The organism is Kocuria palustris (assembly GCF_016907795.1).
Lineage (GTDB): Bacteria > Actinomycetota > Actinomycetes > Actinomycetales > Micrococcaceae > Kocuria > Kocuria palustris.
This window is the reverse complement of record NZ_JAFBCR010000001.1, coordinates 2,741,429-2,798,422: the sequence shown is the minus strand read 5'-3', so window position 1 is coordinate 2,798,422 and position 56,994 is coordinate 2,741,429. Positions and strand designations below refer to the sequence as shown.

Below are 56,994 nucleotides of genomic sequence, written 5' to 3'. Positions count from 1 at the left end.
CCTTCCGCAGTCGGCCCCAGGTGCAGCGGCAGCTGCCGGTCCTCGGGCAGCCCGTGCTCGAGCCAGACCTCTGCCGGAGCCTCGCCCAGCGATTCGAGCAGCGAGTTCATCGCGGGCAGCGCTGCCGAGTCGCCGATGACGATCGTCCGACCGCTGAACGGGACGTCGGGGTCCACGGCCTTCCGCGCGCGACGACCGCGGGGCTCCCAGGGCGGCTTGCTGCCCAGCAGCGACGCTCGGATCGTGTCGCCGGGACGGCATTCGCGCGCCCAGTCGCTGGCCGCGCCCTGGTGCAGGGCGAACTCCAGGCTGAAGCGGCCCGCGGAGACGTCGGGATCCACCAGGGTGTAGGCCCGCTGGTGGTCCCGGCCTCCTTCGGCGAACCACAGCCGCAGCCACATGGTCGGGTGCGGGGCCCTGCGGGCCAGCAGTCCGCCGTCATCCAGCTCCAGCCGCAGGTACGACGGGGCGATCTCCTGCCGCCCCAGGACTGTGAGCTTCGTCTCCATCGACCCCATGGCACGCACCACGGCACTCTCTATCCTCGCCATGCTCCCTCTCCCGCTGGGTTCTGCCGGTTCGGCCAGCTCGCAGTGAGCCGCCACTCAGGAAGATTAGGCTAACCTCACTGTTCGTTGCGGCCGGGAGGAACACCCCGTGTCCCCCGATCGTGACGACCCGTGTCCCACCGGTCCCCTCGAGGACCACGGCGAAAGGCAGTCTGCCCCATGCCCCCAGCCCCCGATCCCGCCGATTCCACGATCTTCCGGCCCCCGGCCGTCCCGGCACCCGCGCAGCGCGATCTGCTCGCCGCTGCCACGGCCCCGCAGCTGCGCGAAGCCGTCGCCTCCGCTGCGCGCACCTCCTCGGCCCGCCTGGCCGAGGCAGGCGCGGCGCACTCCCCCGCCGGATTCGACGACCTCGCCGCCCTGATCGACCCGATCGACCTCGACCGGCCGCTCGGGGATCTCGACTCGGCGCTCGGCGAGCTCGACGAGCTCTGGCTGCGCCACGCCGTGTGGTTCCATCTGCCGCGCACTGCCGCCCACCTCAACTGCCCGGTGGCCGTGCCCGCCGTGGCCGCCGAGACCATGGCCGCGATCGTGAACACCTCGGTGGACACCTGGGACCAGTCGACCTCGGCCACCCTGATCGAGCGACGGCTGCTGGCCTGGACTGCCCAGCGGATCGGCTTCCCGGACGGCGCCGACGGCATGTTCACCCCCGGCGGCACGACCTCGACCCTCCAGGCGCTCATGCTGGCCCGGGACGAGGCGCTCGAGTGTTCCGCGGCGACCCCGCGGGCCGAATCCCGCCCCGTGCGGGCGGCTCGGCTGCGGCTTCTGGCCTCGGAGCAGAGCCACTTCTCGGTGCTCACCGCGGCGCACATCCTGGGCCTGGACGACGATGCCGTGGTCCAGGTGCCCGTCGACGACGACGGACGCATGCTTCCCGAGGCCCTCGAGCTCGCGCTGGACGACCTGCGCGCCCAGGGGCTGGAGCCGGCCGCCGTCGTGGCGACCGCCGGGACGACGGATCGCGGCGCCATCGATCCGCTCGAGCGGATCGCCCGGCTCTGCGCCGAGTCCGGGACCTGGCTGCACGTCGACGCCGCCTACGGCGGCGGCCTGCTGGCCTCGACGACTCAGCGGGAGCGCCTGGCGGGGATCGAGCAGGCCGATTCGGTGACCATCGACTTCCACAAGTCCTGGTTCCAGCCGGTGTCCTGCTCGGCCGTGATCGTGCGCGATCCCCGCACGCTGCGGCACTGCACGCATCACGCCGACTACCTGAATCCGGCCGACACTCCGGAGCCCAACCAGGTGGACCGCTCCCTGCAGACCACGCGGCGCTTCGATGCGCTCAAGCTGTGGACGACCCTGCGCGCCATGGGCCCGGAGCGGATCGGCGAGCTCTTCGATCGCTGCTGCGCCCTGGCCCAGGAGACGGCCCGGGAGATCACGGCCGATCCGCGCTTCGAGCTGATCGCGCAGCCGTCGCTGTCCACGGTGCTGTTCCGCTGGCTGCCCCTGGACGGCTCGGACCCCCAGGCTCTCGTGCGCCCAGTGCGGCGCCGAGTGTGGGACGACGCCTCCTCCACGGTCGCCGAGACCGTGGTCGATGATCAGCGCTGCCTCAAGCTCACGCTGCTGAACCCCGCCGCGCAGCTCAGTGACCTGCGCGCCGTCCTGGACGACGTCCACCGGGCAGGGGAGGCCGTGCTCGCCGAGCGCGCTGCGCAGCCGCATCCCGACATGGCCCAGACCGCAGAGAGGATCCGATGACCATGCGCTCCACCGCCGAGACGGGCTCCGCAGACGAGCCGCTGGACCTGCTGTGCGTGGGCCTCGGGCCTTTCGGCCTGGGGCTGGCCTGCCTGGCCGATCCCCTGCCGGACGTGCGCGCCGCCTTCCTGGACCGCAGACCTGGCTTCGACTGGCATCCCGGGCTGCTCTTCGAGGACGCGACGCTGCAGGTCCCCTTCCTGGCGGACCTGGTGACCATGGCCGATCCCACCTCCGAGCACTCGTTCCTGAACTGGCTCAAGGAGACGGGGCAGCTCTACTCCTTCTACGTGCGCGAGTCCTTCTATCCGCTGCGACGCGACTACAACGCGTACTGCCGCTGGGCCGCCTCCCGCGTCCCTGGACTGCACTGGGACCAGGACGTCCTCGAGGTCCGTCGCCCGTCCGGCTCCGGGGCCTGGCAGGTCCGCTCCCGCGACGACGACGGTCTCGAGCAGCTCTGGTGGACCCGCCACCTCGTGGTCGGGGCCGGCACGATCCCCACCCTGCCGAAGGCGCTGGATCCTGCGGGCGATGCGGTCCTGCACGCCGGCGACTACCTGGCCCACCAGGACCGGCTGCACGGGCAGGATCATGTCACCGTGCTGGGATCGGGGCAGTCGGCCGCGGAGGTCGTCGTCGATCTGCTCGAGGATCCCCACGGCCCGGCCGTGGACTGGGTGACCCGCTCCCCGCGCTTCTACCCCATGGAGTACTCCGAGCTCTCGCTCGAGCTGACCTCCCCCGAATACCTGGATCACTTCCGGGGCCTTCCGGAGGATCAGCGGGATGCGATCAACCGGGCCCAGCCGCAGCTGCACCGCGGCATCTCGGCAGAGACGATCACCCGGATCTACGAGGCGCTGCACGTCCGCCGCGCGGCCGGCGGGCGTGCCCCGGTGCGGTTGCTGGCCGCGACCGAGCTGGTGGCCGCCGCCCCGCACGACTCCCGGACGCTGCTGACCTGGCGCTCGATCGAGACCGGGCGCAGCCGCGAGACCGTGACGGACGCGGTCGTGGCCGGCACCGGCTACGCCCCTGCTCCCCTGCCGTGGCTGGAGCCCGTGCGCGCTCAGCTCAGCCTGGACGGAGCAGGACGCCTGAGCCCGGACCGATGGCACCGAGCCAGCTCCGACGGCACCCTGCACGTGCTCAACCACACCGAGCACACCCACGCCCTGACCGCCCCGGATCTCGGCATGGGCGCGCTGCGCAATGCGATCGTCCTGGGCCACGTCACCGGTCGGCAGCCGTATCGGACAGAGCGGCGGACCATGTTCCAGAGCTTCGGCCGACTGCCCCAGCAGCACTGGGGCCCCCGCACCGCCGAGGCCCAGCCGTTCTGCGCCGAGATCGACGGGCGCCGCTTCATGCTGCGTCCGGTGGACCCGCAGCGCGACGGCGCCGCGCTGCACGAGTGGCTGAGCCGGCCTAGGGCCAGGGCCTGGGATCTCGTCGGCGCAAGCCCCGAGCGGATCCGAGAGGTCTTCCAGGCGATCGAGCGCGCGGATGACATGGATGCCTGGCTCGTCGAGGAGATCGTGGCCTCGGATCCCGAGCATCCGGTGCGGCGCGGCTTCGTGGAGACCTACGACCCCGCACGCAGCCCGCTGGCCGAGCACTGGTGCGTGCGCGACGGCGACGTCGGGCTGCACTTCTTCATGGCCCCGGCCCAGGATCCGGTGCCCGGGACGTCCTCGGCCGTCATGGCGGCGGCCCTGCGGCTGCTGTTCAGCGACCCGTCCGTCCAGCGCGTCGTCGTGGAGCCGGACGAGACCAACCATGCGATCCGCGCCGTGAACCGCAGCGCCGGCTTCCGAGAGCTCGGACCCCTCGAGCTGCCGGAGAAGACCGCCTGCCTGTCCGTGCGCGAGCGCACCGCGGCCGACGCAGCGCCCGAGACGTCCGAGGGCACCTCGGCTTCCGAGCGCCCGTCGGCCGGCACCCTGACCGTCGATCCCGCGAGCGAGGAGGATCCCCGATGACCGAGACCACCCTGACCGGAGCCGAGACCGCGAGCTCCGCCGGACCCACGCCTGCCCCGAACCTGGATGCCGAGGGCGCCGAGCAGCTGCAGCGGCTCACCCTGGCCAAGCTGTTCGCGGAGTTCGCCCACGAGCGCATCCTCGCGCCGCGTCCGGAGGCGGAGGGTTGGGTCGTGGACGATCACACCGGCACGCCGCGCTGGCGCTTCCGCGCGAGCCGCCACCCGATGGAGCACTGGCGAGTGGATCCGTCGTCGATCCAGCGCCTGGACGACGATGGCCGCCCCAGCTCAGCGCCTCGCGATCTCGACGCCCAGCAGGCGATCCTGGATCTGCGCGAGGTCCTCGAGCTCACCGACCGGGTGCTGCCGCTGTACCTGGAGGACCTCTCCGCCACGCAGCTCACCTCCGCCCGGCGTCAGGCCCGACCCGCACCGAGCTCCCGCGAGCTCGCCGCGAGCCCTCTGGAGCTCGTCGAGCAGCATCTGCACGAGGGCCACCCCGGATTCGTCGCCAGCTCCGGCCGGATCGGCTTCGGCGCCGCCCAGCAGGAGCGGTGGGCGCCCGAGGCCCTGGAGCCGACCCCGCTGGTGTGGCTCGCCGCCCGCCGCAGCGGCTGCGTCCTCTCGCTCTGCCGCGAGATGGACGACCGCGAGCACATGGAGCTTCACCTGCTGGACCCGGAGCGCGAGCGCTTCCGCGCTGCCGTGCGGGAGGCGGGCGAGGACCCGCAGGACTACACGCCGATCCCCCTGCACCCCTGGCAGTGGGAGCACCGGATCCTGCCCGGCATGCTGCCGGACGTCCTTCGCCGGGATCTGATCCTGGTGGGCCCCAGCGAGCACCGCTGGCGCGCCCAGCAGTCCGTGCGGACCTTCCTGGACATGGACGATCCGGCCCGCGACTACGCCAAGACCGCGCTGGGCGTGCATTCGATGGGCTTCCTGCGCGGGCTCTCGCCGGCCTACATGGAGGCCATGCCCGCCATCAGCGACTGGCTCGACGACATCGTCTCGGCCGACCCCGTCCTCAGGGAGTGCGGCGTGGAGGTCCTGCGCGAGCGCAGCGCCGTGGGATGGGTGGGCGATGCCCAGCACCGCTCGGGGCTGCGCAGCGATTACACCAAGCAGCTGGCCGCGCTGTGGCGGGAATCCCCGGTCGCTCGGCTGGCCCCCGGGGAGCAGGCCGCCAGCCTCGCCGGGGTCCTGCACACCGATCGCGACGGCGTGCCGCTGGCGCGCGCCTGGATCGAGCGCAGCGGGGTCGATGCCGAGACGTGGATCCGTGCTCTGCTGAAGGTCTACCTGCTGCCCGTCGCGCATCTCGTGCTCTCGCGCTCGATCGCGCTGATGCCCCATGGCGAGAACGTGATCCTGCGCCTGCAGGACGGCCTGCCGGTCGGCGCGTTCTGGAAGGACCTCGGCGAGGAGATCGCCGTGATGGATGATCAGCCCCTGCCCCCGCAGATCGAGCGCATCCGCACACTGATCGAGCCGGAGTCCCAGGAGCTGTCCGTGCACACCGACGTCCTGGACGGCGTGCTGCGCCACCTGGGTGCGCTGCTGCACGACGACGGCGTCCTGGACGAGCAGCGGTTCTGGGGCGCGGCCGCCGAGGTGCTCGACGAGCACCGCGCTGCCCATCCCGAGCTGTGGCGCGGACACGATCTCTTCCGCGAGGACTTCGCCCACTCGTGCCTCAACCGCCTCCAGCTGCGCGACCCGCAGTCCATGGTGAGCCTCACGGACCCGTTGGGCTCCCAGATCCTCGTGGGGCGGATCCGCAATCCGCTGGCGCAGTTCCGCGGCGTCGGCCCCACCTCGGACGAGATCGGAAGTCCGGCCGGCGTCGAGGTCGAGTGCCGGGACGAGGCGGCGAGCCGCCCATGACCGATCCGGATCCGCACGGCTGCGAGCTCTCCGGCGACGGGTGGGCCGTGTTCCGGGACCCGCACGGCGTGCCGCACGTCCAGGCGCGCGACCTCGAGGCGCTGGCCTTCGGTCACGGGGCCGTGACCGCCCGCGACCGGGTGTGGCAGCTGGAGGTCCTGCGCACCCGGGCCGAATCCCGCAGCGGGCATCTGCTGGGCCCGGAGCACGACGACGGCGACCATCTCAGCGCCGCCCTCGGCATCGAGGAGACGGCGCGGTCCTGGTGGGAGGCCGCTGGGTCTCAGGACCGCGTGTTCCTGGCCGGCTACGCGCGCGGGGTCAGCTCGCAGCTGTCGCAGGCCTGGGCAGCAAGCCCCGAGGTGCAGTCCCTGGGCCTCGGTCATCGTCCGCCCCGGCCCTGGCAGCCATGGACGCCGATCGCCGTGCACCTGGACGTTCACCTGCTGGCGGGAAGTCTGCCGGAGCAGCTGTGGCGCGACCGGGTGCGCCGGCAGCTCGGAGCGCAGTGGCTCGACGCCCTGGACGCGGAGAGTCCCCGCACGGCCGGATCCAATGCGTGGCTGGTCCCGGGGCGGCTCAGCGCCTCCGGCGCGCCGATGATCGCGGCTGATCCGCACCGGATCGTCGAGGAGTCAGGGCCCTACCAGCCGGTGTGCCTGTCATGCCCGGGGGTGCGCGTGCGGGGCCTGGCGCTGGTGGGCCTGCCGGGCGTCCCGCACTTCGGGCGCACCGAGTCCGCGGCCTGGGCGATCACCGCCTCGATGGCTGTCACGGAGCAGCTCACCGAGATCGCCGTGGTGCGACGCGGCGGGCAGCTGGCCCAGCAGGAGACCGGTGAGCCTCTCATCGAGTCCGGGTTCCGGGACAGCACCGGCGCACTGCGCGTGATTCGTCGTTGCCGCCAGGGTCGGGTCCTGCCCGGCAGCAGCGAGCGAGAGGCTGCGCTGTCGGACCTGCCCGAGGGCGGCACCGCGTCCGTGCTGGTCGTGCACACGGCAGCCGAGCAGCTGTCGCCAAGCTCTGCGGCCACGGCCCTCAGCGCCTGTCGCACTCTGCTCGGCGCCGGCACCGCTGCCGATGTCCTGGCCGCGGCACAGGGCTGGGCGGTGCCCGTCAACGACCTGGTCGCGGCCGACACGACGGGCCGGTGCGTGCACGCCGTGATCGGTGCGACCGCGCGCCCGCTGCCCGAGCCCCGCGACGTCGACGACCTGCTCGTCCGCGCCAATCAGCGGCCCCCGGACCCCCTCGCGGCCGGGTCCGTCCTGGGGTGCGCCCCTCCCCATCGCGCCCGGCGCGCAGAGCACCTGCTGCGCCAGGCGCTCAGGGACAGCGGTGCGATCTCGGCGGAGGACCTGCTCAGCGCCCAGCTGGACACGCGCTCGTCGTCCCTGCTGGGTCTGGTGCACGCGCTGCTGGCTCCGGCTGACGCGCAGAAGGACTCCGACGACGACGCCGGCGGGACCGTCGATCCCGCCGCCGGCCCCTGCGCGGATCGCACCGCCGGCTCGTCCAGCCCCGTTGCAGGATCGGAGGTCGAGGCGCTGCGCCAGGAGCTGCTCGAGTGGGACGGGGAGATGGCCGCGGACTCCGTCGTCGCCGCGCACGCAGCCCAGTGGCGGGATCTGCTGGCCCGGCACCTCGCGGGCCATCCGGCGCTCGAGCCGCTGCGCGGCGCCACGGGCCTGCCGCCCCTGTGGGATCCCCTGCTCGGGACCACCCCTCGGGTGGGGCTGGCCCTCGAGTCGATCGTCACCCTCGGCCCGGGGCTGGGGCTGGATCCCGGCCCCTGCGCCCAGGCGGCGCTCGAGGAGCTCGCGGCGCAGCTGGACAGGCCGTCCGGCTCCCCGTGGGGAGTGCAGCACGCCTTCGCCCCGTGGAGGGCCTGCGACCAGCTGCTGCCCTTCGCTCCCGTGCCCGTCGGCGGGGACTCCGATGCGCTGCTGGCCGCAGGCGTGCTGCCGGGCCTGGGCGCAGGCTGCGCTCGTGTGCCCTCGGCGCGGGTGCTGTGGGACCTGGCGCACCCGGCCACCTCGGCATGGATCACCCCAGACCCCGTGGACCGCGGCCAGCTGGGCTCGCGGCCGCTGGATCGGTGGGCGGCAGGCGAGATCGATCAGGCGCTGCCGTGGGTGCCGCCTGGGGCTCCGGCGTCCACTGACCGTCCGCACCCGCTGGGAGGCCTGCACCTGCGCCGCCCTGCCGCGCAGGTCACGTCCGAGGCTCCGGTAGGCGCTTCCGCAGAGGAGTCCGCTGGTGCCCCCGGGTTCGGCCCCGACGCTCCCCTGCTGAGCCTTCGACCGGTGGATCCCCTGGCCGATGCCGAGCTGCTGCACGGCTGGGTCAGCTCACCGCGCGCCGTCTTCTGGGGCATGGGAGGACTGGAAGCGGAGACGGTCTCGGCGATCTACGCTGAGATCGCAGCCTCCGACAGCCACCACGCCTGGGTGCTCGAGCTCGAGGACCGCCCCCTGGGGCTGCTGCAGACCTATCAGCCGCACGCCGACCCCATCGGCGGGGCCTATCTGCCGCGGGCCGGGGATCTGGGCATGCACCTGCTGCTCGCCCCGGCCCGGCGGCCGCAGCCCGGATTGACCTCTGCCCTGGCGGAGTCGCTGGCGCAGTTCCTCTTCGCCGATCCCGCCACCCGGCGCGTGGTCGCCGAGCCCGATGCCTCGAACTGGCGAGCGGTGCGGAGGATGCAGCGCACCGGCTTCGAGCTCGGCACGCAGATCCGGCTTCCGGACAAGACCGCCCAGCTTGCCTTCCTGACTCGCGAGGCTCTGCAGGGCGCCCGAGCCAGGGGCGGTGCCGCGGCTGATCCGAACCAGAGCACATGATGACGAGGGCCCGTCGTCATCCTGTGCAGGATGACGACGGGCCCTCGAGGCGCGGTGCGAGGGCTGCGGCAGAGCAGCTCAGTCGCGCGTGAGGCGGCGGTGGGTCATGCGGCCCGGGCGGGCTGCCTCCTCGCCGAGGCGCTCGATCTTGTTCTCCTCGTAGGACTCGAAGTTGCCCTCGAACCAGTACCAGTTGTCCGGGTTCTCCTCGGTGCCCTCCCAGGCCAGGATGTGGGTGGCCACCCGGTCCAGGAACCAGCGGTCGTGGGAGATGACCACGGCGCAGCCCGGGAAGTCGAGCAGCGCGTTCTCCAGAGAGCCCAGGGTCTCGACGTCGAGGTCGTTGGTGGGCTCATCCAGCAGCAGGAGGTTGCCTCCCTGCTTGAGGGTCAGCGCCAGGTTCAGGCGGTTGCGCTCACCGCCGGAGAGGACGCCGGCCTTCTTCTGCTGGTCCGGGCCCTTGAAGCCGAACGCGGAGACGTAGGCGCGCGAGGGCATCTCGACCTGGCCGACGTGGATGTAGTCCAGGCCGTCGGAGACGACCTCCCACAGCGACTTCTCGGAGTCGATGTTCTCGCGATTCTGATCCACGTAGGAGATCTTCACGGAGTCGCCGATGCGCAGCTCGCCGCCGTCGATCGGCTCCTTGCCCACGATGGTCTTGAACAGCGTGGACTTGCCGACGCCGTTGGGGCCGATCACGCCGACGATGCCGTTGCGGGGCAGGGTGAAGGACAGATCCGAGATCAGCGAGCGGTCGCCGAAGCCCTTCTGCAGGTCCTTGGCCTCGATGACCAGGTTGCCCAGACGCGGTCCGGGCGGGATCTGGATCTCCTCGAAGTCCAGCTTCCGGGTCTTCTCTGCCTCGGCGGCCATCTCCTCGTAGCGCGCCAGACGCGACTTGGACTTGGTCTGGCGGCCCTTGGCGTTGGAGCGCACCCACTCGAGCTCGTCCTTGAGGCGCTTTGCCTGCTTGGCGTCCTTCTTACCCTGGACCTCCATGCGCTTGGCCTTGGTGTCCAGGTACGTGGAGTAGTTGCCCTCGTAGGGGTACAGGCGGCCGCGGTCGACCTCGCAGATCCACTCCGCCACGTGATCCAGGAAGTAGCGGTCGTGGGTCACGGCCAGCACGGCGCCGTGGTAGGCGGCCAGGTGCTGCTCGAGCCACAGCACGGACTCGGCGTCCAGGTGGTTGGTGGGCTCGTCCAGCAGCAGCAGGTCGGGCTTCTCCAGCAGCAGCTTGCACAGCGCCACGCGGCGGCGCTCACCTCCGGAGAGGCTCTTCACGTCGGCGTCGCCGGGAGGGCACTGCAGGGCGTCCATGGCCTGGGCCAGCTGGGAGTCGAGATCCCAGGCGTTTGCGGCGTCGATGTCCGTCTGGAGGGATCCCATCTCCTCCATGAGGGCGTCGAAGTCCGCGTCCGGCTGAGCCATCTCCTCGGAGATGGCGTTGAAGCGGTCGAGCTTGGCCTTGATCTCGCCGACGCCCTCCTCCACGTTGCCGAGGACGGTCTTGTCCTCGTTCAGCGGGGGCTCCTGCTGGAGGATGCCCACGGAGTAACCGGGCGAGAGACGGGCCTCGCCGTTGGAGGGCTCGTCGAGCCCCGCCATGATCTTGAGGATGGTGGACTTGCCCGCGCCGTTGGGACCCACGACGCCGATCTTGGCGCCTGGGTAGAACGACATCGTGACGTCATCGAGGATGACCTTGTCGCCCACCTTCTTGCGGGCCTTGTTCATGGTGTAGATGAATTCAGCCATGGCCCCCAGGCTACCCGTCGGGGAGGACAGCCGGAGCCACTCCGCCTGAGCCTCTGCCCAGGGTCCAGTCCCCTCGGCCGGGCTCCGCACCCCGGCGGCGCCTCCCCCTGCCCCTGAGAGCACCGAGCGGGAGGCGCCGCGAGCGCCCTGCAGACCGGGCACGGACCTGCTGTCCGCACACCGGCTCAGGAGGAGGAGCCCTGCCCGGCACCGGCCAGCAGCTCCTGCGGATGGCCCTCCCACGAATGCGCGTCCTCGGAGCTGCCCCCGGCATCGGAGCCGGAGCCGTCTCGGCCGTCGTGCTCGTCGTTCCCGTCGTCGAGGATCTCGCCGGTCATGGGGTCGACCGAGCGGGACCCGTCGCCCCAGTCGTCGCTGTGCTGCGAGGCGTCCGAGCCCTCGCCGCGCGAGCTGTCGGAACCGGCGCCGGAGCGCTTGTAGGTGGCAGTGCCCAGCGCCAGGTCCGGGCCCAGGGCCGTCGCGTCGATCTCGACGGTCAGCCGCTCCTGACCCTCCTTGGTGGTCCAGGGCCGAAGGCGCAGCCGGCCCATCACGAGCACGGCGTCGCCGACCTTCAGCGACGACGCCGCATTCGCCGCCAGCCGCCGGAAGCAGGTCACGGTGTACCAGTTGGTGGGGCCCACATCGACCCAGGAGTTCGACTCGGTGTCGAAGCGCCGCGGCGTCGAGGCCAGGCGGAACGACGCCACCGGAGTGCCGTCGGGAAGATTGCGGAGATCGGGCTTGGTGGCGGCGAAGCCGCGGACCGTGAGGGTGTCGAACATGGCAACTCCTGATGGTGAGGGCCGAGACGAGCCGCTCGGCGGATGGTCGCCGGAGCCTGCTCGTGCGGGCAGCGCCCCGGAGTCCGCTCAGACTGGACCGCCATGCCCCGCCCCCGGCGGCGGCGCCGACGCATCTGGGGGCATCTGCAGGCACACGCCCGAATCTTGTTGCTGTGGAGGCAGGGTGCACGGTCGGCGCGAGCTGTTCGATAAGCTGTTCCGCGCCCGCCTCGGTAGCTCAGGGGATAGAGCAGGAGCCTTCTAATCTCTTGGTCGGGGGTTCGAATCCCTCCCGGGGCACTTCAGTCCTGAGCCGCGACATCGTTGACAGACGATGTCGCGGCTCAGCCTTTTCTCGCGGCGAGCAGGCGGTTCGAGACAGATATGCATGCCATCCGCGCTGATGGCATTCATATCCGTCACCAACCGGAGCTGCCGTAGACTCACGCGCTCACGGCGGACGTTCAGGCGCGGGGACCCTGCCGTTCGCACATGGATCGTCTCGCGCACTGTCAGGGACTCCATGCCCCCGGGCGTCCCCGTCATCGATCCCGGGACGCGCAGAACGGTTCCTGAGCCCTCAGATCACCACGGGCCGGTTCGGATCGAGGGTGCGCGTCCGCCGGCTGCGTCGGGTGGAGGGGTCCAGGAACCAGAGGTAGGCGCCGTAGGCCACGCCGATCACCGCGGCGATGGTGCGGCCGGATCCCAGGTCGATGTCGAGGTACGGGAAGACGTCGAGCTGGTCCGAGATCGCGTAGATCATGAAGAACACGGTCAGGAAGAGCAGAACGTCGGCCTGCCAGTCCGGGCGGATGCCGGTCACCGCGAAGAACGGGATCAGCCACACCACGTACCAGGCCTGGATCATGGGCGAGAACACGACGATCGCCGCGAAGGCCAGCGTCATGCGCCGCACCACCCGCTCATCGCGGCCCGTGAACATCAGCCACAGGATGACCGGCACCGCCAGCGCCTGACCGGCGGAGTGCACGAAGCCCCTGGCGGCCCCGGCATCGCCGCCGAACAGCCCCGCGATCCCACCGACCACCACGCCCAGCAGGCCGATCGGGGCGTACCAGATGAACGAGGTGCCGGTGGTCGACAGGCCCGCGATCCAGCCCCAGCCGAAGCCGGACATCCAGCCCAGCGCAGCCATCACGGCGATCGCCCAGGCCAGCGTCAGGAACCAGATGAGGAACTTCCGCGGCCACGAAGCCCCTCGCCCTGCCCACAGCAGCCCGATGAACGGCAGCAGCACCACGGTGATCGGCTTGATGCCGATCGACAGGACCACCAGGGCCGTGCCTGCCAGTCCCCCGCGCCAGTCGCGCCACGTGGCCGCGACCAGCACGCCGAGCAGCGCCAGCGCGGTCATGATGGCGTCGTTGTGCACGGCCAGGATGAAGTTCACCAGCAGCAGCGGATTGGCAGTCGACAGCCACAGGGCGCGCGTGGGATCGATCCCGTGGCGCTGCGCCAGCCGGGGAACGGTCCAGGCCAGCAGCATCACGGACAGCACGCACAGGATGCGGAACAGGAAGACCGACGAGTCCGGCTCCGCGCCGGTGATCCCGACGATCGCCCGCTCCATCATGATGAACAGCGGCCCGTACGGCGGCGGGGACTCGCTCCACAGCTGATCCGCCCCCAGCTGGAAGAAGTTCTCGATCGTGGAGACGCCGGCCTCGTACGGGCTCAGCCCGGCAGCCGCCACGCGGCCCTGCCCGATGTACGAGTAGACGTCGCGGCTGAAGATCGGCACCGAGAAGACCATGGGCACCGACCAGGCGATGGTCGCGGCGGTGACCCACCTGCGGGAGCCCGGTCCCCACCCCTGCAGCTTCTGACCCAGCCGGAACCACTCGCGCACCAGCATCATGGATCCGATCGCCACCAGGATGATCGACAGGATCGCGCCCGGTGTGGTGAAGCGCAGCTCGATCACCAGGGGGCTGCGCCGCAGCTCGGAGACCCCTGCCAGCCAGCCGACCCCGTAGGAGCCGATCATCAGCAGCACGGATCCGAGAGTTCCGAAGACGACGGAGCGCAGGATCGACCGCTCTGCGCGCGCGGAGCGCGGCGGGGCCGTCGCGGTGTCGGCCGCCGGCTCGGGCGGCTGCTCGGTGGTCGTCTCTGGCACGGATCCCCTCACGGCGGTCTGCTGACGGTCGATCGGGCGGCACGGTCCTGCTGCAAGAGCCGCCCGCAGTGGCCGTCATCCTACCGGGGCGCCGCGGCTGAGACTCCTCGCGACGGATATGCAGGGCTGTCCGCCGCCGCGGCTACAGTGACCGACGTGGCTCTCTCTAATGAACGAATGGTGTGGATCGACTGCGAGATGACGGGTCTGTCCCTGACGGACGACGCCCTCATCGAGGTCGCAGTGCTCGTGACCGATGATCAGCTCAACGTGCTCGGCGACGGCGTGGACGTCGTCATCCGGCCGCCGGAGGGCGCGCTCGAGCAGATGGGCGACTTCGTGCGGAACATGCACGTCGAGTCCGGCCTGCTGGAAGAGCTGCCGTCGGGGACCTCGATGGAGGAGGCCCAGCAGCAGGTCCTCGACTACATCAGGACATGGGTTCCGGAGCCGGGAAAGGCACCGCTGGCCGGCAACTCCGTGGGCACCGACCGCACGTTCCTGGTCCGGGACATGCCGGAGGTCGTGGAGCACCTGCACTACCGGATCATCGACGTCTCCACGATCAAGGAGCTGTCCAGGCGCTGGTTCCCCAGGGCCTACTTCCAGTCCCCGGACAAGACCGGCAACCACCGCGCCCTGGGCGATATCAAGGACTCGATCGACGAGCTGCGCTACTACCGCGAAGCCGTGTTCGTGGACGACCCCGGCCCCTCCTCCGAGCAGGCCAGGGAAGCGGCCTCACGAGTGGTGGCTGCCCGGCGCCTGGCCGAGCAGAGCAGCTCCCAGGACGAGCCGCAGGCCTAAGCTGCCGCGCCGCCCCTGCGGCGGTGCGATCTGCGCGTGACGAGATCGACATCGTGCGCGCGGAAGACTCAGGAATGGGTTACAGTAGTCCGCGTTGCTCAGCGGCTGACAACGTCTCCCCTGCGGAGACGGCCCGGCCGTGACGAGCAGCTTGGTGGGCGTAGCTCAGTCGGCAGAGCGCCTGGTTGTGGTCCAGGAGGTCGCGGGTTCAACCCCCGTCGCTCACCCCAAACGGGTCAGGTGTGAACTTGCGACCAAGGGTCCGCCCTTGGTCGCGGTTCCCACCTGGCCCATTTTCTTCGCTTCGGCGGTCCAGCTCAGGGCGTCGTCATGGAGGCCAGAGATGCTCAGCCCGTCGTACGGGTTCCGGTAGCCGACGCGCACGTCGTTGTAGATCGCCTTGGACAGCACCTGATTGATGAGCCGCCGGTTCGCGTCGTCGGCGTGCTCGTAGATGTCGGCGGCGTTGGACAACAGCTTCAGGGAGTCGTCGATGTTCTCTCGCGCAGCGGCGTAGTGGCCGTGGTGCGGGGTCATCCGGTGCTCGATGGTCTCCAACGACGCAGTGATCCGGTCCTGCTCCCTCTTGAGGAGGTCGAGCGGGATCGCCCCGCCGTAGTGGGCTTGGAGCAGCTTCTGCTGCTCGCCTTCGAGCTGGGTTGTCCGGGACGCAAGGTCGGCGAGCTCGGCGGCTCCTTCGGCCATCATCTCGTCGAACTTGGCATGAATCATCCCCGAGACCGCCTCGATCGTTTGCGGGTCGATCGCACCTATTACCTGCCAGTCGGTGCGATCAACCCCCAAGGCCCGCATGCGGAAGACGAGATCTACGTCATCCTCGAAGGACGGGGCATTCTGCGTACGGAAAGCGGTGACGGCGCGGCCGTGCCAGGTGCAGCTCTGTTCGTCCCGGCAGGCGAGCACCACTCCCTCACGGAGATCACCGATTCGCTGTTCATGCACGTCATCTTCTCTCCAGCAGAGGGAACCAACGCGAGGGCAGAAAAATGGATTCGACCGTGGCGATCGTCACCGGCGGCAGCCGAGGAATCGGAGCTGCGGTCGTGCGCCGCCTGGCTGCCGCAGGCCACCATTCTGCTGGTCTACAGCCAGGACGACCACCACGCAGCGGTGACCGCGGAACGCTGCACCACGGAAACCGCAAAGGTCGTGCCGTACAAATGCGACATCGCCGCGCCCGGATCAGCCGAGGTCGTCTTCGACGGGGCCGCACAGCTCGGGGTGCCGGTGATCCTGGTCAACAACGCCGGGGTCACCGGGGGAATCAGCTCGCTCGCCGATTCCGATGCCGAGGCGATTCGCCACGCGGTCGACGTCGACCTCACCGCTACGATCCTGCTCTGCCGCGAGGCGATGATCCGTAGGACGGACGCTGGCCGAGCACGGCAGAGAAGCATCGTCAACCTGTCCTCCGTCGCCGCGAAAACCGGATCTCCCGGGGAATACGTCTGGTATGCGGCAGCGAAGGCCGGGGTGAACGCGCTCACCGTGGGGTTGGCCGCAGAAGCCGCACCTCACGGAATCCGGTTGAATGCAGTGAGTCCGGGCACGGCGGCCACGACGATCCATGCGCGGGCGGGCCGCCCCGACCGCGCAACCGAAGTCGGGGCGCGATCGCCGATGGGGCGACCCGCTCAACCAGAGGAGATCGCTGCTGCTGTCGAGTGGCTCGTCGGCCCCGAGGCCAGTTACGTCAACGGTGCGATTCTCGACGTCGCCGGAGGAACGCGATGAGCCAAGAATTTCCCCGTGAAGCGACCTCAGCGGTGAGCTGGGCTGTTCCGCCGGGCAAACCCGACCCGATCTTCGGCACCGGCGCAATCCGCGCCGAGAAAGGTCTCGCGAACATCGTCGGCCTGGTCGGAGCGGTCGGAATCACCGCACTCCCCTGGGAACGAACGCGTCTTGGAGCTGGGCACAGTATGTTCTTGCCGTCATCATCTCGTTCGATGTGGTCGGCGGCGTCGTCGCCAACGGCCTGAACTCCGCAAAATCTGACCACTTCGGTTCGCACGGAGAGAGACCGGAATCCTTTGGGATGAAACTCGTGCGGCGACCGGTCCTCGTCACGGCGCTGCACTTGCATCCCATACTCATTGCACTGGTGTTCGCTCCGACACTCTGGTAGTGGGGCGCGCTCTGGTATCTCTTCCCCCTCGCGGGTACCATCGCTGTCCGACGTTCAGCGGTGTATCTCCAGCGACCGGTCGCCTTGGCGTTCTGCGCACTCGCGGGCATCGCAGCATTCTTCACCCCGGCCCCTCATCTCTGGGCGTGGCTGCCCGTCCTGCTCACCATGAAACTCGTGCTCGCCCACGGCGTGCAGGAAGAACCTTATCGACCAGAGAACGTCGGCTCACGAGAGTACCTGAGGGCAGATAGTGTGAGAACGAGAGGCACTCGGAATCGAAAGGAGATGTCGCGTGATCGAGTCCGAATATGAGGACGAGGACGTCGCGATTGCCTGTGCCGACGGCGAGAAGATCCAGGCTCGGTATTTCCCCGCCACGGCACCGGCCTGTGACATCGAGCATGTTGTGATCATCGCCCCGGCGACCGGTGTGCAGGGCCGATACTACTGGCGATTCGCGAGTTACCTGGCTGAGCACGGAGTCACTAGCCTGGTGCCCGACTATCGAGGTATCGGCCGCTCGGCACCGAACACTCTCAAGGAGTACCGGAAAGCGAAGATTCGATGGCACTACTGGGGTACGCGTGACCTTGAAGCCTGCATTCTCTGGATGCGCAAACGCCACGGAGCGCAGGCGCGACTAAGCGCCGTCGGCCACAGCTTCGGAGGCTACGCGGCAATCCTCGCGGAGCACGCGTCTGAGATCGACCGGCTACTGATGGTGGGCGCCCAACACGCACACTGGCCGGATTACGAGAAGACGCACAGGCTCAGCCTATTTATCAAGTGGCACGTCTGTATGCCGGTGATTGCTCGCGCACTGGGCTACTTCCCGGGAAAGAAGCTCGGATGGCTGGAAAATCTGCCACAGGGCGTCGCCCTCGACTGGGCGCGCGGAGCATCGGACTACTCGAAGACGATCGGCCCCGAGGGAGAGGCGATACTGCGCCGAAGCGCTCAGCTGACGCTCCCGGTATTGGCGGTGAATCCAACTGACGACCCATATGCCACACCAGCAGCGGTGCGAAGAACACTGAAATATCTCCCTCAAGCCGAATGCGAGGAGATCTATCTGCACCCTCGGAACCTCGATGTAGACGAGATCGGGCACTTCGCACTTTTCCACCAACGCTTCCAAAACACATTCTGGACAGCAGCCTTCGGCTGGTTAACTGGCTCTTCAGAGTTGAGTGTGGGGTGAGGCGTCGAGGCCGCCGGTGATGAGGAGCATGCGGAGACGGTAGTGCTCGAAGTTCCGGAACCCGCGGGCGATGCGGCGGCCGAGCTCGATGATTCCGTTGATGGCCTCGGTCCCGCCGTTGCTCGCGCCGTCGGTGTCGAAGTAGGCCAGGAACGCTGTCCGCCAGCGGCGCAGAGTCTTCCCGAGCCTGGCGATCTCCGAGATCGGGCAGGACGGCAGCTTCTCGATCAGCTGCTCGGTGCGGCGTCGGCCCCGGGGAAGGGTGGGCTGGTGGAACACTTCGCGGGCGTCCCGGGCGCAGTGGTAGGCGACCTCGGCCGCGACATGATCGGGGTGGGCGGCGAATGTCATCGACCTCAGCGCCGGCGAGCTTGACGATGTGGAAGGCGTCCAGCACGCACAAACGGCGTCTTCGAGCTGGTCATCGATCGCGTTCTTGCAGCCCTGGAACGGGTCCAGCGTTGCGATCTCGACCCGGTGGCGGAACGCCTCGCCACGCTCGTCCAGCCAGTCGCGGTAGGCGCTGCCGGATCGGCCGGGGACAGAGGTCGAGGAGCCTGGCGGTGGGGTGGGGACCACGGGTCAGATCGACCATCCCGGTGAGCTCCTTCGGGCCGCGCCTGCGCGGGTCACGGTGGTGTCAGATGTGCTCGTCGACGCTCAGGACCTGCACGCCCTCGAATCTGGAGGGATCGCCTGCAGCCTGGGTCAGGACGGGCTTGATCTGGGCCCAGAGCGTGTTCCAGGTCGTGCCGAGCTGGCGGGCCAGACCCTGGATCGTGGCCGCCTCACGACGCAGCTGGCCGATTGCCCACCGGATCGCCCGAGTGCTCAGCCGCCCGCGCGCAGCGCAGATCCTGGGGTCCTGTTCCAGGAACGAAACCACCGGGCAGGTGCGCTCATGACAGACCCAGCGGCGTTTGCGCCACCGGATCCGCACCGGCCGCCCGGCCCAGGGCGCATCGATCATCTCGACCATGACCGGTCGCGATGACTCCGCAGCCGGGGCAGCCCGTGACCGGATCGCAGGACTCCACCTCGAGCACCAGGCCCGTTGGAGCCTGCGTCACCGAGAGCAGATGGAGGCTGGGGAAGCCGAGGAGGAGATCGCATCGGCCGCAGCGATTGAGCGCGTCAGCGCATGGGCAACTAGGGTTGGGCATCGTCGAGGTCCTTGGTGCGAGCAGAGGTAAGAGTCCGCTCATCATCGGGGACCTCGACGTCATACACCCAGCTACCCGGCCCAACCGGCGCGCCCACACTCAACCCTGAAGGGCCCGCAATCCCCACCCCACGGCTCTGATCGAGGTCCGGAACCGGGGCCATTCCCTGACCATTGACCACGGCTGGCCGGAGATCGCCCACCTCGCCGCCGACTACCTCGATAAGAACCTCTCCACCCCGGGAACCCCACGACCCTAGGCATGAAGCCCCTTCGCCGCAGCACAATTCGCAGCTAGTCCTCCATATGTAAAGCCGTGGGGACCGACGCCTGAAGAGTCCCGGGAGCCCCCGGAATGCCTCCGGTGGTGCGGGCTCAGGTCCGCGGAGGATGGTGAACGCGCATCTCAGGGCGCTTCTTGATCATGTGCTTCCCGGAACGCATCGTGGGCGCCTCACCCACTCATAGCGGGTGAGGCGCCCACGAGGCGTTCTCTCCCCCGGAGACACCTGATCTTCTCCATGGGGAGGTAATTTCCGGGTAGGAAGACGGTGGCAGGCCGGGGTCAGGAGCTGACCGAGGCGCTCTTCTTGGTCTTGACGATCTCCAGGGCGCGCTTGAGGTAGCTGCCGAACACGGGGTAGTTCTCGCTCATCGGGAAGTGGCCGATCTCCTTCATCTCGATGAACTCCGCGTTGCGGATCTGCGAGGCCGTCCGCTCACCGTCTTCGGGAGTGGTGAGGTAGTCATACTCCCCGGTCATCAGCACCACCGCGCACTGATCGGTGTCGATCTCTCCCAGCTTGCCGCGCAAGTCATGGTCGACCGAGTAGTAGTGCAAATCCCCCTTGAAGGACTCCGAGCCCTGGGTGTAGTAGAACCAGGTCTTCCACCGGTCGGCATCCGGGGACTGCGGGGCCATCAGGTCCCAGGTACCGGAGGCGCAGACCTGGGCGGCGTTGGCGTGCGGGTGCTGCCACCAGTCCAGGTAGAAGCCCGGGGAGTAGTCCGCACCCTCGACCGGGATGACCGCATCGAAGCGGTCCGGGCGCCGGTAGGCCAGCTGCAGGGCGATATTGCCGCCGAAGGAGGAGCCCATGAAGATCGGGCTCTCCAGCTCCAGGGCATCGCACAAGGCGATGATGAAGTTGGCGAAGTGGTCGGCGGTGAGCTTGTACTCCTCGGTCCACCAGGCGGTGTTCTCCGGCGGGTCGGACTTCCCGTGGCGGGGCAGGTCGTAGGCGATGACCCGGTAGTTGGCGGTGATCTCCTCGTCCTCGAGCAGGTCCCGCCACTGGTGGTTGTGGCAGCCGGCGGTGTGCTGGCAGACCAACGGCTGGCCGGTGCCGTTTTCGAGGTAGAAGACCTTGTACTCCAGTCCGTCGACGTCGACGGTGACGTAGTGGCCGGTGACAGGTGAGATGCGAGCCATGAGAGTTCTCCTTGTTCAGGCGGTTCAGACGGGGACGCCGACGGTGCGCAGCAGTTCGATCTGGCGTGTGAGGCAGCGCAGGTTCTGCATCAGCACCAGCACGTCGCCCTCCAGGGCCATGTCGCGCTGGAAGGATGCCGACCAGATGCCGTGGAACATCGGGGCGGGCATCTCGGTGCCGAACTCTCGCCAGGTGGCCGCACTGGCGCGGATGGCGAACTGGTACGGGGCGTCGAGGGGTCCGGGGTCGAAGCTGATTTCAGCGACCTTCCCCGCGTTCATTCGCACTACGAAGGAGTGCTCGTCCATGTCCAGCAGGTAGGAGCAGGTGAAGTACTTCCCGTGGGCCAGGAGCTCGGGGTCCTGGTCGTTGGCCGCCGTGAAGGCGTCAACCCACTGCTGGGTCGAGGTGGTGGAGGTGGTGGTAGTCATGTTGTGGTCCTTCCCGCCTGACGTGCTCTGTCCGTGGCGTTCGCCTCCTTGATTGGAGCGTGACCTGCCTCACGAATCCATTACTCCTCTTCGATGGGGCGATAGGCCACAACTATTGCCAGCCAACGGGGCGGTCACTACCGTTGAGTCATGCAGCCCTCCTTCGAGTTGCGCGTTCTGCGCTACTTCGTCACTGTTGCTGAAGAGTTGCACTTCGGACGCGCCGCCACCCGGCTCCACATCGCCCAGCCGTCACTGAGCGTGCAGATCCGCAATCTCGAACGCTCCCTCGACACCCCCTTGCTCAACCGCACCAGCCGCGGGGTGACCCTGACCCCGGCCGGGGAGGTCCTGCTGGTCCACGCCCGGGACCTGCTGGCGGCCGCTGAGGCGGCCGCTTCCTTGACCCGGCGGGCAGCCCGGGAACCGGGCCGAAAACTGGTGGTAGGTTTCCAGGCCAATGCTGCCGCCGAACTCACCCGGGCCGTCTTGGAGGCCTATCGCCACAGCAACCCGGCGGTCCAGGTCGAAATGCGCTCCTACCCCTTCGGCGATCCCACCGCTGGGTTGGCCGATGGCAGCGCCGACGTCGCCTTCGTTCGCCCACCCTTGCCGCAGTTCAAAGATCTGCGGATGGCCACCCTGTTCACCGAGCCCCGGGTTCTAGCGGTCTCAGAGGCCTCCGAGCTGGCTACCCGGTCCTCGGTCCGAGTAGAAGAACTCCTCGATGAACCCTTCATCGCCCGCAACGCCCCGGATCTGTGGCGGGACTTCTGGCTGGCCACCGACGCCCGTCACAACCACTCCCCGGTCATCGGCTCCGAGGTCAACACCGTCGACGAGTGTTTCGAGGCCATCCTGAGTCACCAAGGCGTCGCCTTCACGCAAGCCTCCACCCAACGTTTCTACAGTCGCCCCGGCCTGGCTTTCGTCCCCGTGGCCGATCTGTCTCCCTCCACAGTCAGCGTGGCCTGGCGCCAGGACAACGAAGATTGGGCAGCGCGCGCCTTCGTCGAAACCGCCCAGTTCACCGTCCTGAGCACCACACTCCCCCGGACGACACAGACGATCTAAGCGGTCCGCTCGAAGCGGGGCCCATCCGCCGTGCGTCACCGCGGGCCGCGCCTGACGGCGGGCCATACCCTCCGTGATGCTTGTCCTCGCCGTCCTGACACCCATTGCCGTGGCCCCCCGTTAGACAGGCGCCCAGGAGCGGAGCAGTGAACAGCCCGGGGAAAGGACTACGGCGACGTCGAATTGTGGGACCAGACCCCACCCATGTGCCGCTAAGACACCCCAGTACCGAATCGCCCCATCACCTCACCTGGCCCCGGTCTACTGACGTCTCATAAGCTCAGGCTCATTTCGGATGCTCGTAGAAGGAACCCCGACGGCGACGTCGTTCTTGTGAAAAATGGCCGGTAGCCAGCCATATGTAAAGCAGTAAAGACTTGATTTGCGCTCTGCGCGCATCGTGAGGTTCCGGGTAGCAGCTCCGGTGCTCTCTCAAAGGCTGCCTGACCTCGTCCGATCACCCTTGTGCGGTGCGATGCCGTGGCACGCATGGCATGAAGAAAGTCTGCGCCTACGGCCCCAATCGTCGTCAGACCTCGGTGTTCGTGAGCAGTGATTGTGCTGCACGCACTATATGCGCGACGACCGCACTCGGATTCTGGAATCCAAAGGATGCTCTATGGGCCACGACGGTGGGAACGTGCCGGCTGTTCCGTACCGAGGTCGCGCAGCCGGCCCATAGGGTTTTCGGGCTCTTCAGAGTTGAGTGTGGGGAGAGGCGTCGAGGCCGCCGATGATGAGGAGCATGCGGAGGCGGTAGTGCTCGAAGTTCCGGAACCCGCGGGCGATGCGGCGGCCGAGCTCGATGATTCCGTTGATGGCCTCGGTCCCGCCGTTGCTCGCCCCATCGGTGTCGAAGCAGGCCAAGAACGCCGTCCTCCACCGCCGTAGGGTCTTCCCGAGCCTGGCGATCTCCGAGATCGGGCAGGACGGCAGCTTCTTGATCAGCTGCTCGGCGAGGCGTCGGCCCCGGGGAAGGGCGGGCTGGCGGAACACTTCGCGGACGTCTTGGGCGCAGTGGTAGGCGACCTCGACCGCGGCATGATCGGGGTGGGCCGCGAACGCGCTGGCCAGCCGGTTCTGCTGGCGCGGCGAGAGGCGTTCGCGCCCCGCGCGGAGGAGGTGGCGGATCCCGTAGAGAGGGTCGCCCTTGCGGCCTCGGTGGCCGAGGGTCTCCTGCTGGACTCGTCGAGCCGGGAGGTAGGGGGTAGGGAAGGCAGGCGTACCTCATGTCCATGAACACCACTACTGACTCCATGCTCGAAGCCCCCGAACTCTCAACCTCGTTGGAAGCCTCGATCGCGCGGCTGCGCGAGGTCGCGGACGACGACTGGACGCCGGCCATCGTCTACGGGCGCGCTTCCCAGGACCGCAAGAAGCTCATGCGCTCGATCAACGACCAGCTGCTCGACTGCGTGTCCTGGTGCGAGCCCTTGCGCTGGTACCCGGACATGATCGTGCGTGACTCCGACCGGTCTGCCTCCCAGTGGCGGAAGAAGATCCGCGAGGGCTTCGACGAGGTGATGGCGCTGATCGAGGAAGGCAAGCACGGCGGGTTCGTCACCTGGGAGCCCTCCAGGGCCGCGCGTGACCTGGAGGTCTACGTGCAGCTGCGCAAGGCCTGCCGCCGAGCGAACGTCCTCTACCTCACCCACGGCCGCGTGTACGACTTCACCCGATCGGATGATTCGTTCGCGATGGGGTGGGAGTTCTTACGGGCCGAAGCTGACGCGGATACGATGCGCGAGCGGCAACTGCGCACCGTGAAGCTCAACGCCGAGCGCGGACGCCCCCACGGGCGCCTTCCCTATGGGTACCGACGGATCTATGACCAGCTCACCGGGGTGCTGCTGCGGCAGGAGCCCGACCCGCACAAGGGTCAAATCGTGCGGGATGCGGCCCGGGACGTGCTGGCAGGCAAGTCGCTGCACTCGGTGGCGATGCGGCTCCAGGATGCCGAGGAGCCGACCCCGATGAAGTCCTGGACCGAGGCTCCACGTGGGTGGGAGGCGAACACAGTCCGCCAGGTGCTGGAGAACCCGACCATTGCGGGCAAGCGGGTCTATCAGGGTGAGGTCATCGGTGATGCGCAGTGGGAGCCGCTGATCGACTGGGAGACGTTCCAACGGCTCCAGCGCCTGTTCGCCGATCCCGGCCGCAGGGTCAAGGGCGGCGGTACGCAGGCGAAGACTCTGATCACCCACATCGCCAAGTGCCACTACTGCGGACGCCCCTTGAAGCGTGCCGTCCTGAGGCGCAAGCATCAGGCGGATGCGGTGAAGTACTACTGCGCGTTCCGTGGCTGCTACAAGATCACCATCGCCCAGCAGGGACTGGACGACTACGTCGAGGAGGCGGTGCTGACCTGGTTCGAACAGCCGGAGAACCTCGCCCGGCTCACCGGTGACGACGGGGGCGAGTGGATCACGAAGGCCGATGCCGCGCAGGAACGCCGGGCAGCGTTGCAGACCCGTCTGGACGAGGCGATCGCCCAGTACACGGCCGGGCAGTTGAACCTGGACACGCTGACGAAGGTCGAGCAGTCCCTGCGTCCGCAGATCGCGGCAGCTGAGCGGGAGCTGATCCCGCCGATCACCGATGCCCGTGTGAAGGCTCTGGTCACAGCCCCGGATCTGCGGGCGGCCTGGGGCGAGCTGTCGCTGGCAGAGCAGCGAGCGATCATCAAGGCCGGATTCGACATCCGTATCCAGCAGACGCGCAACCGCGGTCAGAACGCCTTCGAACCGGGCCGGGTACTCATGGAGCCCCGCACCCGGTGAGCCGGTGGCGGGCTGGTCACCGGGTGCGACCACGCAGGGTGTTCCGCACCAGAGTGACCAGCTCGCCGCTCATCGGCGGGAACTGCGCAGCGGCCTCACGCGCGGCAGCACGGATGCGTTCGCGCTCCGTCTCCGGCTGCGTGTGGGGCGAGACGTGGCCGAGGTCGTCGTCGTGGTCGGTGGTCTGGGTCTGGGTCTGGGGTGTCGGGATGCTACTCATACCTGACAGGTACGTAAAGCATGTCGGAGCAAAAAAGTCAACCCCAACATCCGTGGTGCCTCATAGTCAATTCCCCGGGAACGGTGGGCCGTGCCTCAGGTAAAAGTCCCCGGGAAATCTAGCTGGCCTGGCCCGGGGTTCCGCGTAATTGATTGGGTCTAGACACTTGGATTTGGGCTTTGATCAGCGGAAACGCACGCCGGGGCGCGTGCATGGCGTGTATCTATGGCTGGCGGTGCAGGAATCAGATGCGCGTGGGCGTGAGCCCCTGGACCTGCTTCGGGGTGGGCAGGCCCTGCTGGGTGAAGAGTGCGGTCTGGGCTTGCGTGGGCCGGGTGATGGTGGTGATCGTGCCCTCATCGCCTTCGAGGGTGACCTGGTGGAGCCGCTGAACCTGTCGGCGGACGTCGTTCCAGGTCTGGTCGGTGGTGTTCTCGATGATGCGGATGAGCAGCAGAGCCAGCCAGCACAGAGACACGTGGGCGCGGATGCGGTACTCGAGCCGGTGATAGACCGGCCTGAGGTCGAGGGTGGACTTCATGTCCTTCCATCCGCGTTCGACTTCGAGGAGCTGCTTGTAGCCCAGCGCGACGTCTTCAGCGCTCATATGCGGATCGGAGGTGCGCAGCAGGTACTTCCCGTCGAGGTTGGTCTCCTGCTTGATCGTGTCCTTGTCGATGCGCAGCAGCCCGGTCTTCGTCGACCGGAGGAACCGGTTCAGGCCCGGCATGGTCGAGATCTTGCCCTTCAGCTCACCCCGCTTGCCAGCCGTGAGGGTATCGGATCCTGCGATCATCTCTTCGAGCCGGGCCACGAGAGCCTGACGGGTGTGGGCGTCGCGGTGGGCTTGTTCGGGGTTGAAGCAGACGATGAACCGGTCCGCAGTCCCGGTGGTCCGGTCGATGGTGACTTCCTTGACCTTCAGGTTGTCCTTCACGGTCCGGTACTTGCCCGGACGAGACAGGGCCGCGGCCGCTTCGGCGGAGTTGGATCGGAGTTTCTCCCCGAGGATGTAGCCGTCCCCGCCGCGCATCAGCTCCCGCCGGTTGGCCTTCGAGGTGAAGCCGCGATCAGCGGTGTAGATGATGCGCGAGAGACTCCAGTCGCGCATATCGGTCCTGACTTGGCAGATGAGCGCGGAGTCGGCGGTGTTGCCCGGCCAGCACCACACCCGCACCGGGATCGCGTCGCGGGTGACGGCCAGGCCGATGACGACCTGCGGGAGATCGCCGCGGTGGTCCTTGGACTTCCCATACGTCCGAAACGGCGTCTGCTGGACCGCCCCCGCCGGTCCAGCACCCTGGGAGACGTCGCCGGTGCTGGTATCGGCGATCGGGTGGCCGGTCTCGTCGCGCCAGACGGGCTGATCGGCGTCCTCGGTTTCGAAGTAGGTGGAGGTGGTGTCGAAGAACAGCAGATCGACCTCCAGGTTCAACAGGTCGGCGACCTGCTCGTAGACTGCCCGCTCCAGGCTTTCGCCGGTGTCGGTGAGCCAGTCCATGACCCGGTAGCAGGCGTCCTCATCCACGGCCCCGACGGTGTCGGTCAAGCCGGGGATCGCCACATCGTGGTTCATCCAGTCAGCCGCTGCCAGCTTCGACGACGGAGCCAGCGCCCGGTTGGCCACCAGCGCGAACAGGATCCGTTCGGTGGCGTCCAGGTCCCGCTTCCGGCCCCGAGCCTTCTGCCCGGCCCCGGTGATCACCCGATCGAGCCCGAGCTGTTTCCACACCCCGTCGAGGAGGAACGCCCCGCCGGCGGGGCGGGAGTCGACAGGTTCGGGCATCGAGGCGCCGTTCGTGCCGGTGTCGTCGGTGTCGCCGAGGTAGCGCTGCAGCGAGGCGACCAACCGGCGCAGTCCTGCTTCGTCGACCTCGTCGGCACGGCCGAAGGAATGCACCACCTTCGGCGTCGACCGCTTCTTCGCGGCATCCCACTCGTTGTGGGCCAGCTGAACGTAGGAGACCTCGCTGGTCCTCGTCCGCCGCTTCACCGTCCTGATGTACACACCTATGACAACTACCACACATAGCCGCCCATGTGAATCACGATCACGGAAGCGTGTATCTATGTAACTCGGGGCGTCGCGAGAGCAGTTCCCCGGATTCTCGCGGATCTTGCACTCACATCGGGGCTAGAAACACGGAATTACGCGGAACCCCGGCTGGCGTCGGTGGTGGTGGAGTTTGATGCCGGCAGGGTTGGGCGGGGCGGTGGAGGCCTGGGCCTCGCGTTCGAGTTGCCGGGTCCTCTCCGCGGCCAGGCGGATCAGTTGTTGCTGGATCCGGTCGATCTCGGTGGCGATGGCCATCGGGTCCAGCCTGTCGTGGTGTGCTTTCAGTTCGGTCTGCTGGGCGTTGCTGAGGATCCCGGAGGCCAGCAACCGCCGGTATGGGGTCTGCGGGGTGTCGTAGAGACGTTTACGCCGGCCGACGGCGTCGGTGCTCCAGCCGGTGGGCTTCTTCGTGGGGGTGAGGAAGTTCAGCCGGTCGTTGACCAGGGGCCAGAGCCGGTTCAGCAGGGCCAGCTCTTCGCCGGTGTCGTAGCGGTAGTGGAACCCGTAGCGGCGCACCAGGTGTCCGTTCTTGGACTCGATGGTGGCCTGGTCGTTCTTCTTGTAGGGCCGGCTGCGGGTGAAGAAGATGTCCTGGTCGGCGGCCCAGTTGACCACGTCGTGGTTGATGAACTCGGATCCGTTGTCGAAGTCCAGGCCGCTGACCAGGTACGGGATCGCCTCGAGGCCGGCCTGGAGCGTGGCGAGGATGTGCACGCGGGCGTTGTTGCGGATCGCGCGGGTGAACACCCAGCCGATGCGCACATCGGTCAGGTTCACGGAACGGGCGAACTCTCCGGTCAGCGTCGGGCCGCAGTGCGCGACGGTGTCGACCTCGAAGAATCCGGGCTCGGCCTCGACCTCGTCACCGGCCTTGCGGATGGTGATCGAGGTGCGCAACAAGGAGCCCGGCTTGGTGGCGGACTTGCCGTGCAGCGGGTCCTTGGCCCGGGTCGGGGCCAGGTACCGGTCGATGGTGGCCGCCGACATGGCCAGCAGCTCGGCCCGCACCGACGGGCAGTACCGGTCTTCGCCGTCCAGCAGGGCCCCGTGGCGTTCCATCGCCTCGATCCACTCACCCATCGAGGCGGCCAGGTACTTCCCGCACAACCCGCCGGAGGCCGCCCAGATCCGCTGCAGCACCACCACGGCGTCGTAGGAGTACCTGCGGGGCTTCGACTTGCGCCGGTCCAGCACCGCCACCGTGGCGATGGGCCGCCCGGGCGGCTGGGCGGCCCGGCGACGCAGCTGCTGGCGGGCGTGGTCCCTGTCCCAGCCGGTGATCCCGACAACGGTGTCCAGGATCGCGCCCTTCTGCTTCTTCGAAGCCCTCACATACGCCGTGGCGTACTTCTTGGTCACTTCGATGCGGGTCGTCATCGACACGTCCCAGTCAGTCATACCCCATCGTCGCCGTGCCACCTGAAGGGCGGAAGATTTCGCGGGGAAACCCTGTGAGGCACGGGCCCTGCTACGCGGGGACTTTATATGAGTCTCGTCGACATCTAGCCATCCGAACGGAGGCGAGCTACTATATGTGGATGGTCAGTGCTGTCGTGCCCGTCGAAGCCCCGGAATCGGGGTCGGGCACGGGGGTGCCGATTCGGCACCCCCGTAGCCGCCACACCTCAGGCCTCGCGGTGGTGAAAATTTTGCACCACCGCCATCACCCGATCAGGCAGGGCAGCACGGTGGTAGCAAATTGCCACCACCGCCATCCCGGGACCGTCAGGGTTCCACGGTGCCTGCACGTTGCAGTCACCGTCGCCTCACCTTGGCTCTTCACGGTGGTGCCAGCGTGGCACCACCGTCGACCGCCCACGGGGGTGAAAATTTTCCACCCCCGTGGCCGGGTGCATGGTCCTGCAAATTTTGCGGGACCGCGACGGCCGCGGAACGGTCCCGGAAATTTTCCGGCCCCGTTGCCCCGCCGTGGCTGATGGCACGGTCGTGCCGATTCGGCACCACCGTGATCGGCCCCACTGCGGCCCGCGAGACTGCCACCGGATGTCGTCAACGGTGTGCGAAATTTTCCCGCACCGCGCCACCAGGGCTTCTGCCCCCTGACTGCCCGTCGCGCGGATGCTCAACGGGTCCGCACATTTTGCGGACCCGTTCCCGGCCCCGTTACGGAGCACTCCATCGGCTCTCCGCTGTCTCATAGCCCGAGCCCCCGGTCCTCTGGCCCGTGGTCGCGCGGAGGGTTGAACGGAGGGTCGGGGTCGAGGCGATTCGCCCGCCGCTGCAACGCGGCGCGCAGCTCCCGGTCGAGCACGTTACGTTCCCTCGCCACCCTGGGACGCGTGAACTCCGTCGCCGAGCGCAGCATCCGCGCCCGGACCTCTTGCCCGTCGATCCCGCGAGCAGGTACCAGCGCCGGGTGCAGAAGCGCCTCGATACCATCCTCGCTGATGTCGATGGCGCGCGTGCGGGCGTGGGCAAAGACGTGCGGGTCGATCTGGTTCCAGTCGATGAGCCAGCCCGCTGACTCCGCGAGCTGGTTGAAGAACACGAACTGGCTTCTCGTGTTCACATCACGGAACGGATGAATCGCCGTGACCTCTCCCCACGTCCAGGCCAGGCCCTCGGAGAACCCGGCACGGTCGCGGCCGCGGAGATGGTCCATCCTCGCCAGAGCGTCAAGCACGCGATCAGTCTCAACGGGGATGAACTCGGGCACGCAGTGCGCGATGCCCGTGCCGCCGGGTCCGGTGTTCGTATCCCGCAACCGTCCGCCCCAGGGGTAGAAGCCCTCGACCAGTCGGGCATGAATCGCCTGCAAGTGCGGCAGGTCGAAGTCGCCGTCGACCGGGTGCAGGGCGAGGTCGGCCATGTGCGTGGTGATCACGCGCCGTTCGGCGGCCTTCCACAACGCCGGATCGTGGTAGCCGGGGAGATTGACCAGCACGTCGGTGCCGGGATACGTGTAATGGTCCGGCATCACCGGCCCCCGCAACCAGGCATACAGGACCAGCAGTCAGCGGGTGAAGCCGTGCTCGGCTTCCAGCTCGGCGAGCCCTTCGGCGATGACCTGATCGGGCGTGGCCTCACCGGTGAGCACCCGGCGGGCGGCCTCCACGTCCCCAGCCGTGGGCTCTTCGCCGGCCATACGATGCCCGGCCTCAATCGCGGCGAGCTGCTGCGCAGTCCAGGCCTGCGATGCCGTCTGGGTGGTCGCCATGATGCCTCCTCCATGCTCATCCGACACTCTCCATTCTACCTTCCCGCCCCAGTGAAACCCCGGCAATCCCCGCAGTTGAGCGTCCGGCCTGAGGCGGTTGTCTCCCTGATAGGTACGCACGGCATCCCGGACATCGAGCAGGCCGTGGCGACAGGGTCGTCGTGACCTCGTGCTCAACGTACGGTGGAGGTATCAGGCACAGCGACGAGGCGGAGTAGGGGGCAGCGATGGTGCAGCGCATCTGGCTCGACGTCGCCTACCGTGAGAAGGACCAGGCCAAGGCCGCCGGTGCCCGCTGGGACCCGCAGGCTCGCCGCTGGTATGCGCCCCGGCCCGGAATCCGCGCACTCGACCGGTGGCTTCCTAACCTGCCGCCACCCGTTCGACCGGCGCGCGTAGAGCCCGACCCATCATGACCAGACGACCCCGCCGTGCTTCTCCGAGACGCCACCGGCACCGACCCGCTGCCGTGGGCGATCCGGGCGCCCTACGGCTGGTTCTGCCATATGTGCGATTCGACCTGCCGCCCCGGGAAGATCCAGATTGTGACGATCCAGACCCGCTGGCTACGCCGACCGATGATCGTCACACAGCCGACCGAGTGGCGCCATCATCTCCAAAGCCGCGGGGATGTCGACTGGCGACTCCTGGTCCACATCACCCGCGTCCTCGAGCAGACCCTCGCCCCGGGAACCGCGATCCGCTGGAATCCCGATACCCAGCAGCTCGACACGATCACCGGACCCATCCACGACTGGCGCGACCTCCGCGACCAGCACAAGCGACGCCGCTAACCGCACCCCTGACGCGCTTCTCCGCGCTGACCCGGTCTCTCCTGCTGTCAAGACGAATGGACGCATGTTACCTGCGGTAGTACCCGCGCACCTTCCTCACGAAGCGACTCGTGAGGAAGGCGGTGACCGGCATGAAAGGCGGCGTGACCCTGTTCCGCGGACCCGGCACCGCCGCCCGCCGGTACCTCGAATCCGACCGGTCGACCGTGGATGACTACTACCTCGAAGGCGGCACGGCGCTGGCGGACTTCACCATCACCAACGCCGCCGGTGAGGTCATCGCGAACACCGGCCTGGACCCGGAGCAGTACGCGGGCTGGGTCGACTGGACCCATCCGCTGACCGGGGAGCAGATGGGCATCCCGCGCGAGGCGGGCGAGGTCCGGAAGGGCTCCCCGCGGTTCGCGGAGATGGTCGTCAACACCCCGAAGTCGCTGTCGATCGCCGCCGCCCTGCACCCGGAGGTCTCCGACGCCCTCGACCAAGCCCAACAGGACGCGGTCTCGGAGATCCGACAGTGGCTGGCACAGCACTCCTACACCCGTGTCGGCCCGCGCGGGCAGCAGGAGATCATCCCGGCGGAGTCGTTGCAGACCGTCGCCGTCGTGCACAAGACCAGTCGTGCCGGTGATCCGCACCGGCACGTGCACTTCCAGATTGGCACCCGCGTGCCCGCCGCGGGCAAGTGGCGTGCCCTCGATACTGCGGTCCTGTTCAAGCAGCAAGGCGCGATCCGTGCACTCGGCACTGCTGTCATCGCGGCGAACCCGCAATTGGCTGCAACCCTGGACGCGAACGGGCTCACCCTCGACCCGGTCACCGGGGAGGTTGCCGAGTTGGAGCAGTTCAATCCGATGATGAGCAAGCGTGCGCATCAGGTCGAACGCAACCTGAAGCAGTTGGAGGCCGAGTGGGAGCACGCCCATCCCGGTGAGGAGTCCGGCCCGGTCGTGCGGGCGCGGCTGCTGCACAGGGCGTGGGCGCATGAGCGGCCGAACAAGAAGCCCGCCGACCTCGGCGACGAACACGCCTGGCGGGCCGAGCTGGTCGAGGCCGGCTACGACCCCGACACCCTCACCCGCGCCACGGCACCGGCACGGGTGTCCGTCGATGACCTGAGCGTGCAGGAGGTCGCGAACCGTGCCCTCGACCGTAGCGCGGCGGGTGGATCGACATGGACGGTGCACACGCTGCGCGAGCACGCCACTCGCATCACCACCGAGCACGGCGTGCAAGCCACCCCTGACGAGTTGCGCGAGTTCGTGCAACTCGCCACCGATCTCGCAGCTAAGGATTGCTTCTCCGTGCTGCCGCCCGGCGCGGTGCAACCCGAGTATGTTGCACACCTCACCAGCCTGCGGGTGGTGCAGGCCGAAAGCGAGTTGCGGGACCAGCTCGAAGCACAGGCCCCGAACCGGGAGCCTCGCCGCCCGGACCTCAGCACGCTCGCCGCCGAGCACGGCCTCGACGCCGGACAGACCGACGCCGCTGCCTCGGTCGCCTCCCGTGACCCGCTCGTGGTGGTCGAGGGAGCGGCAGGGTCGGGGAAGACCACCATGCTCGCCACCGCCATCGAAGCCCTCGACCACGCGGGCCGGTCGGCGCGGGTGGTCACCCCGACGAAGAAGGCCGCCCAAGTCGCCGCAGAAACCCTCAAAGTACCCGCCGACAGTGTAGCCGCGCTCGTGTACGCGCACGGGTTCCGGTGGAACGACGACGGCGTCTGGACCCGCCTCAAGCGCGGCGACACGGACCCCACCACGGGCCGCGTCTACACGGGTCCGCCGCGTGAGGCGCGGTTGGTGCGGGGTGAGCGGGTGATCGTGGACGAGGCCGGGATGCTCGACCAGGACACCGCCCTCGCCCTTCTCACCGTGATCCGCGAAGCGAGGGCCTCGGTGGCGCTGGTCGGCGACCGCGCCCAACTCCCCGCGGTCGGGCGCGGCGGTGTGCTCGACATGGCCGCCCACATTCGCGGGGCAACCGTGGACATGTCCGAGCTGCACCGATTCGACGACGAGCAGTATGCGGCGCTGACGTTGCGCATGCGGGAGGGGAAGAACCCTGCGGCGATCTTCGACCAGTTGCACGCAATGGGCCTGGTCCGGTTGCATGCCGACGACGACGCCATGCGTGAGCACATCGCCGAGCACACGGTCCCCGAGGATGCGGTGACCGTGGCGACCAACGACGAAGCCGCCGAGTTGAACGAGCGCACCCGCACCCTCCGCGTCGAACAGGGCGAAGTCGATGACGGGCGCACCGTGACCGACTCTGCTGGTCTGCCCATCGGGGCGGGTGACCTGGTGCAGGCGCGGCAGAACGATGCCGAGCTGCGGGTAGCGAACCGGCAGACCTTCACCGTCCAACGCATCGGCGAGGACGGCACCGTTCATGCCATCGAGACCGGCACCAACCGGAGGCACAACCTCACGGTCGCGCTCCCGGCCGACTATGTGGCCGAGCACGTGCACCTGGCCTACGCTTCCACCGCCTACGGCGTCCAGGGTGCCACCGTGAACACGGCGCACACGGTGCTCTCCGACGCCCTCGACGCGGCAGCCGTCTACGTCGGACTGACCCGCGGCAGCGGCCGTAACGAGCTCCACGTCATCGCTGCGGACCTCACGAATGCGAGAGCGCAGTTCGTCGAGGCGATGGGCCGCGACCGCGCCGACCGCGGACTGACCGACGCCACCACCCGCGCCCACGAAGCCATCCAAGGGTTGGTCAAGGACGGTCCCGTCGCGATGGTCACAGAAGAGCTGGCATGCCTCGACGATCTGATCGAGAAGGCGAAGCAGCGGGCCACCTGGTGGGAGAACGTCGGCGAACAGCTCGACGCGCTATCGGCCCGGCATCGGGAGGAGACGGACGAGAGCACCACCGCCCTCACTGCCGCGGAGGAGCACGCCGCGACGATGCGGGCCGAGACCTTCGCGCCCCTGGAGACACGCGCCGAAGCCGAAGGCCGGGACTACCTCGCCGCCTTGGCCGAGGAAGCCCAGGCGGCCGGACGACTGGCAACGGCGGGATGGTTCGGCAAGCGGCGTGCGCAACGCGAGCACGACACCGCCCACGAGCACACACAGGCCTTGCGCGGTCGCCTGTCCTCGGAGTGGGGCACTCTCCCGCGGCCCGCGGATGACCTCCATGAGTGGGCGGGCCGTGTCGCCGCCCAGCAAGCCGAGAACGCTCCCGAAGTGGTGCAAGCCGACGAGGCCGTAGTCGCGGCGCGGCAGGCGCGTACCGGGTTGCAGGAGCGTCATCGCCGCGACCGACTCGCACTCCTGGCGCGGCTCCACGGGGCGGACAACGTCCGCCGTGACCCCGACCGATACTTACGCACCAGCCCCCGGAGGCAGGCGGCCAAGTGGAGGGCGTCGACAGAGGAAGCGCGGGCTGAGGCCGCCGAGCTCCGTCGCCCGCCACGGGATCAGGCAGTGGATCTCATCGAGATCAAACGCGCCGCCACCGAAGCCCGCGCGACAGCACTCGGGGAACGCCAACGGCAACTCGTCGACGAGCAGTACCTCACCCGGAGTGCTCCCCGCAGAGACCGGCCAGCACGCGGCCTCTAGATCGCGTACCGTCCATGTTTCTGCCTCTCCGTCACGGCTCGGTTTGCTAACCAGTTCGGGTGGTGCTGGGCGTTGAGCGTGTAGCTTCTTCGACCGTTTAACTGTTCCTGCGGTTTTGTTCCGTTCGTACGGTGCTCCGAGGGCATCGAGGGGTTCGCACATTTTGCGGGCCCGTTCTCCTCGACCCAGTGTGACCGGGCCGCCCGCACGCTGGTCTCATTCCGCGCGGCGGTGGCGATACGTGGAGTGTTCATAGCCCGACCCCTCGGTCGTGTAGCCCCGGCCCCTGGTGTGGCGGACCGAACGGCGGGTCAGGGGCGAGGCGGTATGCTCGCCGCTGCAACGCCGCGTGCAGCTCGTGATCCAGGGCATCCATCTTACGTGGAGGGCGGGGCCGGGCGAACTTCGCCACGACTTGTTCCATCCGCTCGGCGACCTTACGCTCAGGGCTGGAAGCGGCCGGAACCAGCGCCGGGTAGAGCAATGCGTCGAGGCCGTCGGGATCGCGGTAGATCGCGACGGTGCGGGCGTGGGCGAAGACGTGCGGGTCGATCTGGTTCCAGTCGAGGACCCATCCGGCCTCGACCGCGAGCTGGTTGAACAACGTGAACTGGCTCCTCGTGTTCACTCACGGAAGGGGCGGATCGCTGTCGTCTCTCCCCACGCCCAGGCCAGGCCCTCGGAGAGCCCGGCCCGGTCCCGACCGCGAAGGTGATCCATCTTCGCGAGGACACCGAACACGCGGACGGCCTCGTCGGGGATGAACTCGGGCAGACAGTGCGCGATGCCGGTCCCACCGGGGCCGGTGTTCGTATCCCGCAGGCGGCCGCCCCAGGTGTAGAAGCCCTCGACCAGGCGGCGTGGATAGCCTGCAAAGGTGGCAGGTCAAAGTCGCCGATGATCGGGGTGCGGGCCAGCTCGCGGGCACGAAGGCCGGTGACGGCGGTCTCGGCTTCCTTCCACGCTGCCGGATCGGTGTAGCCGGGGATGTTGACGAGCACCTCGGTGCCGGGATCTGTGCAATGATCCGGCATCACCGTCCACCCCCACCCGCGACCCTGGCCTGCGGCGTGCTACCGGGTGATGCCGTACTTCGCGTCGATCTGCGCCAGCCGGACGGCGATGGCGATGGCGTCATCGCCGGGCATCTCACCGGCCAGCACCTTGCGATCCAGGGCGCGGTCGGCGTCGGACTCCTCTCCGCCAGCCATCCGCTGGCCAGCAGTGACCTGCGCTTCGAGCCGGTCGATCTCGGCCTGTGACAAGGCCTTCGTCGTCGCCATGACCAGTCCTCCTTCATGCTCGACCGACACCTTCCGGTCTACCGTCCAGTACCGACACCTACCAGTGGATCCACCCGTGGGGCGGGGACTTGCTCCATCAGGCGCAGTCGCGTCACTGGATGGGTGCGCAGGCGATCCCAACACCAGTATCCGGCGGCAGTCTATCCGCGCAGGGTGTGTCTGTGACGGCGTTCTGGTAGATTCGGGTCGTACCGAGGGGTGTCCCGTCAAGGGGCTGAGATACCACTGGACGTTGTCAGCGTGGTGACCCTAGAACCTGATCCGGACCATGCCGGCGAAGGGACTGGTCTAGCAGGGCTTCTTTCCTTCGCTGGCCTCCACGCTAGGAGGTCACAGTGTCTCATGCTGTTGTCGTTCCTGACACTTCCTCATTTGACGCGCACCCAAGGGTCGCGGTCATTTCTGTCCTCATCAAAGACGACCATGTCCTCTTGGCGCGACGTGCGAACCCTCCCGATGCAGGATTCTGGGGATTCCCGGGCGGGAAGATCGAATTCGGAGAAACAATCGCCCAAGCCGCCGAACGCGAACTCAGTGAAGAAACCAGCATCATCAGTGAGGCCACCGGTGTCTTGACCTGCCTTGACGCGTTCAGCCGCGACGAGAACAGACCATTAGTCAGTCATTTCGTGCTCGTCGCCGTGCTCTGCCGGTGGCGCTCGGGGCAACCCCACGCTGGCGACGATGCCCTCGAAGCACGCTGGTTCGCCCTCGACGAAGTCGACGAAGCCCGGCTGACCCTGAGCAAGGATGTCGCCGAGGTCGCTCGGTACGCCGCCACACGGCAGCAGAAGGAAGTGTGCGCATGACGGTCAAGAACGTCCTGTCCATCGCGGGAACCGACCCCACCGGTGGGGCAGGCATCCACGCCGATCTCAAAGCCTTCTCAGCGATGGGCGCCTACGGCATGGCCGCGATCACTGCGGTCGTGGCGCAGAACACGCGCGGTGTGCGCTCGTTCGTGCCCCTTGATCCGTCATTCGTTGGTGAGCAGATCGATGCAGTGTTCGACGATGTGCGTGTCGACGCGGTGAAGATCGGTATGGTCGCCAACGCCGCCATCGCCGAGGTCATCGCCGAGCGCCTGCACCACCACGAAGCTGAGACCGTGGTCCTGGATCCGGTGATGGTCGCCAAGAGTGGCGACAGGCTGTTAGACGACGATGCGGTGGCTGCCATCCGGGACACCCTCGTGCCGCTGGCCACGGTCATCACCCCGAATCTTCCCGAAGCCGCCGTGCTCCTCGATACCGAGGATGTCACTAATCTGGGGCAGATGGAGGACCAGGCCACCCAGCTGCGTGGACTGAGCTGTCAGTGGGCTTTGCTCAAAGGCGGGCACCTCACGAGCGAGACGGTCAGTGTCGACTACCTTGCCGGCCCCGACGGCGTCTCCACCTACTCGTCTCCCCGGGTCGAGACCCTCAACGACCACGGCACCGGTTGCACCTTGTCGTCGGCAATCACTGCGCTGTTGCCCGGCCACTCGGTGCCCGAAAGTGTGGACCAGGCGAAGACCTACCTGCAAGACGCTCTGGTTGCCAGCGACCGCCTCAACGTCGGCCAAGGTCATGGTCCTTTGCACCATTTCCACCAGTTCTGGCCGCGCGGGTAGGGATGCAGAACAACCCCTTCTCGTTCCGCGCGATCGGGGGCCAACCACATCGACTCATGAAAGGAGCCGTGACTATGACGCGAAAGATGTTTCTCGCCGGCCCGTTCAAAGCTCTCGTCGATGCTGACACCCATGTGATGGGCGATGCCGAGATCGACAAGTACACCTCGATCATCGACTTCTTCGAAGGCCAGGGGTGGGATGTGCACTGCGCCCACCGCAGAGAGGGCTGGGGTCGTGAGTTCATGGAACCCAGCGAGTGCACAATCATCGACTACACGGAGATCGCCGCCTGTGACGTCTTCGTCGCGTTCCCCGGCGCACCCGCGTCCCCGGGCACGCACATCGAGATCGGGTGGGCCTCAGCCTGGAAGAAGCCCGTCGTCTTGCTCCTCGAAGAGGGAGCTGAGTACGCGTTCCTCGTCCGGGGCCTCCCAGCGGTCGCCGACGTTGAGAAGATCATCATCGATCCCGAGCAGCCCACCGCGCCACGCATCCTCGCTGCGATCGAGCGCGTGCAGGGAGGAGCCGTCAGTGAAGCCTGAGTATCCCGACCTCCACACGCTCTACCTGGATTCACTGCGACAGGTCTACACCGGGTTCGAATACCAGAACAGTCCCCGTGGGCAGGACGAACGCGAAATCATCGGCTTCACCGCGCGCCTGACCAACCCCGCCCGGCGATATTGCTTGGCGCGGTCGCGTCGGCAGAACATCATCTTCAACTACGCCGAAGCACTGTGGTACCTCTCGGGGAAGAACGACCTCGACTTCATCCGCACCTACGCGCCCTCGATGAGCCGGTGCAGTCCTGACGGTCTCAGCCTGCCGGGCACGGGGTATGGTCCCAAACTGCTCAGGGACGTCGGCGGCGAGACCGCGATCGAACGAATCGTGAACATCCTCAACGACGATGACCCTGCGAGCAAACGTGCCGTCCTGCAGATCTTCGACCACTCCGAAGACATCTACCGCCGCAACATCGATGTCTCCTGCACGCTAGCTCTCCAGCTGTTGCGCCGTGACGACCGTTTGCACATGGTCGCGTTCATGCGCGCCAACGACGCGTACATGGGATTGCTCAACGACACGTTCTCCTTCACGTTCGTCCAAGAATTCCTCGCCTCGATGCTGGGACTGACTCCGGGCGTGTACATCCACAACGTCGGCTCGATCCACATCTACGAAAAAGACCTCGCCAAGGTGGACAGCCTCCTCGATGGCGATGAGCAGACGATCGTGGAGGAACCCAGCACACTTCCACGGCTACCCTCGGGAGCGAGCCTGGACCAGGTGCACCAGGTCTTGGACTTGGAGCAGTCGATCCGTGCAGACAGGCTCCCAGGCCGCGCACTGGCGACCGTTGACCTTCCAGAAGCGTGGGTCGACATTGTCCGCCTGTTCTGGATCCACCGGCAACTCCAATGTCAGCGACCAGTCGACCCATCGATGATCGGCGACCTTCATCCCCTCCACCGGGAGCTGGTCGTGAATCGATGGCCCAGCATCGAAAACGCGAGCGTGAGGGCGGTGCGGCAGTGACGACATCATGGACGACTCCGGCAGTATCAGCAGGGTTCGCTGCCTACGACGACTATGTCGAAACCCGACTGGCCTACACCCCGCTCGTCAACGATCTCCAAACCGCCTGCGGCCGAGAGGCGATCGTGCTCGATTATGGGTGCGGCAGCGGAAAAGTCTCACGACGCCTCCTCGACGCCGAGGCCGCAGCGCAGGTCGTCGGTGTCGACATCAGCACCGACATGATCACCCTCGCCCAGGTGCAGTCCCCGCAACCGACGGCGCGATTCCACACCATCGACAGCGGCCACGTACCCTACCCTGACGCCACATTCGATGCGGTCGTGTGCTGCTTCGTGTTCATCAACGTGCCCACACGCGAGGAACTGAGAGCTATCGCCCGTGAACTCGCCCGAGTGCTCACGCCGACCGGCACGCTCTTCATCGTCGACAGCAACCCGGCGGCCACAGGAATACCGTTCCCGACCTTCCGCAGTGGCGAGCCCGGCAGACGCTACCGCGACGGAGACGAACGCAGGGTCAGCTTGCAGATCCCCGGCGCCGGTGTTCTCGAGCTTGTCGACCGGCACTGGTTCATCAGCACCTACGAGGCGGTGCTGAACGAGGCCGGTTTCACAGTGGACCAGGTCACCGACCGCGGAGCACAATCGGTGGAGGACGTCGGCATGCAGTCGCCCATCGACCATCCACCGTTCATGCAGATCACAGCCCACTTCGCGGCGGCCTCCGAGTCCACGATCGGGGCTGGGTAGATGACATGCGGCCGTTCCTATCCGAAACCGGCGACGCTGGCGGCAGTGGTCCGGGAAGGGCGAGTCCTTCTCATCCGTCGGGCCCATATGCCCGATGCTGGGCGCTGGGCATTCCCCGGGGGAAAGATCGACCTCGGTGAGACCCTGACCGTCGCGACCGTGCGCGAACTCGCCGAGGAAACGGGAGTGCACGCCACACCCGGTGATGTCTTCGATGCTGTCGACGTCATCGATGCCGACCACGATCTGCATTATGTTCTGATCGCGGTGCTCTGCCGATGGGAACGGGGGGAACCGGTCTCGGGCGATGATGCGCTTGAGGCGGCGTGGTTCACTCTCGAGGAAATGGATGCGATACCGGTGGCGCAAACATTCGACGTCCGCGCTATTGCCGAAACCGCGCTCGAGCTGGAGCGCGAGCAACAAGAGCGTCCAAAATAAGACAAGCAAAACGAGAAGCCAGAATGCCCAATTGTCGGATAGCCATGATTGATTTCCGGTGTTCTGTGACATTGCTTCCAGTGACAACAAACCGGGGGCCGAGACCGACTTGTGGAGAGGGTGGCTTCCGTGATGTGATGGTCGTGCGACACGGGGTGCCGCCCGTTCCAGCTTTCGAGCATGGGACGCGGTCGGCTGAGATGACACCCGTTGAACCTGATCCAGTTAGCACTGGCGAAGGGAATGTCCGTACTTGCACCCGCCGACAACGTTGGCGGTGTCGGCGCACCATGAGAGGGGCTTCGCCCCCTTCTGGCGCGCACGGGTTGCCTTCGCCTCGACATCGAGAGGCATACACATGGCACACACTATTCTCCCCCTCACCGAGCAGATCGTCCTCGTCACCGGAGGGGCCCGCGGACTCGGAGCTACGATCACTCGCGCGTTCCTGGCCCAGGGTGCGCGGGTGGTGATCAACTACCACGCATCCCAGGAGGCCGCGGAGGACCTCGCCGCCGGCCACCCTGGACAGGCGATCGCGATCCGGGCTGATGTCCGCGACCGTGCCCAGGTCGACGCGCTCGTCGCTGAGGCAGCCGATCACCTTGGCGGGCGGTTCACCACGGTCGTCAACAACGCCCTGGCCGACTTCTCCTTCAACGGCGATGCCCGCTCCCACGCGGACCAGATCTCCTACGAGGAGATCACCGCACAGTTCACCGGTTCCGTGCAGGGACCTCTCAACGTCATCCAGGCAACGCTTCCCGGCATGGTCGAGGCAGGCTTCGGCCGGATCGTCAACATTGGTACGAATCTTTTCCAGCACCCGGTCGTTCCCTACCACGACTACACCGCGGCGAAAGCCGCGCTGCTGTCTCTGACCCGGACCTTCGCTGATGATCTCGGCCCGCAAGGCATCACCGTGAACATGGTCTCCGGTGGCCTGCTGCAGACCACGGACGCTTCGTCTGCGACGCCTGAGGCGGTCTTCGAAGGCATCGCCGCAGGTACCCCGCTGCGGGCGGTGACGACGCCGGAACAGCTCGCCGACCCGGTGGTGTTCTTCGCCTCCCCGTGGGCCAGGGGTGTGACGGGGCAGAACCTCATCGTTGACGGCGGGCTCGTCAAGGGGTGAGCACCGTGGAAGTCAAGCAGGCCCACTTCAATCTGTTCATCCACGGTGTTGGCCATCACAGTGCGGCCTGGCGGGCACCGGAGTCGTCGGTCGAACGACTCACGGAGGTGGCTTACTACCAGGAGCTGGCACGAGTCGCCGAGCGCGGCTTGCTGGACGCGGTGTTCTTCGCCGATGGCCACTCACTGGAACCGGCCACGGCCGGTGATGGTCCCAGGTGGCACCTCGAGCCGCTGACACTCCTGGCGGCATTGGCTCAGGCCACTGAGCGGATCGGGCTGGTCAGCACGGTCTCAGCCACGTTCTACACACCTTTCCATGCCGCCCGGATGCTGGCGAGCCTCGATCACATCTCGGGCGGGCGGATCGGCTGGAACGTGGTGACCTCAATGTTCGATACCGAGGCGCAGAACCACAGCATGCCCCGCATGCCCGATCACGCGACTCGCTACGCCCGGGCCGAGGAGTTCGTCGACGTCGTCCTGCGGCTATGGGACTCGTGGCCAGAGGACTCCATCCTCATCGAACGCGCAGAGGCACCCGATGGGCAACCAGGCCGGTACGTGGACGGCTCCCGACTCGTGGAGCTGAATCATTCCGGTGAGCACTTCGATGTGCGTGGTCCGCTCAATGTGCCCCGCCCGCCGCAAGGACACCCGGTGCTGTTCCAGGCCGGTGCCTCCGAGCAGGGACGGGACTTGGCCGCCCGCCGGGCCGAGGCCATCTATGCCGTGGCCTATGACGTGCAGGCGGGACGGGAGTACCGCAGTGATGTGCGTCGCCGGATCACAGGTGCCGGCCGTGACCCGGACACGGTGGCGGTCATGCCCGGCCTGGTGGCCTATGTCGGATCGACCATGGACGAGGCACGGGCCCGGCAACGAGAACTCGACGTCCTCCTGCCGACGGAGAGCTCTCTGCGGCAGTTGAGCACCTTCATCGGACAGGACGCATCCGCCTGGGACCTCGACGCCCCGGTACCGCCCCTACCCCCGCTGGAGGCCTTCACCGGCCCCAAGGGGCGATACGCCACAATCTTGCGCATCGTCGAGACCGAGCAGCCGAGCGTGCGCGAGCTACTGGGCCGGCTTGCCGCCGGTGGCGGACACTGCACGATGGTCGGCGCCCCGGAGACGATCGCCGATGAGATCGAACTCTGGCTCGACACCGGCGGCGCGGATGGCTTCAACCTCATGCCACCGTCCCTGCCGCAGGGGATCGAGGACTTCGTCCACCACGTCATCCCCGAACTGCAGGCCCGCGGACGATTCCGGACTCAGTACGAGGGCACAACGTTACGAGAGCACCTGGGTCTGACAAGGCCCAAGCACTGACCCGTCGAGAGCAACGCTGCTTCCGGTGTCAACGTGCACCATCCGCAGCACCACCGGGGCCCGCGCTGGGCAGCGGGCTTGGGAAATCGTGACCCTTTGATGTCGGCAGCGGCAGATGCCGCGAGCGGTCGAGGGCTCCAGCCACTCACATTGCCCTTCAGGAGGCTATCCATGCAGAACAGTACGCCCACAACTCGTGACCAACCCGGGTCGGCTCAATCGACTCATCGGTGGAGCGTTGTCGATATCGTCATCACCGCCGTCCTCGGTTTCGCAGTCGGTTTGGTGTTTTGGGCCTGGGCTGCCAGCTGGGCCGTTTTCCAGCTGTGGACGAACGCCTATCCGCCGCTCATCGGTCTCTTCGGCGGAGTCTGGGTACTCGCCGGACCCCTGGCTGGCCTCATCATCCGCCGTCCAGGCGCTGCGCTGTTCTGCGAGCTCATCGCCGCCACTGCCGAGGCGGTGCTGGGCTCGCACTTCGGGGCGACAGTGATCATCTCAGGACTCATTCAGGGCCTGGGAGCCGAGGCCGGCTTCGCGCTCCTGGGCTACCGACGTTTCGGACTCGGTGCAGCCTTGTTCTCGGGGGCACTAGCCGGAGTCGGTCTGGGCGTGGGCGGAATTCTGAGGTCCTATGCGGCATGGACCACTCAGGCCCAGACCGTCTACATCCTCCTAGCGGTGCTCAGCTGCATCGTGATCGCTGGCCTGGGCTCCTGGCTCCTCACGCGCGCACTCGTGAGAACTGGCGCCCTCTCTTCGGTCGCGGCGGGCCGGGCCGCCAAACGCATCTGACCATCACCGGAGCGAAAACATTCAGCGCGACCGGTGTCTCAGTGTCTCGTGACGCTCGCTGGTACGGGCTCGACGCATTTGCCTCCAGCCCAGAGGCACCAATCGCGCCCACGATTCGCTCCCTGCTCCTATTCAAGGATTTCTGTATGACCCCCCTTTCCGTTACGGCCCGCGGTTATGGCTGGACTCATGCCGGCAGGACCCGGCCAGCGTTCTCCGGACTCGATCTGCACATCGAAGCTGGGCAGCGCGTTCTCCTCGCCGGTGCCTCCGGAGTCGGAAAGTCCACGCTCCTCCACGCCATCACCGGTGTTCTGCCAGCCGTCTCCGGTGATGCCACGGGGTCACTGCTCGTCGGTGACGCTCCACCGGCAGCCTCACGCGGGGCTGCGGGCCTCGTCCTGCAGGACCCCGACTCCCAGGTGATTCTCGCCAGAGTCGGTGATGACGTCGCCTTCGGTATGGAAAACCTCGGTCTGCCCGCCGAGAAGATCCCCGAAAGGGTGCGCACAGCACTGGAGACTGTGGGTCTGCCGGTGGAGCCCGACCACCCGACCCTGGCGCTGTCTGGCGGGCAGAAGCAACGTCTGGCCATCGCCGGCGTCTTGGCCATGGAACCCGGAGTGATCGTTCTCGACGAGCCCACGGCCAACCTCGACCCCGATGCGGTGCATTCGGTCCGCGATGCCGTCCTGGCAGCACAAGCACGCTCCGGGGCGACCATGGTGGTCGTCGAACACCGCTTGGAGATCTGGGCACCCCATGTTGATCGCATCCTCGTGTTGGGTCCAGAAGGGCTGCTGGCCGACGGCGATCCCAACACTGTGCTCGGCGACATGCGCCTACGCGACTGCCTCCAGGCCGCGGGACTCTGGCTGCCCGGCGCTGTCCCTGGAATCGCCTACACCCCGACCACGCGAGGCGAGGAGATGCTCTGTGCTAAGGACATCACCGTCGCTCGTCCCGGCGCAGAGCCGGTCGCCACGGTGTCGGCGCAGGTACGAGCAGGTCGGGCTCTCGCGCTCACCGGCCCCAACGGCAGCGGAAAATCCACCACGGCTCTCACTCTGGCAGGTCTGATACCAGAAGACGCGGGGACAGTGACCGCTTCGCAGTCCCTGCTCGCCGGCCCTCACCGCCCGAAATGCGCACAGCCCTCACAGTGGAAGTCCCGCTCACTGGTGACACGGATCGGAATGGTCTTCCAAGAAGCAGAACACCAGTTCCTTCGCCACACGGTCGCCGAAGAACTAGCATTCGGACCCCGCCAAGCCGGGTACTCGAAGACCCAGATCCAGGCGCGCGTCGACGAGCTCCTCGAACGATTGAAGCTTGACCGGCTGGCTCAGGCTCATCCGCAGACGCTCTCCGGCGGCGAGAAACGCAGACTGTCAGTGGCCTGCATGCTCACTGCCGCACCGCAGGTCTTGATCGTCGACGAACCGACCTTCGGCCAAGACGCACTGACCTGGCGAGAGCTGACGAAGATGTTCGCCGAGGAACTGGCCTTGGACCGGGCCATCGTCGCCGTCACCCACGACGAAGCCTTCGCACATGCCCTCAGCGCGGATCGCTTGGACTTCAACGGACCCAGCGCGGTCCCAGCACAAGAGAACAACCCAGCTGAGGCCATCAACTCGGTCCACGTCCATGACGAGGGCGGGGAGGCTTCGCATGTCTGAGTCGCGTATGCTCCCGGTGGGATCAGTCCAACCCATGACGAGGAGGAAAACGCGCCCCGCCCAGGACTTCCTCATTCCGCTGCGACGGCCGACACAGGTCTCGCGTGCCAACCCCGTGGCCAAGCTCGCAGCAGTTCTGATCCTCATGATGGGAGTACTGCTGAGCATCGACCTTGTCTCGGCAACCGTGATGCTCCTACTCCTACTGGCCATCGGGTTGCCCGCAAGCGGGCTCGACGTGGGTGCCATGCTCCGCCGACTCTGGGTCCTCCCGGTTGCCGCTGTGATCGCGGGCTGGGCCACAGCCATCATGGCGGCGAAGACCGGTACTGTGCTTGTGGAGTTGGGGCCCTACCTTATCACCTTGGGCTCGCTTGAAGCCGGTGCCGCGATCACCGTGCGCTCCCTCGCCCTGGCACTGCCGGGCATCGTCGTAGCGGCGACGACTGATCCCACGGACCTCGCCGACGGGTTAGTCCAGCACCTGCGGCTCTCGGAGCGTTTCGTTCTCTCCGCGCTGGCCGCCGCCAGACTCGTGACCCTGTTCATCGAAGAGTGGAAAACACTCGTACTGGCCCGCCGTACTCGAGGCGCGGGTGCGGACTCGCTGTTCTCTCGGGCCACAGCGATAGTGCCTTTGGCGTTCGCACTCTTAGTGCAGGCGATCCGCCGCGGAGCCCGGCTGGCGATGGCGATGGAAGGACGTGGATTCGGGACGCAAGCACGAACCTGGTCTCGGGCCTCACGCTTCCACGCCCGCGACGCCTGGCTGGTTATCACAGCCACTTGTTTCAGTGCCGCCTCCATTGGTGTGGCGGTGATGGTCGGTACCTGGCAGCTCATCCTCACCTGAGAGTGAATAACTGACCGCCGCGGACGATTCCGAACTCAGTACTAGGACACCGCGGCCCGACATGACCAGGGATCTGACCTGAGAAACGCGCACAACTTCCCACAGCAGCAATCGACACGACCCGGAAACGCACCCACCGACTGAGATCACCGGACCATCTGCGACTGGGCGGACCCCGGCCTCTTCAGCCTCGGATTGATCTCCCGGCTCTAAAGGGAATGCACGAACGGCCATCGGAGTTGGAAGCGCCGCAGGATTTCTCGCCTCTCAATAGGGAGGACGAAGACTGGGCGGTGTCGTCGATTTAGTATAAATTCAGCTGAACAACTCCGTGCCGTCTGTGTCTTGTGCGGCCTTAGCATCGTGGTTCGATACACCCCTCGCCTCGCTCCATCGCGAAACGGTTTGTACTGTCTAGACCCGCGTACGACGCACCTGCGTCTCGTCCGGTTCGTGCTGGGACTCCTGCGCTGCGAGCCCGAGTTCGGTAGGCTTGAGACACCAACCACGGATACCTCCTAGATCCTGGCTCGGCTCGGCGGCGAACGTCATCGACCTCAGCGCCGGCTACCTTCACGATGTTGAAGGCGTCCAGCACGCAGGTCGCGTCTTCGAGCTGGTCATCGATCGCGTTCTTGCAGCCCTGGAACGGGTCCAGCGTCGCGATCTCGACCCGCTTGCGGAACGCCTCGCCCCGCTCGTCCAGCCAGTCGCGCGGGTCGAGGTGGTGCGAGATGTGCTCGTCGACGCCCAGGACCTGCACGCCCTCCAATCTCCCTCCAATCTGGAGGGATCGCCTGCGGCCTGGGCCAGGACGGGCTGGACCTGGGGGGCCTGCTCGATGAACGAGACCACCGCGCAGACGTCCTCGAGGCAGATCCAGCGGCGCTTGCGCCACCGGATCCGCACCGGCCGCCCGGCCCAGGGCGCATCGATCATCTCGACCACGACCGGTCGCGATGACTCCGCAGCCGGGGCAGCCGTTAACCGACCCCCTCGCCAGCCTCAGATGCCCGAGAAATCAGCGATCCCAGGGTGGTGATCGAGGCTGCAGTGTCCTCCCGCAAGCCACCCCGTGAAAGGCCCCGGAGTCCTCGGACTCCGGGGCCTTTGTCTGGTCCGGCTCAGGCGAACAGCGTCATGACGTAGAGCACGAAGACCATCACGTGACCGGCGCCGTGCAGCGCGGTGGCCCGCCCGCCGAAGAACGTGGTCACGCTCAGCAGCAGCGAGATCCCCAGCAGCACCAGATGCGCGGGGGCAGCGGCCAGGACCACGTCCTGTCCTGTGAGCAGCCCGATCACGAGCACGGCCGGGATCGTCAGGCCCACGGTGGAGACCAGGGCGCCGTGGCACAGGTTCGAGACCCGCTGCATCTCGCCGGCCAGGGCCGCCCGCAGCGCGGTGATCGTCTCCGGCAGGAACACGATGGCGGCGATCACCAGCCCGGACAGCTCCGCCGGGGCCTGCAGGCGCGCGAGCGCCTCGTCCAGCAGGGCAGCCATGTGGTGCGAGAGCAGCACGATCGGCACGACGGCGGCCACGAGCACCAGCGCTCGGAGCATGATCTCGGCGCGATGCGCCCGCAGCACCTCGGTGATCACAGCGCTCGAGGCAGCTGCGGCGGGGAGCTCCGGGTCCGAGGAAGCGCCCGGCTCCTGGAAGTCAGCGCGCTGGGGTCCCATCTGCCGCTGCAGGAAGTACGCGTAGAGCACGATCGTCATGGCCGCCACGAGCACCGCCTGCGCGCCGGTGTACGCGCCGTCGTCGCCGATCAGTCCCGGAAGGGCGAAGGCCGTGGCCGCCAGCACGATCAGCAGCGTCAGGTAGGCGGAGACCCCGGCGCGGTTCGGTCGCAGTCCTCCGTGGCGTGCTCCCCCGACGATCAGGCACAGACCGATCACGAGGTCGAGGATGATCATCGACACCGCCATGACCGAGTCGCGAGCGATGCTCGCGTGCTCGCCGGGGCCGAGCATGACGGCCGAGATGAGGATGACCTCGATCAGCACGACCGACAGCGTCAGCACGAGGGTCCCGTAGGGATCCCCCAGCCGTTGGGCCAGGTGCTCTGCCTGCTCGACGACTCCGGAGGCGCAGACCAGGATCACGACGATGATGCCCGCCAGCAGCGCCGCCAGTGCGGCCGCAGGCAGGTGCCCCTCCAGCAGCGGCTGGGCCAGACTCAGCGCGAGATAGGCGCCCCAGCCCAGCAGCAGGCGCAGGATGACGGCTGGGTGCAGCACGCTGCGCAGGGCCGAAGACGGTGAGCTCATGCGGACCAGGCCTCCTGTGCGGGGCCGTCCCCGCTGCAGGCCGCTGGTGATGCGGGTCGTCCCGCGGGCGTCTGTCGATTCCGAGCATCGATCCTAGTCGTCGATCGCCGGGGAGGCTGTCAGCGGGGTCACCGCCCGGAGTCGCCCCGTTACCTTTTCGGCGGCGCCTGGATCGTCCAGGATGAGCAGGTGCCGGCCAGCCGGTCCTCGGCATGATCGTTGCCCCCAGTCGTCCATGATCCGGGGGGTGTTGTCACCGAGGACCGGTCTGGTGATCACGGATCGCTGATAGAGGCGGGGTCCCCCTCACGAGGGTCTTTGTAACGTGGATGCCGAGCGTGATCACCACAGGGCTGGCCAGCACACCCATGGCCCGACCAGCCCAGGAGCAACCGCCATGACCACCCCAACCCCGGCCGTGTACATCGGCCTCGACGTCGGCAAATCCGACCACCACGCCGTCGCCCTCACCACCGCTGGCGAAAGGGTCTACGACAAGGCACTGCCCAACGACGAAACCCGGCTGCGGGCCATCCTCGACGACCTCGCCGCAGCCCACGGGCCCGTGCTGCTCGTGGTCGACCAGCCGGCCACGATCGGTGCCCTGCCCGTGGCCGTGGCGCAGTCCTGCGAAGACGTGGAAGTGGCCTACCTGCCCGGGCTGGCGATGCGCCGGATCGCAGACCTGCACCCGGGCTCGGCCAAGACCGATGCCCGTGATGCCGCGATCATCGCCGAAGCAGCACGCACCATGCCCCACACCCTGCGGGCTATCCGTGTGGATGATGAGCAGATCGCTGAGCTGGCCATGCTCGCTGGCGCCGATGATGATCTCGCCGCTCAGATCACCGCTTCCTCCAACCGGCTGCGCGGGCTGCTGACCCAGATCCACCCCGCCCTGGAGCGCGTGCTGGGACCGAGGATCACGCACCCGGCAGTAGCGGATCTGCTAGGCCGGTACCCGACCCCGGGCAAGCTCAAGACCGCCGGGCCCGGGCACGTGCGCGCCCGGCTGCGCAAGCACGCACCCCGACTGGCGAACACTCTGACGGAGGAGATCTTCGAAGCCCTGGCCCAGCAGACCGTCGTGGTCGCTGGCACCGAGGCCGCAGCCACCGTCGTGCCGATTCTGGCCGAGCAGCTCGCCGGGCTGCTCCAGCAGCGGGCCAGGCTGGCCACCCAGGTGGAGGCTGTCGTGGAGGCCCACCCTCTTCATCCGGTCCTGATCTCGATGCCCGGTATCGGGGTCAGGACCGCAGCACGGATTCTCACCGAAGTCGTGGGCAAGGACTTCGCCGATGCCGGGCACCTGGCCTCCTACGCCGGCATCGCCCCCGTCACCCGCCGCTCAGGGACCTCGATCCGCGGCGAGCACGCACCCCGCGGAGGCAACAAGCGCCTGAAGCGCGCCCTGTTCCTCTCGGCCTTCGCCTCACTGCACCACGGCCCCTCGAGGGCCTACTACGACCGAAAACGAGCCCAGGGCAAGCGCCACAACCAAGCGCTGATCGCCCTGGCGCGGCGGCGCACTGACGTGCTCTACGCGATGCTGCGGGATGGCACCCTGTACGAAGACCCGACCACGCCTCCGGCGTCGTCGTCAGTCGCTCTGGCGGCTTGACGAAAACCATAGAGGCACCCCCCGCGGTCGGACCCGCTCACTGCCGATCGATGTCATCGGGCTCCCATCCGTGGGCCGTGCGCACCGCATTGGCCGCCAGCGGGATCTGATGCGAGGCGGATTCCAGGATGTGCATGAGGTAGCCGCCGGTGTTCGGCAGCACGATGACGTCCCCCACCGCCACTCCGTGGGGGAAGACGATGCGCCGCTTGAGGATCAGCTCGGCCTCCACGCAGTAGGCGCCCACCAGGAAGGCCTCGATCGGCCCCGCCCAGGGGTCGACGGGCGACTCCGATCCTGCGGGATCGGAGGCCAGCGCGCCTTCGTCGTGCTGCGGACCGGGCACGAGCAGCGGGTCTACGAGGAAGTCGGCGGACGTCGAGCGGCACTGTGTGCGGTTCATCTCCAGCCCGACGATCGGCACGCCGTCGCTGGTGCGCTTGCGGAAGGCCACTCGGGCCAGGGTCATGCCGCAGCCGTCGAGCATCGCTCGGCCGGGCTCGCAGCGCAGCTGCAGGCCGCGGGCGCGCAGGGCATCGGCCACCGTGGCCTGCGCGCCGAGGCCGACGTGCTCCGCCCCGACGACGCCGTCGTCGTCCCTGCCGGAGGCGAGGTCGGCGTCGAGGACCTCGCCCAGCCAGGGCCCGCGCGTGAGCTTCTGGTGATAGGGGTACAGCTCGCGCGCTCCGCCCAGCTGCGGACCGTCGGGGCCCTCCTCCCGGCGCAGTCCCAGGCCGTCACCGCGCCAGGTCAGCGATTCGTCGCCGCTGAGGACGGCCTGCTCGTGGGCCCGCCAGAATGACTCCCACGGCTCGGGGTCCTCGAGATAGGACATGGGCACGCCGCCGCCCATGTCGATCCAGGCCGGCTCCTGTCCACGCTGGCGAAGGGCATCGACCAGCGACACGGCCTGGCGCAGGCCCTCGCTGCGATCGCCCGGATCGTAGCCGTGCAGGTGGAAGTGCACGCCGGTGACCGCCATTCCCGATTCGCTCACCGAGCCCCCTGCGCCGCCGAGCTCGGCCAGCCACGTGCTCGCCGACTCCCCGAACCGGGTCGGCGCGATCCCCCGCCCCGGCTCCGGCGCCAGCCGCAGACCGATCCCGACGGGGGCGGTCCCGGCCGGACGCCCGGCGAGGACTCGGCGCAGAAGGGCCAGCTCATCCCGGTTGTCCACGACCACGGTCGCACCGGAGTCCACCGCCAGCCGCAGCAGCGGCTCCGGCTTGATCGCCGCCGTCACCACGATGTCCTCTCCCGGCACCCCGCGCTCGAGGACCTGGCGCAGCTCTCGCTGGCTGCCCACGTCGATCCCGTGGCCGAGCTCCCGCGCCCTGTCCACCACCGCGAGCATCTTGTTCGCCTTGCGCGCCACGAACACGCGCAGCTCGACCCCCCGCTGGTCCGCCGCACGGATCAGCTCCTGCGCATTGGCCTCCAGCGGTCCCGGGTCCAGCAGGTTCACGGGGCTGCCGTGCTCGGTCAGCAGGTCCTGGCACGCGACGGGATCGCCCACCAGCTCCTGCATCCAGGGCTCGAGGCGGCCCGGCAGCGCGGGGCTGCCGTGGGCGCGAGAGCGAAGGGGGTCGTCGATCGGCGGGGTGGCGGTCATGGCTTTCCTGGGAGGGGTCTCGATCATCCGCTGTGCCCACAGCTGCGGCTGGGGATGCAGGGCTCGGTTCAGCGTGTCATGGCCCAGCACGACGTCCTCGGTGGGCCGCCCGAGCACCGACAGCCCGGGGACGAGGCGACCGGCGACATCCACAGCGGCCGCCTCGCGTGTGATGCGGCAGCCGCGGCGCCCCGGCGGGATGCTGAGCACACCGCGCTCCACGAGCCCGTGCAGCAGCGGATCCGTCGCCGAAATGCCCGGAGGGGCCAGCACGGCATCGACGACGACGTCCGGGCCCGGGGACGACGGCCCGCCGGGGGCCCGCAGCCGGCCGTCGGCACCGATCTGCGCACCCGCATCCAGGCTGGACAGATCCACGATCCCGGCCTCGACGAGGGCTTCGAGCCGCCGCGCGCTGCGCAGCGGCGGTCCGAAGGCCCACCGCTCGAAGCGCACTGCCGCCGCGCGGAGCTCTGCCCACTGCTGCGGCGGGATCTGCGCGAAGCTGATCCGCTGCACGATGGCCGGGTACAGCAGCGACCACGCGCGTCCCAGCACCCACGCCGGGCCGCCCGGCTCGCGGCCCTGGGCCACGGCGATCCCGCGGCGAAGGGACCGCGCCGCGGCACTGCGCGCAGCCGCACTCGAGGTCTGCGCGCTCTGCGCTGCCTCGTCCTGGGGATGCTCCGGCTCCCGGCCGCTGCGCAGGGTCTCCTCCACCTCGGCGACGATGCCCTCCGGGATCGTCGAGCGCAGCGGGCCGCAGCCGTCCTCGGACTCCGGGTGCCTCTCGCGCAGCAGGAGCCGCTGCGCCGTGCGCTGCACAGCCCTCAGCAGCGCCGATGCATCCGAGGCGTCGAGGACCTCACGGCGGCCGGCTGCGAGGATCTCGGCGCGCACGCCCTCCTGCAGCGCCCCGGCCGGTGCGGAATCGGGATCCGGCTTGGCATCGAGCAGCGCTCCGCTGCGTCCCGTCGGGAGGATGACCGCGGGCTCCCGGCCGCTGGGCCGGTAGTGCAGACGGCCGTCGGAGCCCTCCTCGAAGCGACCGCCGCGTCCCTCACTCAGGCTCAGCGCCGCGTCGATGAAGGTCAGCGCAGCGCCGCGCACCACCACGCGGGATCCCGGGGGCACGGCCTCTTCGCTCAGCCGCTGCGGGGCGGGGTACACACCGCCGATCAGCGGCACGGGGCCGACCCACCCGTGCGCCAGGGCGGCTGGGTGATCCGAGGCGTGGCCCGTGGCCAGCAGCACCTCGTCGTACGGGCCGTGCCAGAGCGGGCCGGAGCCCCCTGCGCGCCGCGCAGGCTCGATCCGCACCTCCCACGCGCGCGGCTCCAGCGCAGGGCGGCGCAGCTGCTCGGCGCGGCCGCGGAGCACCCGCACCCGGGTCCCCTCGGGCAATGCCGCGACCACCTGCGACCACGCGTGCTCCAGGTAGTCTCCGATCAGCGCCCGGGGCGGGTAGTCCTCGGCGGCATCGTCCCGGCCCTGTTCGAGCGCCCACTGCCGGAAGGGCTGCACCACGCGGTCCTCGGCCCCCGGCTCATGGGCGTCGACGATCCCCGACGTGACGTTCAGGCGCAGATGCCGGGGCTGGCGCGGGTCGTAGGCCGCGCCGGTGCCCGGTCGCTCGGAGGGGTCCACGATGTCGATCCGGACCTCCCGCGGACCGTCGCCGCGGCCGGCTGCTCGCAGCCGTCTGCCCAGGGAATCGAGTGCGCTCAGTGCCTTGGGACCGGCTCCGATCACCGCCAGCCGCAGGATGCCCTCAGCCACGCGTCCGCTCCTGCAGAGCCTGCACGGCCTCCTCGACCTGCTGCGGGGAGGCTCCCAGGACGGTGCGCACCCACTCGTCGTCGTAGATCGTGTCCAGGTAGGGCATGCCGCCGTCGTGCACGAGCATGGCGATCCGGGCATCGTCCGGTCGCTGCGGCAGCAGCGAGGCCACGGCGTGCACGACCGCCCCGGTCGAGGCCCCGGCCAGGATGCCCTCGCGCCTGGCCAGCAGGCGCGCGCCGGCCACGCACTCGATCTCGCTGACCCGCAGCACCTGATCGGGCTGGACCCGGCGCGACAGGTCGGTCACGAATCCGGCGCCCATCCCCGGCAGGCGTCGTGCCCCGGCCGTCCCGCCGAACAGCACGCTGCCCTGTGCGTCCACGGCGATCACGCGGGTGCGCATCCCGTGCTCCTGGATGTAGGAGGCGCAGCCGCCGATCGTGCCGGTCGTGGAGCAGGCCGCGACCACGTCGTCGACGCGGTGCTGCATGGCCTCGGCGATCTCGCGCATGGTCCCCTCGCGGTGGGCGCCCGCATTCGCCGGATTGCCGTACTGGTGCAGGTTCACCGCCCCGGGGATCTCCCGCAGCAGCTGCTGAACGCGGGCCAGCCTGGCGGTCAGCAGGTCGCCCGTGGCCGGATCCGGATGCTCCACGAGCTCGATCCGTCCGCCCAGCGCTCGGATCGCCGCGATCGTCGAGCGGTTGGCCCGGGTGTCCACGACGCACACGAACTGCACGTCGTGCGCCGAGCACGCACGGGCCAGGGCCATCCCCAGATTCCCGGAGCTGGACTCGACCACGGTCCCGCCGGGGGCCAGTCGCCCGGAGTCCAGCGCATCGCGCAGCATGGCCAGTGCCGGACGGTCCTTGGCGCTGGCCCCGGGATTCAGGGACTCGACCTTGGCGAGCACCTCGGCCGGATGGCCGTCGAACAGCCGGGACATGCGCACCAGCGGGGTGCCGCCCACGGCCTGGGCGATGTCATCGAGGATGGGGGCAGGCTCAGAGGTCATGGCCCTAATCTGACACACGGACCTGGGAACAGACAGCAGGCTGATGGACGGAGCCGGACCGTGCCCGATCCGGTGGACCCCCGGTTCCGGTGGGCGGCCGGCTCGCCCGGTAGGATCGGGGCCGCCGCCGCGCACGGCCGCCCCACCGTCCCGCCAGCTCCAGGAGCCCCTGCATGTCCGTCCGCCCCGTCGTGATCACCGGCGATCCCGTTCTGCACCGCCCGGCCGCCAAGGTCACGGAGTTCGACGACTCGCTGCGCGAGCTGATCGCCGACATGCACGAGACCATGGACGCAGCCCACGGCGTCGGCCTGGCCGCCCCTCAGATCGGTGTGGGTCTGCGGATCTTCACCTTCGTGTTCGACAACGACGATGACGCCCCGAACCGCGGGGAGATCATCAACCCGGTGCTCACGGTCGGGAAGATCTCCGAGCAGCGTCCGGACCCCGATGAGGAGGCCGAGGGCTGCCTGTCCGTGCCCGGCTACAGCTTCCCGCTCAAGCGGGCCGAGTGGGTGCGCATCGCAGGCTTCGACCCGCACGGCCAGCCGATCGCCTGGGAGGCCACCGGCTGGTTCGCCCGCGTGATGCAGCACGAGTACGACCATCTGGACGGCAAGCTCTACGTCGACCGCCTGGACGAGAAGTGGTCCCGCAAGGCCAGGAAGGCTCTGAAGGGCGAGGGCTGGCGCGAGGCCGGGACCACCTGGACCCCCGGCATCGACGAGGACCCCTTCGGGCACTGACCCGCCCTGTCGCAGCGGCGGTCTCCCGAAAGGCCCCTGCCGGAAGGCAAGAGGAGCAGGTCGGCTCAGACCCGACGTACCCCGCGCCGCCACCGCAGCACGGCACCGGCGAACAGCGCCGCGAAGAGCCCCAGCACCACCACCCCGGACCACTCGAGCGACAGCGCGTCCGTCCAGGTGAAGGCGGTGACTCCCAGCTCCCCGAGCAGACTCATCAGCCCCAGCACGCCGATGACGGCGGCGAAGCACACGGAGACCGCGGTCATGACAATGTTGTATCTCAGCTTGCGCTCGGGCCGCTCCAGAGCCCAGCGGTAGGCCAGGGCCATGAACATCCCGTCGGCGGAGTCCAGCAGGCACATGCCGGAGGTGAACGCCAGCGGGAGCAGCAGCACCACCCACCACGGGACGCCTGCCGTGGCGCCCCCGGCGGCCAGGATGAGCAGGGAGACCTCGGTCGCAGTGTCGAATCCCAGTCCGAAGAGGAACCCGACCGGGTACATGTGCCACGGCCGGTCCACCCGTCGCAGCGCGGGCCGCAGGATCCGGGACAGCGCACCAGCGGCTCCTGCCGGGTCGTTCTCCTCGGCTCGGCGCGAGGCTCGGATCAGCGTGTGCAGGGTCCGCAGGTTGATCGCTGCCAGCACCACCAGCGTGATCCCGGAGAAGGCAGCGCCCCACACGCCCAGCGCAGTGCGCACCGGGGAGTCTCCTGTCAGGCCCACCCACCGTGCGGAAACGACCACCAGCACCGCGGCTGCGAACACCACGGTGGAGTGTCCCAGGGCGAAGTACATGCCCACGGACTGAGGGGTCCGATGCCCGGGGGGCGACAGGTTCGGCGAGCGCACGGGGCGCCGGGGCGATCGGCATGGCCGACAGCGTAGACCCGGATGTGGGATGTCCAGACGCGCCCGCCTCCCCCTCCCTGAACCGCCCGCCCGCGCTCAGGATCCGGACAGGATCAGGAGCGGCCCACGATCCTCCATGCACAGCTCGACGGCGCCGTGCTCAAGCTGCGGGCAGCACCACCGTGAGCTGACCGGGGCGCTTGCCCTGCGGCTCCTCCAGCTCCACGCGCCACCGGGTGCCGGCCGCCTCGGCGAGCTCCTGGGCCGTCTCGACGCGGCGGCCCTGGGCGACCTGCTCCAGCACGTGACGCGCCAGCTCCCCGCGAGTGTGCTTGGCGAAGTGCGAGACGACCTTGCGCTGGCCGTCGTCGGAGACAGTGACTGCGCGGACGGCCACGGTGGTCTCTGACGGGGCGGCGAAGGCTGTCGAGTACGCCGAGGAGCGGCAGTCGATGATCAGCTGCCCCTCGGCCTTTGGACCCAGCGCCTCCCGCAGCCGCGGCTTCCAGAACGACGACAGCTTCACCGGCTCGCGCTTGCCCAGCCCCCGCAGGGCAGTGCCCATGGACAGCCGGTAGGCGGGGATCCGATCGGTGGGCCGCACCGCACCCCACAGGGCCGAGATCACCACCACGGAGTCCTCCGCGACCCGGCGCTGTTCGGCGGTGAGCGACTGGGCCCCGAGCGCGTCGTAGAGCACCCCGGTGTAGATCTGCAGCGCCGGTGCGGCCGGTTCGGTGCGCAGCGACAGGTTGCGCTGCACCTCCGGTGCGAGCGAGGCCCCCACGCCCAGCGCCTCGAGCGCATTGCGCTGCCCGCTCACCTTCTCGAGAGCCGCCAGGACTCTCAGGCGGTCGTCGTCGAGCTGCGGCAGCGACAGCTCCTGCAGCTGGACCGGGTCCCCGGAACCGGGCCGGGTCTTGGTCTCGGAGGGCGGCAGCAGGATCAGCATCCGAGCATGCTATCGGCCGCAGACGGGTACAGTGGTCGGCTGGACAGGACGGCCGGGTGATCGCGCGGCGCCATGTGCGCCTCGAGGAAAGTCCGGGCTCCGCAGAGCAGAACGGTGGCTAACGGC

General features: G+C 68.2%; 46 protein-coding genes, 2 tRNA genes, 1 other RNA gene, 2 pseudogenes and 2 riboswitches (2 of these 53 only partly in view). Of the genes and pseudogenes, 29 read left to right on the top strand and 22 right to left on the bottom strand.

Going from position 1 to position 56,994, the window contains the following annotated elements:
- On the bottom strand, window positions 1–509 hold the 5' portion of the coding sequence (locus tag JOE55_RS12500; RefSeq protein WP_239546680.1) for a siderophore-interacting protein. Its footprint begins 202 nt before the window's first position; only the first 509 of its 711 coding nucleotides appear in the window; the start codon lies at window positions 507–509; its stop codon lies off the left edge, out of view.
- 219 nt (window positions 510–728) lie between these two features.
- Here JOE55_RS12500 and JOE55_RS12495 point away from each other — a divergent pair, with 219 nt between their 5' ends.
- The 4 genes from JOE55_RS12495 to JOE55_RS12480 are packed head-to-tail and all read left to right on the top strand — an operon-like array spanning window position 729 to window position 9,002.
- Window positions 729–2,285, top strand: coding sequence for a pyridoxal phosphate-dependent decarboxylase family protein (locus JOE55_RS12495; RefSeq protein WP_204783089.1), 1,557 nt, complete (start codon window positions 729–731; stop codon window positions 2,283–2,285).
- Window positions 2,282–4,270: a GNAT family N-acetyltransferase gene (locus tag JOE55_RS12490; RefSeq protein ID WP_239546678.1), complete on the top strand. Its 1,989-nt coding sequence runs from the start codon at window positions 2,282–2,284 to the stop codon at window positions 4,268–4,270. Before JOE55_RS12495 ends, JOE55_RS12490 begins: the two co-directional genes overlap by 4 nt.
- Entirely contained in the window at window positions 4,267–6,159 is a 1,893-nt protein-coding gene (locus tag JOE55_RS12485) for an IucA/IucC family protein (RefSeq protein ID WP_239546676.1), read from the top strand. Before JOE55_RS12490 ends, JOE55_RS12485 begins: the two co-directional genes overlap by 4 nt.
- Window positions 6,156–9,002 carry a GNAT family N-acetyltransferase gene (locus JOE55_RS12480; RefSeq protein ID WP_239546674.1) on the top strand — a complete coding sequence of 949 codons (2,847 nt, stop codon included), beginning with the start codon at window positions 6,156–6,158 and terminating at the stop codon, window positions 9,000–9,002. Before JOE55_RS12485 ends, JOE55_RS12480 begins: the two co-directional genes overlap by 4 nt.
- A gap of 78 nt (window positions 9,003–9,080) precedes the next feature.
- On the opposite strand, the gene ettA is transcribed toward JOE55_RS12480, so the two are convergent.
- Both ettA and JOE55_RS12470 read right to left on the bottom strand, forming a co-directional pair.
- Window positions 9,081–10,763 (bottom strand): energy-dependent translational throttle protein EttA, encoded by a 1,683-nt coding sequence (ettA, locus tag JOE55_RS12475; RefSeq protein WP_024290679.1) that lies wholly within the window; start codon window positions 10,761–10,763, stop codon window positions 9,081–9,083.
- A 185-nt stretch (window positions 10,764–10,948) separates the two neighbouring features.
- Window positions 10,949–11,548 (bottom strand): single-stranded DNA-binding protein, encoded by a 600-nt coding sequence (locus JOE55_RS12470; RefSeq protein ID WP_204783087.1) that lies wholly within the window; start codon window positions 11,546–11,548, stop codon window positions 10,949–10,951.
- Between the two features lie 227 nt (window positions 11,549–11,775).
- Between JOE55_RS12470 and JOE55_RS12465 the strand changes: the two genes are divergently transcribed.
- Window positions 11,776–11,848, top strand: a tRNA-Arg gene (locus tag JOE55_RS12465).
- A 280-nt stretch (window positions 11,849–12,128) separates the two neighbouring features.
- On the opposite strand, the gene mptB is transcribed toward JOE55_RS12465, so the two are convergent.
- Entirely contained in the window at window positions 12,129–13,691 is a 1,563-nt protein-coding gene (gene mptB, locus JOE55_RS12460) for a polyprenol phosphomannose-dependent alpha 1,6 mannosyltransferase MptB (protein WP_204783086.1), read from the bottom strand.
- Window positions 13,692–13,868: 177 nt separating this feature from the next.
- Between mptB and orn the strand changes: the two genes are divergently transcribed.
- Together orn and JOE55_RS12450 are read left to right on the top strand one after the other, a co-directional pair.
- Window positions 13,869–14,498 (top strand): oligoribonuclease, encoded by a 630-nt coding sequence (orn, locus tag JOE55_RS12455; RefSeq protein WP_204783306.1) that lies wholly within the window; start codon window positions 13,869–13,871, stop codon window positions 14,496–14,498.
- A gap of 154 nt (window positions 14,499–14,652) precedes the next feature.
- Window positions 14,653–14,728 (top strand) — tRNA-His (locus tag JOE55_RS12450).
- Here JOE55_RS12450 and JOE55_RS12445 read toward each other — a convergent pair.
- On the bottom strand, window positions 14,721–15,230 hold the full coding sequence (locus tag JOE55_RS12445) for a hypothetical protein (protein ID WP_239546672.1): 510 nt from the start codon (window positions 15,228–15,230) through the stop codon (window positions 14,721–14,723). The genes JOE55_RS12450 and JOE55_RS12445 overlap by 8 nt on opposite strands.
- Here JOE55_RS12445 and JOE55_RS12440 point away from each other — a divergent pair.
- The 3 genes from JOE55_RS12440 to JOE55_RS12430 all read left to right on the top strand — a co-directional run bounded on the left by JOE55_RS12440 (window position 15,222) and on the right by JOE55_RS12430 (window position 17,851).
- A complete protein-coding gene (locus JOE55_RS12440; RefSeq protein WP_239546670.1) occupies window positions 15,222–16,253 on the top strand; it encodes an SDR family oxidoreductase in 1,032 nt (343 codons plus the stop codon). The two genes, JOE55_RS12445 and JOE55_RS12440, sit on opposite strands and share 9 nt — an antisense overlap.
- Window positions 16,250–16,501: a hypothetical protein gene (locus tag JOE55_RS12435; RefSeq protein ID WP_155931017.1), complete on the top strand. Its 252-nt coding sequence runs from the start codon at window positions 16,250–16,252 to the stop codon at window positions 16,499–16,501. Before JOE55_RS12440 ends, JOE55_RS12435 begins: the two co-directional genes overlap by 4 nt.
- A gap of 441 nt (window positions 16,502–16,942) precedes the next feature.
- On the top strand, window positions 16,943–17,851 hold the full coding sequence (locus tag JOE55_RS12430) for an alpha/beta fold hydrolase (RefSeq protein ID WP_204783084.1): 909 nt from the start codon (window positions 16,943–16,945) through the stop codon (window positions 17,849–17,851).
- On the opposite strand, the pseudogene JOE55_RS13635 reads toward JOE55_RS12430, so the two are convergent.
- The 3 genes and pseudogenes from JOE55_RS13635 to JOE55_RS12415 all read right to left on the bottom strand — a co-directional run bounded on the left by JOE55_RS13635 (window position 17,831) and on the right by JOE55_RS12415 (window position 20,877).
- Window positions 17,831–19,014: pseudogene (locus JOE55_RS13635) on the bottom strand (transposase). The gene JOE55_RS12430 and the pseudogene JOE55_RS13635 sit on opposite strands and share 21 nt — an antisense overlap.
- A 564-nt stretch (window positions 19,015–19,578) precedes the next feature.
- Window positions 19,579–20,445, bottom strand: coding sequence for an alpha/beta fold hydrolase (locus tag JOE55_RS12420; RefSeq protein WP_204783083.1), 867 nt, complete (start codon window positions 20,443–20,445; stop codon window positions 19,579–19,581).
- Window positions 20,446–20,469: 24 nt separating this feature from the next.
- Window positions 20,470–20,877: a hypothetical protein gene (locus JOE55_RS12415; RefSeq protein WP_204783082.1), complete on the bottom strand. Its 408-nt coding sequence runs from the start codon at window positions 20,875–20,877 to the stop codon at window positions 20,470–20,472.
- 150 nt (window positions 20,878–21,027) lie between these two features.
- Between JOE55_RS12415 and JOE55_RS12410 the strand changes: the two genes are divergently transcribed.
- Window positions 21,028–21,951 carry a LysR family transcriptional regulator gene (locus tag JOE55_RS12410; RefSeq protein WP_204783081.1) on the top strand — a complete coding sequence of 308 codons (924 nt, stop codon included), beginning with the start codon at window positions 21,028–21,030 and terminating at the stop codon, window positions 21,949–21,951.
- A 696-nt stretch (window positions 21,952–22,647) separates the two neighbouring features.
- Here JOE55_RS12410 and JOE55_RS12405 read toward each other — a convergent pair.
- Window positions 22,648–23,142: pseudogene (locus JOE55_RS12405) on the bottom strand (ISL3 family transposase); the annotation flags it as partial.
- A gap of 44 nt (window positions 23,143–23,186) precedes the next feature.
- On the opposite strand from JOE55_RS12405, the gene JOE55_RS12400 reads away from it, so the two are divergent.
- Window positions 23,187–24,731 (top strand): recombinase family protein, encoded by a 1,545-nt coding sequence (locus JOE55_RS12400; protein WP_239546668.1) that lies wholly within the window; start codon window positions 23,187–23,189, stop codon window positions 24,729–24,731.
- 16 nt (window positions 24,732–24,747) lie between these two features.
- Here the strand turns inward: JOE55_RS12400 and JOE55_RS12395 are convergent, their stop codons facing one another.
- From JOE55_RS12395 to JOE55_RS12375, 5 genes are all read right to left on the bottom strand, one after another.
- The gene (locus JOE55_RS12395; protein ID WP_204783079.1) at window positions 24,748–24,951 is read right to left on the bottom strand and encodes a hypothetical protein; all 204 of its coding nucleotides are present in this window, start codon (window positions 24,949–24,951) and stop codon (window positions 24,748–24,750) included.
- 244 nt (window positions 24,952–25,195) lie between these two features.
- Complete coding sequence (locus JOE55_RS12390; RefSeq protein ID WP_204783078.1) at window positions 25,196–26,944, bottom strand: IS1634 family transposase; 1,749 nt, start codon at window positions 26,942–26,944, stop codon at window positions 25,196–25,198.
- A gap of 141 nt (window positions 26,945–27,085) precedes the next feature.
- Window positions 27,086–28,384: an integrase catalytic domain-containing protein gene (locus JOE55_RS12385; RefSeq protein ID WP_204783077.1), complete on the bottom strand. Its 1,299-nt coding sequence runs from the start codon at window positions 28,382–28,384 to the stop codon at window positions 27,086–27,088.
- A gap of 778 nt (window positions 28,385–29,162) precedes the next feature.
- Window positions 29,163–29,945: a Fic/DOC family protein gene (locus tag JOE55_RS12380; RefSeq protein ID WP_204783076.1), complete on the bottom strand. Its 783-nt coding sequence runs from the start codon at window positions 29,943–29,945 to the stop codon at window positions 29,163–29,165.
- A gap of 36 nt (window positions 29,946–29,981) precedes the next feature.
- Window positions 29,982–30,185: a hypothetical protein gene (locus JOE55_RS12375; RefSeq protein WP_137319554.1), complete on the bottom strand. Its 204-nt coding sequence runs from the start codon at window positions 30,183–30,185 to the stop codon at window positions 29,982–29,984.
- Between the two features lie 227 nt (window positions 30,186–30,412).
- On the opposite strand from JOE55_RS12375, the gene JOE55_RS13630 reads away from it, so the two are divergent.
- From JOE55_RS13630 to mobF, 3 genes are all read left to right on the top strand, one after another.
- Window positions 30,413–30,601, top strand: a complete 189-nt coding sequence (locus tag JOE55_RS13630; protein ID WP_217494851.1) for a DUF5710 domain-containing protein — start codon at window positions 30,413–30,415, stop codon at window positions 30,599–30,601.
- A 15-nt stretch (window positions 30,602–30,616) separates the two neighbouring features.
- Window positions 30,617–30,979, top strand: a complete 363-nt coding sequence (locus JOE55_RS12370; protein WP_137319555.1) for a hypothetical protein — start codon at window positions 30,617–30,619, stop codon at window positions 30,977–30,979.
- A gap of 131 nt (window positions 30,980–31,110) precedes the next feature.
- Window positions 31,111–34,560 carry a MobF family relaxase gene (gene mobF, locus JOE55_RS12365; protein ID WP_239547556.1) on the top strand — a complete coding sequence of 1,150 codons (3,450 nt, stop codon included), beginning with the start codon at window positions 31,111–31,113 and terminating at the stop codon, window positions 34,558–34,560.
- A 250-nt stretch (window positions 34,561–34,810) separates the two neighbouring features.
- Here the strand turns inward: mobF and JOE55_RS12360 are convergent, their stop codons facing one another.
- The gene (locus JOE55_RS12360; RefSeq protein ID WP_204783074.1) at window positions 34,811–35,164 is read right to left on the bottom strand and encodes a hypothetical protein; all 354 of its coding nucleotides are present in this window, start codon (window positions 35,162–35,164) and stop codon (window positions 34,811–34,813) included.
- 469 nt (window positions 35,165–35,633) lie between these two features.
- Window positions 35,634–35,843, bottom strand: a complete 210-nt coding sequence (locus JOE55_RS12355; protein WP_204783073.1) for a hypothetical protein — start codon at window positions 35,841–35,843, stop codon at window positions 35,634–35,636.
- Window positions 35,844–36,048: 205 nt separating this feature from the next.
- A riboswitch (TPP riboswitch) is annotated at window positions 36,049–36,165 on the top strand.
- A 34-nt stretch (window positions 36,166–36,199) separates the two neighbouring features.
- Here JOE55_RS12355 and JOE55_RS12350 point away from each other — a divergent pair.
- The 11 genes from JOE55_RS12350 (at window position 36,200) to JOE55_RS12300 (ending at window position 46,013) form a co-directional block, all read left to right on the top strand.
- Complete coding sequence (locus JOE55_RS12350) at window positions 36,200–36,673, top strand: NUDIX hydrolase (RefSeq protein WP_137319559.1); 474 nt, start codon at window positions 36,200–36,202, stop codon at window positions 36,671–36,673.
- Window positions 36,670–37,479 (top strand): bifunctional hydroxymethylpyrimidine kinase/phosphomethylpyrimidine kinase, encoded by an 810-nt coding sequence (gene thiD / locus JOE55_RS12345; protein WP_137319560.1) that lies wholly within the window; start codon window positions 36,670–36,672, stop codon window positions 37,477–37,479. Before JOE55_RS12350 ends, thiD begins: the two co-directional genes overlap by 4 nt.
- A gap of 74 nt (window positions 37,480–37,553) precedes the next feature.
- The gene (locus JOE55_RS12340) at window positions 37,554–38,024 is read left to right on the top strand and encodes a nucleoside 2-deoxyribosyltransferase (RefSeq protein WP_204783072.1); all 471 of its coding nucleotides are present in this window, start codon (window positions 37,554–37,556) and stop codon (window positions 38,022–38,024) included.
- Window positions 38,014–39,021, top strand: a complete 1,008-nt coding sequence (locus tag JOE55_RS12335) for a thymidylate synthase (RefSeq protein ID WP_137319561.1) — start codon at window positions 38,014–38,016, stop codon at window positions 39,019–39,021. The genes JOE55_RS12340 and JOE55_RS12335 overlap by 11 nt, the downstream gene beginning before the upstream one ends.
- Window positions 38,976–39,773 (top strand): class I SAM-dependent methyltransferase, encoded by a 798-nt coding sequence (locus tag JOE55_RS12330; RefSeq protein ID WP_204783071.1) that lies wholly within the window; start codon window positions 38,976–38,978, stop codon window positions 39,771–39,773. Before JOE55_RS12335 ends, JOE55_RS12330 begins: the two co-directional genes overlap by 46 nt.
- Complete coding sequence (locus JOE55_RS12325; protein WP_137319563.1) at window positions 39,774–40,214, top strand: NUDIX hydrolase; 441 nt, start codon at window positions 39,774–39,776, stop codon at window positions 40,212–40,214. It abuts the gene before it with no gap.
- A gap of 141 nt (window positions 40,215–40,355) precedes the next feature.
- Window positions 40,356–40,475: riboswitch (TPP riboswitch) on the top strand.
- 97 nt (window positions 40,476–40,572) lie between these two features.
- Complete coding sequence (locus tag JOE55_RS12320) at window positions 40,573–41,349, top strand: 3-oxoacyl-ACP reductase (RefSeq protein WP_137319564.1); 777 nt, start codon at window positions 40,573–40,575, stop codon at window positions 41,347–41,349.
- Window positions 41,350–41,354: 5 nt separating this feature from the next.
- Window positions 41,355–42,683, top strand: a complete 1,329-nt coding sequence (locus JOE55_RS12315; RefSeq protein ID WP_204783069.1) for an LLM class flavin-dependent oxidoreductase — start codon at window positions 41,355–41,357, stop codon at window positions 42,681–42,683.
- 171 nt (window positions 42,684–42,854) lie between these two features.
- Entirely contained in the window at window positions 42,855–43,478 is a 624-nt protein-coding gene (locus JOE55_RS12310; RefSeq protein ID WP_175406952.1) for an ECF transporter S component, read from the top strand.
- Between the two features lie 146 nt (window positions 43,479–43,624).
- Window positions 43,625–45,160, top strand: coding sequence for an ABC transporter ATP-binding protein (locus JOE55_RS12305; RefSeq protein WP_204783068.1), 1,536 nt, complete (start codon window positions 43,625–43,627; stop codon window positions 45,158–45,160).
- Window positions 45,153–46,013, top strand: a complete 861-nt coding sequence (locus tag JOE55_RS12300) for an energy-coupling factor transporter transmembrane component T family protein (RefSeq protein WP_239546664.1) — start codon at window positions 45,153–45,155, stop codon at window positions 46,011–46,013. The genes JOE55_RS12305 and JOE55_RS12300 overlap by 8 nt, the downstream gene beginning before the upstream one ends.
- A gap of 355 nt (window positions 46,014–46,368) precedes the next feature.
- Here the strand turns inward: JOE55_RS12300 and JOE55_RS13230 are convergent, their stop codons facing one another.
- Both JOE55_RS13230 and JOE55_RS12290 read right to left on the bottom strand, forming a co-directional pair.
- Complete coding sequence (locus JOE55_RS13230) at window positions 46,369–46,776, bottom strand: transposase (RefSeq protein ID WP_280613978.1); 408 nt, start codon at window positions 46,774–46,776, stop codon at window positions 46,369–46,371.
- A gap of 361 nt (window positions 46,777–47,137) precedes the next feature.
- On the bottom strand, window positions 47,138–48,289 hold the full coding sequence (locus JOE55_RS12290) for a calcium:cation antiporter (RefSeq protein WP_204783067.1): 1,152 nt from the start codon (window positions 48,287–48,289) through the stop codon (window positions 47,138–47,140).
- 397 nt (window positions 48,290–48,686) lie between these two features.
- Between JOE55_RS12290 and JOE55_RS12285 the strand changes: the two genes are divergently transcribed.
- Complete coding sequence (locus tag JOE55_RS12285) at window positions 48,687–49,910, top strand: IS110 family RNA-guided transposase (protein ID WP_193215170.1); 1,224 nt, start codon at window positions 48,687–48,689, stop codon at window positions 49,908–49,910.
- A 37-nt stretch (window positions 49,911–49,947) separates the two neighbouring features.
- Here JOE55_RS12285 and JOE55_RS12280 read toward each other — a convergent pair whose 3' ends face one another.
- Together JOE55_RS12280 and sbnA are read right to left on the bottom strand one after the other, a co-directional pair.
- A complete protein-coding gene (locus JOE55_RS12280; RefSeq protein WP_204783066.1) occupies window positions 49,948–53,301 on the bottom strand; it encodes an FAD/NAD(P)-binding protein in 3,354 nt (1,117 codons plus the stop codon).
- Entirely contained in the window at window positions 53,294–54,319 is a 1,026-nt protein-coding gene (gene sbnA / locus JOE55_RS12275) for a 2,3-diaminopropionate biosynthesis protein SbnA (protein ID WP_239546662.1), read from the bottom strand. The genes JOE55_RS12280 and sbnA overlap by 8 nt, the downstream gene beginning before the upstream one ends.
- Window positions 54,320–54,492: 173 nt before the next feature.
- Between sbnA and def the strand changes: the two genes are divergently transcribed.
- Window positions 54,493–55,065 carry a peptide deformylase gene (gene def, locus JOE55_RS12270; RefSeq protein ID WP_204783064.1) on the top strand — a complete coding sequence of 191 codons (573 nt, stop codon included), beginning with the start codon at window positions 54,493–54,495 and terminating at the stop codon, window positions 55,063–55,065.
- Window positions 55,066–55,130: 65 nt separating this feature from the next.
- Here the strand turns inward: def and JOE55_RS12265 are convergent, their stop codons facing one another.
- Together JOE55_RS12265 and JOE55_RS12260 are read right to left on the bottom strand one after the other, a co-directional pair.
- Window positions 55,131–55,916, bottom strand: coding sequence for a HoxN/HupN/NixA family nickel/cobalt transporter (locus JOE55_RS12265; protein WP_338125482.1), 786 nt, complete (start codon window positions 55,914–55,916; stop codon window positions 55,131–55,133).
- Window positions 55,917–56,076: 160 nt separating this feature from the next.
- On the bottom strand, window positions 56,077–56,868 hold the full coding sequence (locus JOE55_RS12260; protein WP_204783062.1) for a YaaA family protein: 792 nt from the start codon (window positions 56,866–56,868) through the stop codon (window positions 56,077–56,079).
- Window positions 56,869–56,912: 44 nt separating this feature from the next.
- On the opposite strand from JOE55_RS12260, the gene rnpB reads away from it, so the two are divergent.
- An RNA gene (gene rnpB, locus JOE55_RS12255) (RNase P RNA component class A) lies at window positions 56,913–56,994 on the top strand; it runs 290 nt beyond the window's last position.

What these genes read in the sequence shown, in the direction of transcription:
- orn (WP_204783306.1), top strand. Translation starts at nt 13,869, where the DNA reads ATGGTGTGGATCGACTGCGAGATGACGGGTCTGTCCCTGACGGACGAC.
- JOE55_RS12320 (WP_137319564.1), top strand. Translation starts at nt 40,573, where the DNA reads ATGGCACACACTATTCTCCCCCTCACCGAGCAGATCGTCCTCGTCACC.
- JOE55_RS12330 (WP_204783071.1), top strand. Translation starts at nt 38,976, where the DNA reads ATGGCCCAGCATCGAAAACGCGAGCGTGAGGGCGGTGCGGCAGTGACG.
- sbnA (WP_239546662.1), bottom strand. Translation starts at nt 54,319, where the DNA reads ATGACCTCTGAGCCTGCCCCCATCCTCGATGACATCGCCCAGGCCGTG.
- JOE55_RS12290 (WP_204783067.1), bottom strand. Translation starts at nt 48,289, where the DNA reads ATGAGCTCACCGTCTTCGGCCCTGCGCAGCGTGCTGCACCCAGCCGTC.
- mobF (WP_239547556.1), top strand. Translation starts at nt 31,111, where the DNA reads ATGAAAGGCGGCGTGACCCTGTTCCGCGGACCCGGCACCGCCGCCCGC.
- JOE55_RS12495 (WP_204783089.1), top strand. Translation starts at nt 729, where the DNA reads ATGCCCCCAGCCCCCGATCCCGCCGATTCCACGATCTTCCGGCCCCCG.
- JOE55_RS12355 (WP_204783073.1), bottom strand. Translation starts at nt 35,843, where the DNA reads ATGGCGACGACGAAGGCCTTGTCACAGGCCGAGATCGACCGGCTCGAA.
- JOE55_RS12470 (WP_204783087.1), bottom strand. Translation starts at nt 11,548, where the DNA reads ATGTTCGACACCCTCACGGTCCGCGGCTTCGCCGCCACCAAGCCCGAT.
- JOE55_RS12340 (WP_204783072.1), top strand. Translation starts at nt 37,554, where the DNA reads ATGACGCGAAAGATGTTTCTCGCCGGCCCGTTCAAAGCTCTCGTCGAT.
- JOE55_RS12305 (WP_204783068.1), top strand. Translation starts at nt 43,625, where the DNA reads ATGACCCCCCTTTCCGTTACGGCCCGCGGTTATGGCTGGACTCATGCC.
- JOE55_RS12310 (WP_175406952.1), top strand. Translation starts at nt 42,855, where the DNA reads ATGCAGAACAGTACGCCCACAACTCGTGACCAACCCGGGTCGGCTCAA.
- JOE55_RS12445 (WP_239546672.1), bottom strand. Translation starts at nt 15,230, where the DNA reads ATGATTCATGCCAAGTTCGACGAGATGATGGCCGAAGGAGCCGCCGAG.
- JOE55_RS12300 (WP_239546664.1), top strand. Translation starts at nt 45,153, where the DNA reads ATGTCTGAGTCGCGTATGCTCCCGGTGGGATCAGTCCAACCCATGACG.
- def (WP_204783064.1), top strand. Translation starts at nt 54,493, where the DNA reads ATGTCCGTCCGCCCCGTCGTGATCACCGGCGATCCCGTTCTGCACCGC.
- JOE55_RS12440 (WP_239546670.1), top strand. Translation starts at nt 15,222, where the DNA reads ATGAATCATCCCCGAGACCGCCTCGATCGTTTGCGGGTCGATCGCACC.
- JOE55_RS12375 (WP_137319554.1), bottom strand. Translation starts at nt 30,185, where the DNA reads ATGGCGACCACCCAGACGGCATCGCAGGCCTGGACTGCGCAGCAGCTC.
- JOE55_RS12420 (WP_204783083.1), bottom strand. Translation starts at nt 20,445, where the DNA reads ATGGCTCGCATCTCACCTGTCACCGGCCACTACGTCACCGTCGACGTC.
- JOE55_RS12285 (WP_193215170.1), top strand. Translation starts at nt 48,687, where the DNA reads ATGACCACCCCAACCCCGGCCGTGTACATCGGCCTCGACGTCGGCAAA.
- ettA (WP_024290679.1), bottom strand. Translation starts at nt 10,763, where the DNA reads ATGGCTGAATTCATCTACACCATGAACAAGGCCCGCAAGAAGGTGGGC.
- JOE55_RS12395 (WP_204783079.1), bottom strand. Translation starts at nt 24,951, where the DNA reads ATGAGTAGCATCCCGACACCCCAGACCCAGACCCAGACCACCGACCAC.
- JOE55_RS12385 (WP_204783077.1), bottom strand. Translation starts at nt 28,384, where the DNA reads ATGACGACCCGCATCGAAGTGACCAAGAAGTACGCCACGGCGTATGTG.
- JOE55_RS12410 (WP_204783081.1), top strand. Translation starts at nt 21,028, where the DNA reads ATGCAGCCCTCCTTCGAGTTGCGCGTTCTGCGCTACTTCGTCACTGTT.
- JOE55_RS12415 (WP_204783082.1), bottom strand. Translation starts at nt 20,877, where the DNA reads ATGACTACCACCACCTCCACCACCTCGACCCAGCAGTGGGTTGACGCC.
- JOE55_RS12490 (WP_239546678.1), top strand. Translation starts at nt 2,282, where the DNA reads ATGACCATGCGCTCCACCGCCGAGACGGGCTCCGCAGACGAGCCGCTG.
- JOE55_RS12485 (WP_239546676.1), top strand. Translation starts at nt 4,267, where the DNA reads ATGACCGAGACCACCCTGACCGGAGCCGAGACCGCGAGCTCCGCCGGA.
- JOE55_RS12325 (WP_137319563.1), top strand. Translation starts at nt 39,774, where the DNA reads ATGACATGCGGCCGTTCCTATCCGAAACCGGCGACGCTGGCGGCAGTG.
- JOE55_RS12435 (WP_155931017.1), top strand. Translation starts at nt 16,250, where the DNA reads ATGAGCCAAGAATTTCCCCGTGAAGCGACCTCAGCGGTGAGCTGGGCT.
- thiD (WP_137319560.1), top strand. Translation starts at nt 36,670, where the DNA reads ATGACGGTCAAGAACGTCCTGTCCATCGCGGGAACCGACCCCACCGGT.
- JOE55_RS12260 (WP_204783062.1), bottom strand. Translation starts at nt 56,868, where the DNA reads ATGCTGATCCTGCTGCCGCCCTCCGAGACCAAGACCCGGCCCGGTTCC.
- JOE55_RS12400 (WP_239546668.1), top strand. Translation starts at nt 23,187, where the DNA reads ATGAACACCACTACTGACTCCATGCTCGAAGCCCCCGAACTCTCAACC.
- JOE55_RS13630 (WP_217494851.1), top strand. Translation starts at nt 30,413, where the DNA reads ATGGTGCAGCGCATCTGGCTCGACGTCGCCTACCGTGAGAAGGACCAG.
- JOE55_RS12480 (WP_239546674.1), top strand. Translation starts at nt 6,156, where the DNA reads ATGACCGATCCGGATCCGCACGGCTGCGAGCTCTCCGGCGACGGGTGG.
- JOE55_RS12380 (WP_204783076.1), bottom strand. Translation starts at nt 29,945, where the DNA reads ATGCCGGACCATTACACGTATCCCGGCACCGACGTGCTGGTCAATCTC.